Source organism: Vogesella fluminis (genome assembly GCF_014652335.1).
Taxonomy (GTDB): domain Bacteria; phylum Pseudomonadota; class Gammaproteobacteria; order Burkholderiales; family Chromobacteriaceae; genus Vogesella; species Vogesella fluminis.
Window position 1 is genome coordinate 55,774 of sequence record NZ_BMYP01000009.1, and the last position, 53,287, is coordinate 109,060.

Below are 53,287 nucleotides of genomic sequence, written 5' to 3' on the forward strand. Positions count from 1 at the left end.
GTTTTCCACCGCTTCCTCGGCGGTCCAGCCGTAGGCGTGGCTGCGCGAGGCCGGGTTGCCGAAGTTTTCGGTCAGGAACGGAATCATTACCTCCGCCACACGCGGGTCGACCGGCGTGGTCGCGGAGTAATCGAGGTAAATGGGGTGTTTCAGCTCGCTCATTACGGGTTCTCCACGAGGTCGACGGTCAGATGCTGCCGGCGAGCGGCTCGCTACAGGTGCCATTACGGCGTTGTGGGCGTTGATCTATTACTACGCAGGTTTCTTTGGCGCGCTGCGCATCGACCAGGCTGGCCAAGCTGACCTTCGACAGGTAGTCGAAGATGGTCAGGTTCAGGTTGGTCCACAGGTCGTGTGTCATGCAGCGGTGGTTGTCGTGACAGTTCTCGCGGCCGCCGCACTGGGTGGCATCCACCGATTCGTCGACCGCGACGATGATGTCGGCGACGGAGATTTCCTGCACGGTGCGTGCCAGCGTATAGCCGCCACCGGGGCCGCGCACGCTGTCCACCAGTTGCGAGCGGCGCAGCTTGCCGAACAGCTGTTCGAGATACGACAGGGAAATGCCCTGGCGCTCGCTGATGCCGGCCAGTGTCACCGGGCCGTTTGCTTCGCGCAGGGCAAGATCCAACATGGCTGTTACGGCGAAGCGGCCTTTGGTGGTCAAGCGCATTGGTGACAGGCTCCCTGAATAGTTGCGGTAATTATACCCTATATCCGAGTAATTTAGTCAACTATTGCAGGCCTTGGTTTTCATGGGGTCTTGGGTGCGGCAGGAGACAGCTGGCACAAGGTTGGCCGCAAGGGCATACCGGCAGGCGGGCGCGTGATTGTAACGCGTTTTACTGTCGGTGGCCGGGATTTTTCCACGCTGACTGGTGTATGATTCGCACAAACAATTGTTTGAATTCCAGCTGCCATAGCGCACTTGCCGAAGGATTATCCATGTATAAGGTTGTCATCAGCGGCACCGGCCTGTTTACCCCGCCCCATGCCGTCAGTAACGAAGCCCTGGTTGCGGCTTTCAACCAGTATGTAGCCGACTTCAACGCCGCCCACGCGGTACAGATTGCAGGCGGCGAGATCGCGGCACTGACCGAGTCCAGCGCCGGATTCATCGAAAAAGCCTCCGGCATCAAGCAGCGCTACCTGATGGATGCCGCTGGTGTGCTCGACAGTCGCTGCATGGCACCAAGACTACCGGAGCGCGACAACGACGTGCTGTCGGTGCAGGCGGAAATGGCAGTGGCGGCGGCGCGCGAGGCATTGCAGCGTGCCGGGCGCTCGGCGGCGGACATCGACATGGTAATCGTCGCCTGCTCCAACATGCCGCGGCCGTATCCGGCGTTGTCGATCGAGGTGCAGCAGGCGCTGGGCATCAGCGGCTACGCTTTCGACATGAACGTCGCCTGCTCCTCGGCCACCTTCGGCATCCAGACTGCGGTCGGTGCCATCGCCAGCGGCCAGGCGCGCGCGGTACTGATGGTGAACCCGGAGATCTGCTCGGCACACCTCAACTTCCGCGACCGCGACAGCCATTTCATCTTCGGCGATGCCTGCACCGCAGTGCTGCTGGAGCGTGCCGATCTGGCCACGGCGGCGCAGCGCTTCGAGGTGGTGGACTGCAAGCTGGCGACGCTGTTCTCCAATAATATCCGCAACAATTTCGGCTTCCTCAACCGTTGCGACGAGCGCGGCATCGGCGCACCGGACAAGCTGTTCATGCAGCAGGGGCGCAAGGTATTCAAGGAAGTATGTCCGATGGTGGGTGAGCACATCGTCGCGCACCTGGACAGCCAGGCCATCCAGCCTGGCGACGTGAAGCGCTTCTGGCTGCACCAGGCCAACCTGAGCATGAACCAGCTGATCGCGCGCCGTGTGCTGGGGCGCGACGCCGATACGACAGAGGCGCCGGTAATCCTGGACCGGTACGCCAATACCAGTTCCGCCGGTTCGGTGATCGCGCTACACCTGCATCATGAAGACATGACCGCCGGCGAGCTTGGTGTGCTGTCCTCGTTCGGAGCCGGCTACTCGGTGGGCAGCGTGATCCTGCGCAAATGCTGAGCGACAAAATTTAAGTGTCACTAAAATGCCACAGTTCCCTGTGGCATTTTTTGCGGCTTTTTTACTGGGTGGCGGCATGTTGCCACGGCACCAGCGCTGGATCCTGGATCACCTTCATGGTGGCGGCGCGGAAGTCGTGCACCAGTGTTGAGCGGCGGCCGGTGCTGGGGTAGGCCAGCACGTAATCGTGGGTGGCCTCGGTCTGGAAAGGCTTTACGACAACGCCATGTTTCTCCCAGACCTGGGCGCCAAACGGCTCGACGATGGAGACGCCAAGGCCGTGCGCGACCATCGCGTAACGGGTATGCGAGGTGTGGGTGCGGATGGGAAACTGAGGTTTTTCAATGCCTTGCGGAAAGTACTTGTCTTCCTGGCCCTGGCTCAGCGGGCGGTTGGGAATCCAGCCGATCACGTTTTCGCCGGCGAGGTCGGCAGGGGTGATCACCTCCCTGTCGCACAGCCGGTGTCCGGCCGGCAGCGCGCACAGCACCTCGGCCTGCAGGATAGGCTCCACCTCGATGCCGGCGATGGCGGGGAAGGCGAGGCTGAGCGCGACGTCCACCTTCAGGTCCTGCAGCCGCACCAGCACCTCGGCGTTGCCGACCGAGTCGATGTTGACCGGCACGTCCGGCTGCATCTTGAAAAACTCTTTTAGAATCAAAGGCAAAAGCGTGGTGGACAGCACCGGCATGCAGGCGACGCTCAGCGCCTGGGTCTCGTCCTTGCGGATGGTCTCGGCGGCCTTGCGCAGGCGTTCGAGACCGAGGAAATTCTCTTCCACCGCCAGCTGGAAGCGTACCGCCGCGGTGGTCGGCTCCATGCGGCCCTTGGTGCGGTTGAACAGGCGGAAGCCGAGGTCGGCCTCCAGGTCGGCGATCAGGCGGCTGACCGCCGGCTGGGTGATGTGCATGCGCCGCGCCGCACCCACCGTGGTGCCGGTGTCCATTAACGAGCGGAATGCCTCAATTTGGCGAAAACGGATCATGGTGCGGCCCTGGAAAAGTGAAAGCAAAAGCCTATAACAAAATCACATTGATGATGATAATAACTTAGTGGATGTGATAGGTTGGCTGTGAAATACTGCGCCGCAGCCGGCAGACTTTGCCCGGTTCGCAGTTTTTTGACTTGGGCTGAGGTGTGCTTTTTCTGATGCTCCGTTGCAGCGATCGGTATAAAGTCAACACGAACATGCTGCTGCCAGCCATCCACGTAGAACGTTATCGGCTTGTTAGTTGTATGTCGTAATCGGGAAGGGCTTTGCTGCGGTCGTCCCCTGGATGACTGCGGAAAATGAGCGGCCCGTCAGCCCGGAACTATGGAGGCGTAACAACGCCGTCATTAAAAACACAATAAGGAATAGAGAAACTATGCGAGTTGCTAAACACCTTTTGCTGGCTGCCGGTCTGACTGCCGCGGCATCCGCCGCCCAGGCTGCAGGGACCCTGATCTACTGCTCCGAGGCCAGCCCTGAAGGCTTTGATTCTGCACAATACACCGGCGGTTCCACCTTTGACGCCGCCGGTCACGCCATGTTCAACCGCCTGATCGAGTTCAAGGCCGGTTCCACCAATATCGAGCCGGGTCTGGCCGAGTCGTGGACCTCGTCGCCGGACGGCCTGACCTACACCTTCAAGCTGCGCAAGGGCGTCAAGTTCCACACGACCGAATACTTCACCCCGTCCCGCGATTTCAATGCCGATGACGTGGTGTTCAGTTTCATGCGGATGATCGACAAGAACCATCCGTTCCGCAAAGCGTACAACGTCGAATTCCCGTACGCGTCCGATACCGGCCTGGACAGCAACATCAGCGCCGTCGAGAAGACCGATCCGTACACCGTGGTGTTCAAGCTGAAGGCCCCGGATGCCGACCTGCTGGCCAAGATCGCGATGCCGTTCGCGTCCATCCTGTCCGCCGAGTTCGGCGACAAGCTGATGAAGGAAGGCAAGGCGTCGATGATCAACCAGCAGCCGGTCGGCACTGGTCCGTTCATCCTGAAGCGCTACCAGAAAGACGCGCAGATCCGTTACGCGGCCAACAAGCAATACTGGAAAAAAGGCGACGTCAAGGTCGACAACCTGATCTTCGCGATCACCACCGACCCATCGGTGCGTGCCCAGAAGATGAAGGCCGGCGAATGCCAGATCATGTCCTATCCGAAGCCGCAGGATCTGGCCGGCATGAAGGCCGATCCGGCGCTGAAGATGCTGTCCGCACCGGGTTTCAACATCGGCTACCTCGCCTACAACGTTGAAAAGCCGCAGCTGAAGAAGCTGGAAGTGCGCCAGGCTCTGGACATGGCGATCAACCGCAAGGCGATCATCGACGCCGTGTACCAAGGCCAGGGCCAGGAAGCGGCCAACCCGTTCCCTGCTTCGCTGTGGTCGTACAACAAGTCGCTGCGCAACCAGTCGACCGATATCGCCAAGGCCAAGGCCCTGCTGGCCAAGGCCGGCTACCCGAACGGCTTTGAAATCACGCTGTGGGCAATGCCGGTACAGCGTCCGTACAACCCGAACGCCAAGCTGATGGCGGAAATGATCCAGGCCGACTGGGCCAAGATCGGCGTCAAGGCCAAGATCACTTCCTACGAGTGGGGTGAATACCTCAAGCGCATGAAGAACGGCGAGCATGATGCCGGCCTGATCGGCTGGACCGGCGACTACGCCAGCCCGGACAACTTCCTCGGCGTGTTGCTGACCTGCGAAGCCATCGGCGGCTCCAACTACGCGCGCTACTGCAGCAAGGCCTTCGACAAGGAAGTGCTGGGCGCCCGCAAGAGCACCGACCTGAAGCAGCGCACCGCCATGTACATGAAGGCACAGGAAATCTTCAAGAAGGACATGCCTTGGTCGACCATCGCCCACTCGGTGGTGAACCAGCCGATGCGCAAGGAAGTGAACGGCTTCAAGATCAGCCCGTTCGGCGACTATTCCTTCAAGGGCGTTAGCGTCAAGTAAGTTCGCGGTATCGCCCGGCTGGTCCGGGTGAATGGCAAGGAGGGCGCCTTTGGCCCCTCCTTGTTCATTATCAGGCGGACGGTTTATGCAAAAGGAAAATCGGGGCGCGGCCGTGGCGGATGGGTGTCCGGCGGTTGACTTGCATCAAGGCAACCGCGGTGTGCGATCCGTAAAGTGCATCCTGCCGTGGCGGCGATGCATCTGGTGTAGGTGGGTGGTCAGATGCAGCTACGTCGCCCGGCACCTCATGTTTTCCTTCCTGCAGTCCCCGTTCCCTGTCTCTTGCAGCAATACGTCACGCCAGCCTTGTGCGTGGACGGGAGACCTTCACATGTTTTTCTTTATCCTGCGTCGTCTTGGCGTGCTGATTCCGACCTTTTTCGGCATCACGCTGATTACCTTCAGCCTGATCCGCATGATCCCCGGCGATCCCATCGAGGTGATGATGGGTGAGCGTTCGCTAGACCCGGTGCTGCACGCGGCGGCGATGAAGCGCCTGGGCCTGGATCAGCCGCTGTATATCCAGTACTTCGACTATATCGGCAACCTGTTCCAGGGCAATCTCGGCGCCTCGCTGAAAACCCAGCAGAGCGTGTGGAGCGAATTCACCACCCTGTTCCCGGCCACGCTGGAGCTGGCGCTGTGCGCGCTGGTGTTCGCCACCGTCTGTGGCCTGCTGGCCGGCGTGGTGGCGGCGATCAAGCGCGGCTCCATCTTCGACCACGGCGTGATGGGCATCTCGCTGACCGGTTTTTCTATGCCGATCTTCTGGTGGGGCCTGATCCTGATCATGCTGTTTTCGGTACAACTGGGCTGGACTCCGGTTTCCGGCCGTCTCGATCTCGCCTTTGACGTGCAGCCCGATACCGGCTTCATGCTGATCGACGCCTGGCGTGCCGAAATGGCCGATCCCGAATACAACGCCGGCGCCTTCAAGGACGCGGTGATGCACCTGATCCTGCCGGCCATCGTGCTGGGCACCATTCCGCTGGCGGTGATCGCGCGGATGACGCGCTCGTCGATGCTGGAAGTGCTGCGCGAAGACTACGTGCGTACCGCCCGCGCCAAGGGTCTGTCGCCGGCGCGCGTGATCTTCATCCACACCCTGCGCAACGCGCTGATCCCGGTGCTGACCGTGATCGGACTGCAGGTGGGCACGCTGATGGGTGGCGCGGTGCTGACCGAGACCATTTTCTCCTGGCCCGGCATCGGCAAGTGGCTGATCGACGCCATCGGTCGCCGCGACTACCCGGTGGTGCAGAACGGCATCCTGATCGTGGCCACGCTGGTGATCCTCACCAACTTCATCGTAGACATCCTGTACGGCATCGCGAACCCGCGCATCCGTCATGCCAAGTAAGGGGCGAGCAATGACATCCATTTCTACTGCGCCCACCGCGGCGCCGGTTGAAGATCTGGCCGGTGGCTATCCTTCGCCGCTCAAGGAGTTCTGGCAAGGCTTCTCCCACAACAAGGGTGCCGTCGCCGGGCTGGTGTTCATGACCATCGTCGCCGTCTGTGCGCTGTTTGCGCCGTGGATCGCGCCGTACGACCCGATCGAACAGTTCCGCGACTACTTTCTGACGCCGCCGGCCTGGGCCGATGGCGGCAGCAGCCGGTTCCTGCTCGGCACCGACGAGCTTGGCCGCGACATCCTGTCGCGCCTGATCCACGGCGCGCGCCTGTCGCTGCTGATCGGTCTGGTGTCGGTGGTGATGGCGCTGGTTCCCGGCGTGGTGATGGGCTTGCTGGCCGCCTTCTTCCCCAAGGCGCTGGGCACCCTGATCATGCGCCTGATGGACGTGATGATGGCCTTGCCGTCGCTGCTGCTGGCGGTGGCGATCATGGCCATCCTCGGGCCGGGCCTGGTCAACGCGATGATCGCCATCGCCGTGGTATCGCTGCCGGCCTACGTGCGGCTGACGCGCGCCTCGGCGATGACCGAACTGAACCGCGACTACGTGACCGCCTCGCGCGTCGCCGGCGCCGGCTTGCTGCGCCTGATGTTCGTCACCGTGCTGCCCAACTGCATGGCGCCGCTGATCGTGCACGCCACCATGAGCTTCTCCTCCGCCATCCTGGAAATCGCGGCGCTGGGCTTCCTCGGCCTCGGCGTACAGCCGCCGACACCGGAGTGGGGCACCATGCTGGCCTCGGCGCGTGACTACATGGACAGCGCCTGGTGGGTGGTGACCCTGCCGGGTCTGACCATCCTGGTGTCGGTGTTGTCGATCAACCTGATGGGCGACGGCCTGCGCGATGCGCTGGACCCGAAAATGAAGCGCGCGGCGTAAGGGAAAATCATGAGTCTGTTGCAAATCAAGAACCTCTCGGTCGAATTCGGCTCCGAGAAAAACCCGTTCCGCGCCGTGGAAGGGCTGGACCTGTCGGTCGACCAGGGCGAGATCGTCGGTATCGTCGGCGAATCTGGCTCCGGCAAGTCGGTGACCATGATGGCGATGATGGGCCTGCTGGAAGGGCAGGGCCGCATCGTCGCCGACGAGCTGAGCTTCGACGGCAAGAACCTGCTCACCATCAGCGCGCGGGAACGCCGCAAGATCGTCGGCAAGGACATCGCCATGATCTTCCAGGATCCGATGACCTCGCTGAACCCGAGCTACACCGTCGGCTACCAGATCATGGAAGTGCTCAAGGTGCACCAGGGCCTGCGCGGTGCGGCGCTGAAGGCGCGTGCGCTGGAACTGATGGAGCTGGTGGAGATTCCGGCGGCGAAGACCCGGCTGGAGGCCTATCCGCACCAGCTGTCCGGCGGCATGAGCCAGCGCGTGATGATCGCGGTGGCGCTGGCCTGTAACCCCAAGCTGCTGATCGCCGACGAGCCGACCACCGCGCTGGACGTCACCATCCAGGCGCAGATCATGGACCTGCTGGTCAACCTGCAAAAAGAACGCAATATGGCACTGCTGATGATCACCCACGATCTGGCGGTGATTGCCGAGGTGGCGCACCGCGTGGCGGTGATGTACGCCGGCCAGGTGGCCGAGGAAGGCACCGTGCCGCAGCTGTTCCGTCACCCGGTGCATCCGTATACCCAGGCGCTGCTGTCCTCCATTCCGGAGCACAGCAAGGGCGCACGCCGGCTGGTGACCCTGCCCGGCATCGTGCCCGGCCAGTACGACCGCCCGAGCGGCTGTCTGCTGTCGCCGCGCTGCCCGTACGTGCAGGAACGCTGCCGCAACGAGCGTCCCGGCATTACCGCGCACGAGCATGGTGCCGTGCGTTGCTTCTACCCGCTGTTCGAGAAGAAGGAGGCCCCATGAGCCAGACTGTATTGCAGGCTCGCGACCTGACCCGTCACTACGAGGTGTCGCAGGGCTTCATGAAACCGAAGGCCGTGGTCAAGGCGCTGAACGGCGTGTCGTTTGAACTCAAGGCCGGCAAGACGCTGGCGGTGGTCGGCGAATCCGGCTGCGGCAAGTCCACGCTGGCACGGCAGCTGACGCTGATCGAGGCACCGACCGCCGGTTCGCTGGTGCTGGACGGCGTCGACATCGCCCATGCCGGCAAGGCCGAACTCAAGGCGCTGCGCAGCAAGGTGCAGATGGTGTTCCAGAACCCGTACGCCTCGCTCAACCCGCGGCAGAAGGTCGGCGACCAGCTGGGCGAGCCGCTGCTGATCAACACCAAGCTGACGGCAAAGGAGCGCGAGGACAAGGTCAAGGCGATGATGAAGCGCGTCGGCCTGCGCCCCGAGCACTACTACCGCTACCCGCACATGTTCTCCGGCGGCCAGCGCCAGCGTATCGCCATCGCGCGCGCCATGATGCTGCAGCCGCAGATCGTGATCGCCGACGAGCCGACCTCGGCACTGGACGTGTCGATCCAGGCGCAGGTGCTGAACCTGTTCATGGACCTGCAGGAAGAGTTCAACACCGCCTACGTGTTCATCTCGCACAACCTGGCGGTGGTGGAGCACGTCGCCGACGACCTGATGGTGATGTACCTCGGCCGCGCGGTGGAGGTGGGCAGCAAGGAAACGATCTACGCCAGGCCACTGCACCCCTACACCCAGGCGCTGCTGTCGGCGACACCGTCGATCTATCCGGAAGACCGCAGCATCAAGATCAAGATCCACGGCGAGCTGCCCAGCCCGCTCAACCCGCCGAGCGGCTGCGCCTTCCACAAGCGCTGCCCCTACGCGACCGAGCTGTGCGGCAGGGAAGTGCCGCAATTGCGCACCCTCGAAGGCCGCGAAGTGGCGTGCCATCATGCGGAAACCATCAACGCCTGATATTCTGCAAGAGAGTGCCGCACCGGCGTGATGCGTTAGCGCACCGCGCCGGTGCTTTTATTTTTGCAATGCAGCAAAAATTCCTTGTCCACCATCCCCAGCCACGCTACATTCCGCCATGACAAACAGTCGCAAAGGAAAGCATCAATTGAAGCGCGCCGTCTATGCCGGTAGTTTTGACCCGGTGACCAACGGGCACTTGTGGATGATACGCGAGGCCGTGGAACTGTTTGACGAGGTGGTGGTGGCCATCGGCGTCAATCCGGAAAAACATTGCACCTTCAGTGTGGACGAGCGTCTGGACATGCTGCGTGCGGTGACGCGCGGCTTTTCCAAGCTGCGGGTCGAGGTGTTCGAGAACCAGTTCCTGGTCAACTACGCGCAGAGCATTGAAGCCAACTACATCATTCGCGGCATCCGCACCGCCAGCGACTACGAGTACGAGCGCACCATGCGCTACATCAATTCCGACCTGCACGCCGACATCACCACCATCTTCCTGCTGCCGCCGCGCGAATACGCCGAGGTATCCTCCACCATGGTCAAGGGCCTGATGGGGCCGCAGGGCTGGGAACAGATGATCCGCCAGTACGTGCCGGAACCGGTATACCGCCGCCTGGTGGCCTATCATGAACGGCAGCAGGCCGCGCTGAACAACGACTAGCCGTGCGGCCAACGTTGGCCGCAACGCACCGAATATTGGCGCCGGACATGTTCCGGCGTTTGGTTTTTATCGAAAAGGAAGTTGCATGGTTGACGTTTCCGCCTTTGCCAACCGGCTTGCCAAGAACTACAAGCACTACGCCAAATGGGCGCGCCGCAACGAGCTGGACGCCTGGCGCGTCTACGACCGCGACGTGCCGCAGTTTCCGCTGATCATCGACCTGTACGGCAAGCGTATCCACCTGCAGGAATACGACACCGGCTGGCAGATCGCCGACGATGAGTACGTGGCGTGGATCGCCGCGGTGCAGCAGGCGATCAGCGACATCACCGGCGTACCGCTGTGGAACATCGCGCTGAAGACGCGCCGCCGCCAGAAGGGCGAAAGCCAGTACGAGAAGACCGGCCGCGAGGGCGAGGACTTCGTGGTGGCGGAGCAGGGGCAGCGCTTCTGGGTGAATCTGGATGCCTACCTCGACACCGGCCTGTTCCTCGACCACCGCAACACCCGCAAGCGGGTGCGCGACGAGGCCGCCGGCAAGCGCTTCCTCAACCTGTTCGCCTACACCGGCAGCTTCACCGTGTACGCGGCCGCCGGCGGCGCGGTGTCCAGCGAGACGGTGGACCTGTCCAACACCTACCAGGCGTGGAGCCGGCGCAATTTCGAGCTGAACGGCCTGGACCTCGCCCGCCACCAGCTGATCCGCGACGACGTGTTCCAGTATCTGGAAGACGCCGCCTTTGCCGGCAAGCAGTTCGACCTGATCGTGATGGACCCGCCCAGCTTCTCCAACTCCAAGAAGATGATGGACGAGCTGGACGTGCAGCGCGACCAGGTCAAGCTGGTCGACGGCGCGATGCGGCTCTTGGCGCCGGACGGCGTGCTGTACTTTTCCAACAACCTGCGCAGTTTCACGCTGGACGACAGGTTGGTCGCCGACTACGCGGTGCAGGACATCAGCGCGCAGTCGGTGCCGGAGGACTTCCGCAACAAGAAGATCCACCAGTGCTGGCGCATCCGCCATCGTCACTGATAGCGGCCGCCAATAGGCGGTATCGCGAAATTTAATGGCGGCCATCCCTTGCCTGGTCGCCGCCCAGCGACCATCTTGAACAGCAGCAAGGTTGGCCGCAGCGGCCGCCGCAAACGAATCCAAGGAGCCGTCATGGCCTATGTAAATGTAACTGCCGATACCTTTAACGATACCGTCGAGGGTGACGGCATGGTGATTCTCGACTTCTGGGCGCCGTGGTGCGGCCCGTGCAAGTCGTTCGGCCCGATCTTCGAGGCGGCGGCGGAAAAACACCCCGACATCGTGTTCGCCAAGATCAACACCGAGGATGAGCAGGAGCTGGCCGCCCACTTCAAGATCCGTTCCATCCCGACGGTGATGGCGCTGAAGGACGGCATCGTGGTGTTCCACCAGGCCGGCGCGATGATGGCGCCGCAGTTCGAGCAACTGGTGCAGGCGGTACGCGATCTGGACATGGATCAGGTGCGCGCCGACATGGCCGCCCAGGACCAGGGCTGAGCGGCGACGTGCGCATGGCCGGCTGCTGCGGCAGGCCATGCACCGGCCGGTGTACGGACACGGCGGCTGTCGTATTCACGACAGCCGCATTGTTTTTCCGGCTGCCGTTCCAGTACCATCCGAACTTTCCGGTGCCGCGCCGCTCTAGCACCCGTGCCTGTTCCGGGTTTTCCGAGAGTCCTGTTTCCATGCTGAACCGTTTACTGCTGAGCGCCAGCCTGCTGTGGCTGGCCGCCTGTTCCACCGTTTCCACCCTGCCGCCGTCGTCGCCCGCCGATAGCATCCGCTACCAGCCGGCCGCGTTCAGCCAGCTGCCGCAGTGGGACAGCTCGCTGGCCAGCGAGAGCCTGCTGGCGCTGCGCGAAAGCTGCCGCCTGCTGGCCGGCCGTCCGCAGTGGCAGGCGGTCTGCAGCGAGGCCGCGACGCTGGATGCGGCCAACGTTGACGGCATCCGCCGCTTTTACGAGAGCCGCTTCGTGCCGTGGCAGGTCAGCGAGGCCGGCAAGGATAGCGGCCTGATCACCGGCTACTACGAGCCGCTGCTCAGCGGCAGCCGCCAGCGCAGCGCGCAGACGCCGTACCCGGTGTACGGCGTGCCGCAGGATCTGTTGCTGCTCGACATCAGCGCGGAACAGCGCGCGGCCACGCAACTGGTGGTGCGCCGCAGCGGCGGCAACCGGCTGCAGGTGGTGGCGGGCAAGAGCCAGCCCGGCGCCGACGAGTTGCTGGTGACGCCGGCCGATTTCGTCATCGACAGCCGCACCCGCACCCTGAAGGGCCGCCTCAACGGTAACCACCTGCTGCCGTACTACAGCCGCGCCGAGATCAACACCGGCAAGGGCGTAGGCAGCGCGCCGGTGCTGGCCTGGGTGGAGGACGAAACCGAGCTGTTCTTCCTGCAGGTGCAGGGCTCCGGCCGCATCCAGCTGGAAGACGGCAGCTTTTTGCGGGTGACCTACGCCGAGCAGAACGGCCACCCGTACAAGTCGATCGGCCGCTGGCTGATCGACCAGCAGCAGCTGACACTGGCCGAGGCCAGCATGCAGGGCATCAAGGGCTGGCTGGAAGCCAACCCGCAGCGTCGCCGCGAGCTGTTCGACGTCAACCCGAGCTACGTGTTCTTCCGCACCCTGCATAGCAGCGGCGGCGGCCCGATCGGCGCGCTGGGCGTGCCGCTGACCGACGGCCACAGCCTGGCGGTCGATCCGCGCTACATCCCGCTGGGGGCGCCGGTGTACCTGGCCACCACCTGGCCGCTGGATGGCAGCCCCAAGCCGCTGACCCGGCTGATGCACGCGCAGGACACCGGCGGTGCCATCCGCGGTGCGGTGCGTGGCGATTTCTTTTTCGGCTTCGGCACCGAAGCCGGCATGTACGCCGGCCGCATGAAGCAGCAGGGCAGGTTCTGGCTGCTGTTGCCGCGCGGCATGACCCCGGCGCCGCGTCCCTGAGCCGCCACCAGATTCGAGAAAGCCTGTAACCATGACCCGCCCGATCCTGTTCCGAAGCATCTGCCTTGCCGCCGGCGTGCTGCTTGCCGCTTGCGGCCAACCGGCCACCAGCGGCCATGATGCCAGTGCCGCCAGCGCCGCGGCCGCCGCCCCGCTGCGCCAGCTGGCGCGCGGCGACGTGCTGCAGGCGACGCAGGCGCCGGTGGCCGCCAGCCTGCCGTTTACCGCCACCCTCAACGCGCTGACCAGCATCGAGGTCGCCGCCGAGATCGACGCCAGCGTGCGCGAGGTGCTGGTGCGCGAGGGCGAAAGCGTGCGCCGCGGCCAACTGCTGGCGCGGCTGGACGGCGAGACACTGCAGCAGGCACTGCTGGAGCAGCAGGCACAGCTGGCCAACGACGAGGCGCGGCTGCATCTGGCGCGGCTGAAGCGCGACAAGCAGCGCGAGCTGTACCAGCAGGGCTTCATTTCCAAGCTGGCGTTCGACGAGGTGGACAGCGAGTACCGCATCCGCGAAGGCGACGTCAACGCCCGCCGCAGCCAGCTGGCGCGCGCGCGCAAGAGCCTGGCCGATACCGCGGTGCACTCGCCGATGGACGGCGTGGTCTACGCCCGCCGCATCCAGCCGGGCGAGCAGGTCAGCCGCAACCAGAAGCTGTTCGCCATCGCCGACCTCAGCCAGCTGGAGGCGACCGCCAGCATCCCGGCGCGGCAGGTGGCGCAGCTGCAGTCCGGCCAGCGCGCGCACTTCCGCGTCGAGGGCGCCAGCGAGCCGTTTGCCGCGCAGCTGCTGCGTATCAACCCGGTGGCCAATGCCGGCAGCCGCACCTTCAATGCCTATCTGCGCGTCGACAACCGTGCCGGCCGGCTGCAGGCCGGACAGTTCGTCAGCGGCGAGGTGATCCTGCGTGAAATCAGCGACGCGGTGCGCCTGCCGCAGGCGGCGGTGCGCGATGCCGACGGCAGCGCGCCGTGGGTGATGCTGCTGGATGGCGACATCCTGCGTCGCCAGCCGGTCAGCGTCGTGCTGCGCAACGACAACGAGCGGGTGCTGGCGGTGCGCGGCGTCGAGGTTGGCCGCACGCTGCTGGCGGCGCCGCTGCTGGGGCTGAAACCGGGCGACCGCGTGGCGCTGCCGCGCTAAGGAGAAGGTGACACCATGTGGTTAACCCGCGTCAGCGTGCAGAACCCCTATCTGGCCGCCGTGATGATGCTGCTGTTGACGGTGCTGGGCCTGTTTGCCTGGAAGCAGCTGCCGGTGGAGGAGTTTCCCGATATCCGCTTCCCGGTGGCGGTGGTGTCGGCGTCCTATCCCGGCGCCTCGCCGGAGGTGATCGAGAGCGAGGTCACCCGCCCGCTGGAAGAGGCGGTCAACACCATAGGCGGCATCAAGCACATCCGTTCCTATTCCTTCGAGGGCAATGCCACGCTGGTGGTGGAATTCGAGCTGTCCACCGATGCGGCCGCCGGCCTGCAGGAGGTGCGCGACAAGATCGGCGCCGTACAGGGCCGGCTGCGGCGCGAGGTGAGCACGCCGACCATCTCGCAGATGAATCCCAACGACGAGCCGCTGATGTCCTACACCTTCAGCCAGCAGGACGGCTCGCAGCGCGAGCTGAGCAACTGGCTGGACAATGTGCTGAAGAAGCGGCTGCAGACGGTGAGCGGCGTCGGCGAGGTGAAGCTGACCGGTGCCAGCAAGCGCGAGATCCGCATCGAGCTGCAGCCGTACCGGCTGGAGGCGCTGGGGCTGTCGGTCAGCGAGGTGGCCGATGCCATCGCCGCGGCCAACCGTGATTTCCCGGCCGGCCAGGTCAGCAGCCAGCGCGACGAGCTGTCGGTGCGCGTCGCCGGCAAGCTTGTCTCGGTGGACAGTTTCCGCGAGCTGGGCATCGCCACGCGCCAGGGCGCGACCATACGGCTGGCCGACGTGGCCGAGGTGCGCGACAGCGAGGAAGAAAAGAACAGCATCAGCCTGATCGACGGCAAGCCGGCGGTGGGGCTGGACGTGCGCGCCGCGCGCGGCGCCAACGTGGTAGAAGTGGCCGACGCGGTGAAGGCGGTGATCGCCGAACAGCGGGCGCAGCTGCCGGCCGGCAGCGAGGTCAAGCTCACCTACGACAAGTCGGACGAGGTGCGCAAGTCGCTGCGCGGGGTGCAGCAGACGCTGCTGGAGGGCGCGCTGCTGACGGTGCTGATCGTGTTCCTGTTCCTCGGCAGCTGGCGCAGCACGGTGATTACCGGCCTCACGCTGCCGATCGCGCTGCTGGGCACCCTGTTCGCGCTGCAGGCGCTGGGCTTCACCCTCAACGTGATGACGCTGATGGCGCTGTCGCTGTCCATCGGCCTGTTGATCGACGACGCCATCGTGGTGCGCGAGAACATCGTGCGCCACGCCACGCTGGGCAAGGGCCACTACCAGGCGGCGCTGGACGGTACCAACGAGATCGGCCTCGCGGTACTGGCCACCACGCTGACCATCGTCGCGGTGTTCCTGCCGGTCGGCTTCATGGGCGGCATCATCGGCAAGTTCTTCCACCAGTTCGGCCTCGCGGTGACGGTGGCGGTGCTGATCTCGATGTTCGTATCGTTCACGCTGGACCCGATGCTGTCCTCGGTGTGGCACGACCCGCACCGCCACGGCGACCACCACAAGGGCCCGGTCGGCCGCGCGCTGGACTGGTTCGAGGCCTCGCTCGATCGCCTCGCAGACGGCTACGTGCGGGTGATCCGCTGGGCGCTGGCTCATCGCAAGACGGTGCTGGCCACGGCGCTGGCGCTGACCGTCGGCAGCTTCATGCTGGTGCCGGTGATCGGCGGCGAATTCCTGCCGCGTGCCGACAACGGTGACTTCCGCCTGTCGTTCAAGACCGCGCCCGGCTCGACGCTGGAATACACCGCCGCCAAGGCGCGCGAGGTAGAGGCGCAGCTGCGCAGTATTCCGGAGGTGAACACCGTCGACAGCAAGATCGGCGGCGGCCGCTTCGGCGCCGGCCGCAACGAGGCGCAGCTGACCATCGACGTCGGCGACAAGCAGTCGCGCCAGCGCGACCTGTTCCAGCTGATGGCCGCGGCGCGCAGCAGCGCGCAGCGGGTGGCCGGCATCGAGCTGGATTCGGTGCAGGAGCTGGGCCAGCACGGCCCCGGCGGCAAGCCGGTCAATATCGGCATCCGCGGCAGCGACCTGCAGGCACTGCGCGAGGCTACCGGCGCGGTGACGGCGGCGATCGCGCGCGTCAACGGCGTGCGCGACGTGCAGAGCAGCTTTTCCGACGCTGACCCGGCGCTGGACGTGCGCCTGGACCGCGACGCCGCCGCCTCGCTGGGCGTGGATCTCACCCGCGTCGGCAACACGCTGTCGGTGCTGCTGGCCGGCAGCACGGTGACGACGTGGGAGGCGCCGGACGGCGAAAACTACGACGTGCGGCTGCAGTTGCCGCGCGAGGGGCGCGAGGCGGCGCTGCTGGAGGTGCTGATGGTGCCTGGCGCGCGGCGCGACAACGGCGAGGCCAATATGGTGCCGCTGGCGCAGCTGGCGCGCATTGAGCCGGGCAGCAGCCCGCGCCAGATCGAGCGCACCGACCTGATGCGCGAGATCAGCGTCACCGCCAACATCAGCGGCCGCAGCGCCGGCGAGGTGTTTGCCGGCGTCGATGCCGCGCTGAAGCCGCTGCGGCTGCCGGCCGGGGTGGTGCTGTCGCAGGAGGGCGAGCAGAAGGACATGCAGGAATCGCTGGACTACGCGGTGCAGGCGCTGGCGATGGGCGTGATCTTCATTTATCTCATTCTCGCCGCGCAGTTCCGCAGCTTCACGTTGCCGGTGACCATCATGATGGCGCTGCCGCTGGCCTTCGTCGGCGTGTTCGCCGCGCTGTGGCTGTTCGGCTCCACGCTGAACATGTTCTCGGTGATCGGCATCATCATGCTGATGGGGCTGGCGGCGAAGAACGGCATCCTGCTGGTCGACTTCATCAACCAGAGCCGCAAGGAAGGCATGGCGCGGCTGGACGCCATCGTCGAGGCCGGCCGCGTGCGGCTGCGCCCGATCATGATGACCAGCCTGGCGATGATCTTCGGCATGCTGCCGCTGGCGCTGGCCAGCGGCGCCGGCTCGGAGACGCAGCGGCCAATGGCGCACGCCATCATCGGCGGCCTGATCACCTCCACCGTGCTGACGCTGATCGTGCTGCCGGTGGTGTACACCTACCTCGACGGCCTGCGCACGCGCATCCGCCGCCTGCTGGCGTACCTGGGCGGGGTGTCGCAGCCATGACCCTGCATGACGGAATGATGCAAAAAACATCGGGCAATGCCGCAGTCAAGTCAAGGCAGCGCCGCCGGTGCGGGGTATAATGCGGCCAACCTTTTCTGCCCGTATAGCCAACATGACCCAGCTCAAGAACGATACCTTCCTGCGCGCGCTGCTGAAGCAGCCGGTTGAATACACCCCGATCTGGATGATGCGCCAGGCCGGCCGCTACCTGCCGGAATACCGCGCCACCCGCGCGCGCGCCGGCAGCTTCATGGGTCTGTGCACCAGCCCGGACTACGCCACCGAGGTGACGCTGCAGCCGCTGGAGCGCTTCCCGCTGGATGCGGCCATCCTGTTCTCCGACATCCTGACGGTGCCGGACGCGATGGGGCTGGGGCTGTCCTTCGCCGAGGGCGAGGGCCCGCGCTTTGCCCGTCCGCTGCGCGACGAGGCGGCAGTCAGGGCGCTGCAGGTGGCACCGCTGGACAAGCTGCAGTACGTGTTCGACGCGGTATCCAGCATCCGCCGCGCGCTGGATGGCCGCGTGCCGCTGATCGGCTTCTCCGGCAGCCCGTTCACGCTGGCCTGCTACATGATCGAGGGCGCCGGCTCCGCCGACTTCCGCCACGTCAAGGCGATGCTGTACGGCCGCCCGGAACTGCTGCATCACATCCTGCGCATCACCGCCGACTCGGTGACCGCCTACCTCAACGCGCAGATCGATGCCGGCGCGCAGGCGGTGCAGATCTTCGATACCTGGGGTGGCGCACTGAGCCACGCCGCGTACCGGGAATTCTCGCTGGCCTACATGCAGCAGATCATCGCCGGCCTCAAGCGCGAGGCCGACGGCCGCCGCGTGCCGGTGATCGTGTTTACCAAGGGTGGCGGCCAGTGGCTGGAGCAGATCGCCGCCATCGGTGCCGACTGCGTGGGCCTGGACTGGACCACCGACATCGGCCAGGCGCGCGCCCGCGTCGGCGACAAGGTGGCGCTGCAGGGCAACTTTGACCCGAACGCGCTGTTCGGCAGTCCTGCGGCGATCGAGGCTGAAGCCGGCCGCATCCTGGCGGCTTACGGCCACGGCTCCGGCCACGTGTTCAACCTCGGCCACGGCATCTCGCAGTTTGCCGACCCGGAACACGCCGCCGCGCTGGTCGCCGCCGTGCACCGCCTGTCGCGTCCGTACCACGCCTGAGACACCACGCCGCTCACAGCCACCGCCTGCCGGCGGTGGCTTTTTTTGATGCATGAACAAAGCCTGCCGGCAAGGCTTGACAGGTGTCGCTGCAGTTGTTCCATGACTTATGCACACCAAGACGGGGCATTTTCCCGGCCTGTCAAGATGTATTGTCGAGGAAATATGAAATTTTTATAACTATCTGATTTTATTGAATTTAATATTTCAGATTAAAATTTGTGCAATCTAATGGAATGCCCGATTGACGCGCTTTTTGCCAACCGGCTCACCAGTTGTTCACAAAGTTATCCACAGTATCTGTGCACAGCTGGCGCCAAGCCGCGCCAGTGCTGGATTAGCGGGGAGTCCATCCCATCATGACGGCAATGCAGTCCATCCGCGTCTGGCTCGATGTGCCCCTGCGCGGTGCATTCACCTACCTGCATCCGCAGCCGCTGCCCAGCGGCCAGCGCGTCCGCGTCGCCTTCGGCAATCGCGAAATGTGCGGCGTGGTCGACAACAGCGTGCCGCCGCAGGTGCTGGACGAGGCACGCTGCAAGCCGATCCTGGCGGTGCTGGACGAGCTGCCGCCACTGCCGGAGGCGCTGCTGCAGCAAGTGCGCTTCGCCGCGCGCTACTACCTGCATCCGCAGGGGCAGGCGCTGTTCACCGCCCTGCCCACCGCGCTGCGCGAGCCGCGCGCGGTGACGCTGGCCGACCGCCAGTCCTACCGCCTCAATGCCGCCGGTCTCGCCGCCGAACCGTCGGCGCGCAGCACGGTGCAGCGGCAGCTGTGGCAGGCGCTGCAGCAGGCGCAATCGCGCGCCGCGCTGCGCCGCGTGCATCCGCAGGCGACGGCTTTTCTCAGGCAAAGGTTGGCCGCAGGCCACCTCGACATCCTGCCGTGGCAGGCGCCGCCCTTGCAGGTGGCCGCGGCGCTGACGCTGAACGACGAGCAGCAGGCGGCGCTGGACGCGGTGGCGGCCAAGCTTGGCCGCTTCGGCGCCTTCCTGCTGCACGGCATCACCGGCAGCGGCAAGACCGAGGTCTACCTGCAGCTGATCGCCCGCGTGCTGGCCGCCGGGCAGCAGGCGCTGGTGATCATTCCCGAGATCAACCTCACGCCGCAGCTGATAGCCCGCTTCGCGCAGCGTTTTCCCGCCAGCCACATCGTCTGCCTGCACAGCGGCCTGTCCGACGGCGAGCGGCTGCAGGGCTGGGTCGATGCCTGGCAGGGCGTCGCCGACATCGTGATCGGCACCCGGCTGGCGGTATTCACGCCGCTGCCGCGCGCCGGGCTGGTGATCGTCGACGAGGAGCACGACGGCTCGTTCAAGCAGCAGGACGGCCTGCGCTACCACGCGCGCGATCTGGCGGTATGGCGCGCCAACCAGGCGCAGGTGCCGGTGCTGCTGGGCAGCGCCACCCCCAGCCTGGAGACGGTGGCCAACGTCGAGGCCGGCCGCTACCACAGGCTGCTGTTGTCGGCGCGGGCGCACGGCAGCGCGCGGCTGCCGCGCATCAGGCTGGTCGACACCCGCCGCCTGAAGCTGGTGGATGGCCTGTCCGAACCGGTGATCGCCGCGCTGCAGCAGCGCTTGGCGCGGCGCGAGATGAGCCTGCTGTTCATCAACCGCCGCGGCTACTCGCCGGTGCTGGCCTGTACCGCCTGCGGCTGGACCTCGGCCTGCAAGCACTGCAGCGCGCGCATGGTGCTGCACCTGTCGGCGCGCCAGTTGCGCTGCCACCATTGCGGTGCGCAGCAGCGGGTGCCGTTGCAGTGCCCGGCCTGCGGCAATCCCGACGTGCAGCCGCTGGGCGAGGGCACGCAGCGGCTGGAAGAGGCGTTGCGCCGGCTGCTGCCGGAGGCGCGCATCCTGCGCATCGACCGCGACAGCACCAGCCACAAGGCGGCGTGGGATGCGGTGTACCAGCGCGTGCATGCCGGCGAGGTGGACATCCTGCTCGGCACCCAGATGCTGGCCAAGGGCCACGACTTCGGCGCGCTGTCGCTGGTGGTGGTGCTCGGCAGCGACGGCGGCCTCTATTCCGCCGACTACCGCGCCAGCGAGCGCCTGTTCGCGCAGCTGCTGCAGGTGTCCGGCCGCGCCGGCCGCGCCGAGCTGGCCGGCGACGTCATCGTGCAGACCAACTGGCCGGAGCACCCGCTGTACCTGGCGCTGATGCAGCATGATTTTGACGGCTTTGCCGCCAGCCAGCTGCAGGAGCGGCGCGAGGCCGGCTTCCCGCCGGCGGCCAGCCAGGTGATCCTGCGCGCCGACGCGCCGCAGTACCACGAGGCCGAGGCCTTCCTGCAGCAGGTGCTGGCGCTGTGCGGCGAGCTGCCGCCGCCGCTGTCCGTGTTCGGCCCGGCGCCGGCGCTGATGGCGCGCCTTGCCGGCCGCGAGCGCGCGCAGCTGACCTTCGAGGCGCCGCAACGCCCGGCGCTGCACGCCTGGCTGCGCGCGCTGTTGCCGCAGCTGGATGCACTGGCGCGCAAGGCGCCGCGCCAATTACGCTGGTCGCTGGATGTCGACCCGCAGGAGATCTGAGTGAGCTTACGTTTGATGATGGCCCTGCTGGCCGTCGCGCCGCTGGCGTTTGCGGCCAACCTTGGCGTGCTGCGCGCCGACGAGGTGGCGCTGTGGGCGGCGCCGGTGGAAGGGCGCACGGTGTTCGACGAGCACCGCGCCGATGCCGCGATGAACCCGGCCTCGACCATGAAGCTGGTCACCAGCTGGGCGGCGCTGAACCGGCTGGGGCCGGGCTACCGCTGGCGCAGCGAGCTGAAAAGCAATGCCGTGCTGGAAAATGGCGTGCTGCGCGGCGACCTGTACTGGATCGGCCGCGGCGATCCGCGTTTCGATTCCGCGCGCCTGACCGAGCTGCTGCGCCAGCTGCGCCTGCGCGGCGTACAGCGTATCGACGGCCAGCTGCTGCTGGACAAGCGCGCCTTCAGCCGCATCAGCAGCGCCGACGGCTTCGACGGCGACGCCGAGCGCGTGTTCTCGGTGCCGCCGGACACCCACCTGTCCAACCTGAAGGTGGCGTGGCTGCGCTATTTCTACGAGCAGGGCCGGCCACAGGTGGTGCTGGATCCGCCGCTGCCGGGTTTCCGCCTCGACAACCGCTTGCAGCCCGGCGTCGCCGCCAGCTGCGGCGACGTGCGCGAGTACGCCGAGGTCAGCGTCAGCGGCAACGGCATCCGCGTCAGCGGCAAGCTGCCGCCGGCCTGCGACGGTGCAGCCAGCTACGTCAACGTGCTGGATAACGACGGCTACGCCGCGCAGAGCTTTGCCGCCATCTGGCAGATGCTGGGCGGCGAGGGGCCGCGCGGCATCGCGCAGGGCAGCACCCCGCCCGACGCGCGCCAGCTGGTGCGGCTGGATTCCGAGCCGCTGCCGCAGGCGCTGAACGACATCAACAAGTACAGCAACAACACCATGGCGCGCAGCGTGTGGCTGACGCTGGGCGCGGAAAACCCGCACAGCGGTGATACCGTGGCCGATGCGCAGCTGGCGGTGCGCTCGCTGCTGCTGGAGCGCGGCATCGCCGCCGAGCCGCTGCAGCTGGAAAACGGCGCCGGCCTGTCGCGGCGCGAGCGCATCAGCGCGCGCCAGCTGGGCGCGATCCTGCTCGATGCCGCGCGCGGGCCGTATGCAGCGGAATTCATCGCCAGCCTGCCGCTGGCCAGCGAGGACGGAACCCTGCGCCACCGCTTCGCCGGGCTGGGGCCGCGCTTGCGGCTGAAGACCGGCACCCTCGGCGATACCCGCGCGCTGGCCGGCTACTGGCAGGCGCCGTCCGGGCAGCGGCTGGCGATCGTGGCGCTGCTCAATTCCGCGCGCGCGGCGCAGCAGCAGGGCGCGCTGGACGCGCTGGTCGGCGACGTGGTCGAGCGTTACGCGGCGCAGTTGCAAGGCCAGCCCTGAGCCTTGCCTTGGGCGCGGTAACTGGCCTTATAATCACCGTTTGTTTCAGCTTGAGGCCGTCGCCATGCAACCCGTTACCATGTACACCTCGGCCCACTGCCCGTACTGCATCCGCGCCAAGCAGGTGTTGGCCCAGAACGGCGTGACCGACATTGAAGAAGTCCGCATCGACCTTGACCCGCAGGCGCGCGACACCATGATGTCGCTGACCGGGCGCCGCACCGTGCCGCAGATCTTTATCGGCGACGTGCACGTCGGCGGCTGTGACGACCTGGTGGCGCTGCATTCGGCCGGCAAGCTGGATGCGCTGCTGGCCGGTTGACGCGCGCAGCTGTCATCATTTTCGTGCGATGATTCGCACTTGATTCCAACCCCGCGCCCGACGGCGCTACCGAGATCCAACACCATGAGCGAACAACAAGAGCTGCAACCGGTATTCTCCATCGAAAAAATCTACGTCAAAGACCTGTCGCTGGAAATCCCGAACGCACCCGCCATCTTCCTGGAGCAGGAACAGCCGGAAATCGACATGCAGCTGGCTTCCGAAGGCCGCCAGCTGGAAGACGGCTTCTTCGAAGTGTCGCTGACCGTGACCGTCACCGCCAAGCTGCCGGAAAAAACCATGTTCCTGTGCGAAGTGGCCCAGGCCGGCATCTTCCAGATCCAGCACATCCCGGCAGAAGACATCGACCCGATCCTCGGCGTGGCCTGCCCGAACATCCTGTTCCCGTACGCCCGCGAAACCGTGTCCAGCCTGGTTGGCCGCGCCGGTTTCCCGCCGGTACTGCTGGCACCGATCAACTTCGAAGCCCTGTACATGCAGCAACGCGCCGCCCAGGCCGAAGCCGGTACAGCCTGATCGCGATGAAACCGACTCGCATTGTGTTTGCAGCCGTACTGGCCCTGCTGGCCAGTACGGTTTTTGCATTGGAATTCCGTTCGGTCAAGGAAACCGGCGTCGCGCTGTACGAGGCGCCCAACCTTGCCGCCAAGAAACTGTTCGTGGTCAGCCGCTACTACCCGGTGGAAGTGCTGGTGACGCAGAAGGACTGGGCGCGGGTGCGTGACGCCACCGGCGGCATCGCCTGGATCCCGGCGGCGGCGCTGTCGACGCGGCAGATGCTGCTGGTCACCGCCGAGCAGCTGCCGGTGCGTGCCGCGCCGTCGGAAAGTGCGGCCGTGCTGTACCAGGCCGGCAAGGATCTGGCGCTGGAGCTGCTGGAGCCGCCGCAAAGCGGCTGGGTCAAGGTACGTCATCGCGACAATACCGTGGGCTATGCCCGCATCGCCGGCCTGTGGGGGCTGTAATAACCTGTTCAAGGTTTTTTTGCAGCTGTGCTGGCCCGGCAAATGGCCAGATGCAAGCCGGCCAACGCCGCAGCGGGTCGTTTGCCGGGCCAGCCCTTCGGGGCCACGCGCTGCCGGCGCATTGCTGTGTCGCGCGCCCCTGACAGTGAATGCACTGCGGCGGGGCGCGCTCCTTGCACTGCATCCTGCAGCGCATGGCCGCAGCTGCAAAAAGACTTTGAACAGGTTCTAAGGAACACGATGAAAATAGCCGTACTTGGTGCCGGTGCCTGGGGCACGGCGCTGGCGTTCGCGTTTTGCCGCCAGCATCATGTCACGCTGTGGGGCCGCAACGCCGAGCAGATGATCGACATGCAGGCCACGCGCCTGAACCGGCGCTACCTGCCGGAGTGCCCGTTTCCGGCCGATCTGCACCTGTCGGCCGACCTGTCCGAGGCGGTGGTCGGTGTCGATCTGGTGCTGGTGGTGACGCCGATCGCCGGCTTGCGGCCAACCTTGCGCGAGCTGGCACGGCTGAAGGTGGATGCGCCGCTGCTGTGGGCGTGCAAGGGCTTCGAGGCCGGTTCCAGCCTGCTGCCGCACCAGGTGGTGGCCGAGGAATTCCCCCGTCTCAAGAGCGTCGGCGTGCTGTCCGGCCCCAGCTTTGCCCGCGAAGTGGCGCTGGGCCTGCCGGCAGCGGTGACGCTGGCATCGGAAAACTACGCCTTTGCCCGCGACTACGCGCGCGAGCTGCACAGCCCGCTGTTGCGCATCTACGCCAATGACGATCTGGTCGGGGTGGAGGTTGGCGGTGCGGTGAAAAACGTGATGGCGATCGCCACCGGTGTCGCCGACGGCCTCGGTTTCGGCATGAATGCGCGCGCGGCGCTGATCACCCGCGGCCTCGCCGAAATCACCCGCCTCGCGGTTGCGCTCGGCGGCAGTCAGCAGAGCATGATGGGCTTGTCCGGCATCGGCGACCTGCTGCTGACCTGCACCGGCACGCTGTCGCGTAACCGTCAGGTCGGTCTCAAACTGGCGGAGGGCAAGTCGCTGGATGTCGTTCTCGCCGAGCTGGGGCATGTTGCCGAAGGGGTGCCGACCGCGCGCGAGGTGCTGAAAATGGCGGAGCGGTTGCAGGTAGACATGCCGATCACCGCCGCAGTGTGCGAGCTGCTCTACCACCAGGCCACGCCGCAGCACGCGGCAGAGCGCCTGCTCGGGCGCTCTCCCAAGCCGGAGTTCCACGCACCCGGCGCCTGAGAACGTGTTCACGATCTCGCGCGCTCACGCGAGACAAGGCGAAAACGGCTGAGGAAGCGGAGTTTACAAGTAGTAAATGAGCATTCTGAAGCCGTTTTCAACGCAGTACGCCCGCGCGCAGCAGATCGTGAACAGGTTCTAACGCGGCAGGGTGGAGAAGCGTGCCGCCAGCTGCTGCCGCAGTCCGGCAAAATCGAATTCGTCGTCTTCGTGGCGTAGCCGCTGCGCATGGTAGATGCGGTCGTCGCCGTCGGCCAGCCATAGTGCCGGGCAGGTCATGCCCGATAGCGGTACATCCTGGATCAGTACGCCGAAGTGCTTGTGGAAATCGCGTCCGCGCAGGGTGGAGAGCAGGGTTGCATACGGCAGGCCGTGTTCCTTGCGCGCGCGGGCGAGGCTGAACGGCGAATCCACGGTGATCACGATCAGCTGCAGCTGTGGCCATGGCTCCAGCTGGCGGCGCAACTCCTGCAGCAGCGCCAGCCCGGCCATGGGCGCATCCAGCGACAGCAGGGTCACCACCAGCTTGTCGTGGCCCAGAAAATGCTCCAGCGATACGTCGCGCAGCTGTTCGTCGACCAGCATGAAGCTGGGCAGGGTATCGCCCGCCTGCGGAAAGTGGCCGTCTACTGCCAGCCATTCATCGGCAAATCGGAAATGGGAATGGGTCATGGTCTGCTCCTGGTTGTTTCTTCATGGTGGAACAGAATATGCAGAAAGCAAGCTACGCACGACAGACCGGGCCGGTGACCGGCAGCGTGACGGCTGCGGGCACCGGCTCTCGTGGCAGGCTATGTCAGGGGTAGTAGAAATGCAGGCTGTAGCCTAGTGCCTTGGCGTCACGGACTTCCATGCGGGTGACGATCTTCAGTTCGCTGCTGGCGTTGAAGCGGCCCAGCCTGAGGTCGTCGGCGGACAGGTATTGTTCCGGTTTCAGCGTCTTGCGGATCAGCACGCGATCCTCGCCGTCCTTCAGCGATACCTCCATCAGCGGGAAGGCCTGCGGGTAGGGGGCCAGGTTTTTCAGCGTGGCATCCAGCTGGATCAGGTGCTCTTGCTGCGGCACGAACGACAGCTCGGACCACTCGGTACGGATCAGCTGGCGCTGGGTCGGCAGCGGTACCTCGCAGCCTAGTGACTGGCACAGCGATTCGAAGGCCGGGCGCAGTTCCGGCAGTTCGGCGCTGACCGCGGTGCGGTTAATGAAGGCCAGCTGCAGCAGCAGCACCAGCACGCCGATGATGCCAAGCAGGCCTAAGGCGGTGGCGCGCAGCCAGTTGCCGTCGTCGCTGCTGGCGGTGTCGCTTTCCTCGGCATCACGGTCGCTGTCGGCCGGTGCGGGGGCGCCGTGCTCCAGGTCGGCGGCGGAAATCGGCGGCAGCGGGCGGTCCGCGCTGTCGGCTGCGTCGTAGTGTGCGGCCAACCTTTGCTGGCGATTGGATGCCGGTGCAGCGGCGGCCGGCGGTTCGTCGACCAGCGCCACCGGCTCGCTCACGCGGCTGGCTGGTGTCTGCAGCGCCTCGGCCAGTGCGCGCTGGAAGGCGGCGATGTCCTGCTGCGGCTCGGCGGCCGGGGTGGTGTCCGGCCGGGGCGGGGTATTCAGGCCCTGCCACGACAGCGGCTGCTCCGGTTCCGGCAGCAGGTCGAAGTCGGGCAGATCCAGAGCCGTCTCGGGCTCGGGGGGGGCGGTGATGCGCGGTTCCGCCGCGGGGGCAAGGTTGGCCGCATCCCGTTCCGGATGAAAATCCGGCAGTTCCAGCTCGAAGTCATCGTCGGGCACGGCTTCGGCGCCGGCGGTTGCCGTGCTGGCCGGAGTGCTGATGACCGGCGGCGCCTCGGCGATTACCGGTGCCTGATCGAAATGGCTGGGTGCGTGGAAGACATGGTTACAGCGCCCGCAGCGCACCATGCCGGCAGCCAGGGCGAGATGGGCATCGGAGACCTTGAAGCGGGTCTGGCAGGCGGGGCACTGTGTGGTATGGCTCATGGTTCAGCCACGTTTCACGCCGGAAAGGCGGGTCCAGCCGTCGTCAAACACCGGTGCGTCCATGTCGAACCATTGGCTGTAGATCGCCGCCAGCTCTGCTGCCTGTTCCTGCAGGATGCCGGACAGCACGATGCGGCCACCGGTGTGCACATGGCCGGCCAGCAGGCCGCCTAGCAGGCGCAGCGGATTGGCGAGGATGTTGGCGACCACGACATCGTACTCACCCGGCAGCAGGCTGTCGGGCAGGCCGAAGTCGGCATTGACGCCATTCTGTACGGCGTTGTCGATGCTGGCGCGTACCGCCTGGGCATCGATGTCGATGCCGCGGGTGGCGCCGGCGCCCAGCTTCTGTGCGGCAATGGCGAGGATGCCGGAGCCGCAGCCGTAGTCGAGCACCGTTTCACCGCCCTTGATCTCTTCGTCCAGCCATTGCAGGCACAGGCGGGTGGTCGGGTGGCTGCCGGTACCGAAGGCGAGGCCCGGGTCCAGCTGCAGGTTGATCGCCGCCGGGTCTGGCGACTGGTGCCAGGTCGGGGTGATCCACAGTCGCGACGAGATGCGGATCGGATCGAACTGGCTTTGCGTCAGGCGCACCCAGTCCTGCTCCTCGACGCGGCCAAGCTGGTACTGCGGCAGCGGCAGGCCGCACTTGAGCGCGGCCAGCGCGATCATGGCGGCGACGTCGGCGTCCTCGGCAAACAGGCAGTTGATCAGGCTGTGTTGCCACATCTGGTCAACCGGCTCGCCCGGTTCGCCGAAAATCGGCTGCTCTTCGGCGGTGCCGGCCAGCGCGTCCTCGATGGTGGCGGACAGGGCGCCGACGTCCATCAGCACGTCGGCGAAGCGCTCGGCCACCGCCGAGTCTGCTTGAATGGTGGCTTGCAGCCATGCCATAGGATTAACTACCTTTCTTCAACTGCGCCAGACGTTCTTCCAGATAGTGGATGCTGGTGCCGCCTTTCTGGAAGGTGGCATCAAGGAACAGCTCCTGGTGCAGCGGGATATTGGTCTTGATGCCGGTGATGGCCATTTCCGACAGCGCGACGCGCATGCGCGCCATCGCCTGGTCGCGGGTATCGCCGTAGGCAATCAGTTTACCCACCATCGAATCGTAATGCGACGGCACGGTATAGCCCTGGTAGATGTGCGAATCGATGCGGATGCCCGGGCCGCCGGCCGGATGGTAGCTCTCGATCTTGCCCGGCGACGGCACGAAGGTGAACGGGTCTTCGGCGTTGATGCGGCATTCCATCGCGTGGCCGCGGAAGTGGATGTCCTTCTGCTTGAAACGCAGCGGCAGGCCGGCGGCGATGCGGATCTGTTCCTGCACGATGTCGATGCCGGTGATCAGCTCCGATACCGGATGCTCCACCTGCACGCGGGTGTTCATCTCGATGAAGTAGAACTCGCCGTTTTCGTACAGGAATTCGAAGGTGCCGGCGCCGCGGTAACCGATGCGGCGGCAGGCGTCGGCGCAGGCTTCACCGATCTTCTTGCGCTGCGAGTCGGTAATGCCCGGTGCCGGTGCTTCTTCGATGATCTTCTGGTGACGGCGCTGCATCGAGCAGTCGCGCTCGCCCAGGTACACGGCATTGCCGTGCTGGTCGGACAGCACCTGGATCTCGATATGGCGCGGCTGCTCCAGGAATTTTTCCATGTACACGGTCGAGTTGCCGAAGGCGGCGCCGGCTTCGGTACGGGTCATGTTCACCGAGTTGACCAGTGCGGCTTCGGTATGCACCACGCGCATGCCGCGGCCGCCGCCGCCGCCGGCGGCCTTGATGATCACCGGGAAGCCGATCTTGCGGGCGATCTTGGTGATTTCGGCCGGATCATCCGGCAGCGCGCCGGCGACGCCAGGCACCGTCGGTACGCCGGCGTCGATCATTGCCTGTTTGGCGGACACCTTGTCGCCCATCAGGCGGATGGTTTCCGAGCGCGGGCCGATGAACACGAAGCCGGATTGTTCGACGCGTTCGGCGAAGTCGGCGTTTTCCGACAGGAAGCCGTAGCCGGGGTGGATGGCTTCGGCGTCGGTGACTTCGGCAGCGGCGATCAGTGCCGGTACGTTCAGGTAGCTGAGGGTGGAGGAGGCCGGGCCGATGCAGACCGATTCGTCGGCCAGCTTCACGTATTTGGCTTCGCGGTCGGCTTCGGAGTGGACCACCACGGTCTTGATGCCCATTTCGCGGCAGGCGCGCTGGATGCGCAGGGCGATTTCGCCGCGGTTTGCAATCAGGATCTTTTCAAACATGTATTTCTCCACTGCAGGGCGCGTGCCGGTATGCGATGCGGACCGGGCGCCGTGCGCAGGCTGGGGTTTGTCCCGTAAACGGTGCGTCAAACAACAAGGGCACTGACCAGACCGGCGTGCCCTGTGTTCAGCATGTCGTGCGGCAGGCTGTTTATTCGATGATGAACATCGGCTCGCCGAACTCGACCGGCTGGCCTTCTTCGATCAGGATGGCTTTCACCACGCCGGCGCGTTCGGCCTCGATCTCGTTCATCAGCTTCATCGCTTCGATGATGCACAGCGTGTCGCCGACATTGACCTGCTGGCCCACGTCCACGAACGGCTTGGCATCGGGGCTGGGGCGGCGGTAGAAGGTGCCGACCATCGGTGACTTGACGGTACCGGGATTGTTGGCGGCCGATACCGCAACCGGCGCTTCGGCGGCAGCTGGTGCGGCCGCTGCCGGTGCGGCGTGCTGTGGCACCTGCATGGTCATCGGCTGGGCGTAGTGTACGGTGCTGTTCGGGGAAACGCGGGTGATGCGGACTTTTTCTTCGCCTTCGGTCACTTCCAGCTCGGCAATGCCGGATTCTTCGACCAGATCAATCAGCTTTTTCAGTTTGCGCAGGTCCATGGTTTTCCTTCTTTAGGTATTCGGGTGTTTATGCCGGCTGTGCCAGACGCTTGATCGCGTGGGCCAGCGCCAGCTCGTAGCCGTGGGCGCCCAGACCGCAAATGACGCCGACTGCCAGATCCGAGAAATAGGAGTGGTGGCGGAAGGCTTCGCGGGCGTGGACGTTCGACAGGTGAACTTCGATGAACGGTACCTTGACTCCGGCCAGCGCATCGCGCAGGGCGACGCTGGTGTGGGTGAACGCGGCCGGATTGATGATGACCAGATCGGTGCCGTCACCGAGACAGGCATGGATGCGGTCGATCAGCACGGACTCGGCATTGCTTTGCAGTGCATCCAGTTCGATGCCGGCGGCCGCGGCCTGTTCCTGCAAGCGGCGATTGATGTCGTCCAGCGTGTCCCGGCCATAATGCTGTGGCTCGCGCAGTCCGAGTAGATTCAGATTGGGGCCGTGCAGCACAAGGATTTTTCGGGTCAAGGTAGCAGTCTCGGTTTCGATATGGGCGCGAGTTTGCCGCAATTGTCAGCACGATGTCCAGCATTTGCGGTATTTCAAACGCACGTTTACTTTTCGTGTTGGCGGGAAATTGCGGGGATTGGGATCAAAAAAACGGCGCCGGTTCCCGCGACGGGACAGCTTGCCGCCTTGGCGCCGGCGATGACTTGATCTGGAATAAGTGATGCCGGAGGCGGAACGCTGTGCGGCAAACACGCTCGAAAGGTATAATCCGCCGGTTTCCTTGAAGATGTCCGTCATGCTTGTTTCCGATTTCGATTACCACCTGCCCGAACACCTGATTGCCCAGTACCCGCCGGCCGAGCGCGGTGGCAGCCGCCTGCTGCGCGTCGACGGACGGGTGTTGCAGGATGATCACTTTGCCGCCATGGCCGACACGCTCGATGCCGGCGACGTGCTGGTGTTCAACGATACCCGCGTGATCAAGGCGCGGCTGTTTGGCGAGAAGGCCAGTGGCGGCAAGATCGAGGCACTGGTGGAGCGGGTGCTGAACGAGCACGAGGTGCTGGCGCACGTGCGTGCCAGCAAGTCGCCCAAGCCGGGCACGCGCTTGCTGTTTGCCGGCCGCTGGCAGGCGGAGATGGTCGAGCGCGCTGGCGAGCTGTTCCGCCTGCGCTTCCTGGATGCGGCCAATGTGTTCGACATCCTCGATGCCTCCGGCAAGCTGCCGCTGCCGCCTTATATCGAGCGCGATACCGACGGCGACGACGACGAGCGCTACCAGACGGTGTACGCGCGGGAGAAGGGCGCGGTGGCGGCGCCGACCGCCGGCCTGCACTTCACCGACGCGATGCTGCAAAGGTTGGCCGCAAAGGGCGTGATCCTGTGCCGCGTGACGCTGCACGTCGGCGCCGGCACCTTCCAGCCGGTGCGGGTGGACAACATCGCCGAGCACAAGATGCACAGCGAGATCTACGACATCCCGCAGGCGACGGTGGACGCCATCGACGCCGCGCACAAGGTTGGCCGCAAGGTGCTGGCGGTGGGCACCACCAGCATGCGCGCGCTGGAATCGGCGGCACGGCCGGACGGCGTGTTGCGCGCCGGTCGCGGCGAGACCGACATTTTCATCACCCCCGGCTACCGTTTCAACGTGGTGGACAGGCTGCTGACCAATTTCCACCTGCCCAAATCCACACTGCTGATGCTGGTGTCGGCGTTTGCCGGCTACGAGGAGATGCGTGCCGCCTATGCGCACGCGGTGGCGCAGGAATACCGTTTCTTCAGCTATGGCGATGCCATGCTGCTGACCCGCAAGGAGTAATGCCATGAGCGGACTGAGCCCGGACAGCGCACGGCCGGAAGACATCATCCTGCATGCCGTGTCGCGCCAGCTGGAAATCGGTTTTGACGATGGTGCCCGTTTCCTGCTGGATGCCGAATACCTGCGCGTCCATTCGCCGTCGGCGGAGGTGCGTGGCCACGGCGTCGGCAACGAAAAGCTGCAAACCGGCAAGAAAAACGTGGCCATCACCGCACTGGAGCCGGTGGGGCACTATGCGCTGAAGATCGTCTTCGACGACGGACACGACAGCGGCCTGTTCAGCTGGGCCTATCTATACGAGCTGGGCGTCAAGCACGACCAGTACTGGCAGGATTATCTCAATCGCCTCGCCGCCGCCGGCGCGAGCAGGGAGCAAACATGAACAACCAAACGCATTTTGGCTTTAAAACCGTCGACGAGAGCGAAAAGGCGGGCAAGGTAGCCGAGGTGTTCCACTCGGTAGCACAGAAATACGACGTGATGAACGACCTGATGTCCGGCGGCCTGCACCGGGTGTGGAAGCACTTCACGCTGACCACCTCCGGCGTGCGCGCCGGTGACAAGGTGCTGGACATCGCCGGCGGTACCGGCGACCTCGCACGCGGCTGGGCCAAGCGCGTCGGCAAGAGCGGCGAAGTGTGGCTCACCGACATCAACAGCTCGATGCTGACCGTCGGTCGCGACCGGCTGCTGGACGAAGGCCTGATCCTGCCGGTGTCGCTGGCCGATGCCGAAAAACTGCCGTTCCCGGACAACTACTTCAACGCGGTATCGGTGGCCTTCGGCCTGCGCAACATGACGCACAAGGACGTGGCGCTGAAAGAGATGTTCCGCGTGCTCAAGCCGGGCGGCAAGCTCTTGGTGCTGGAGTTTTCCAAGGTGTGGAAGCCGCTGGCGCCGTTCTACGATTTCTATTCCTTCAAGGCGCTGCCGGTGATGGGCAAGCTGGTGGCGAATGATGCCGACAGCTACCAGTACCTGGCCGAATCCATCCGCATGCACCCGGATCAGGAAACACTGAAGCAGATGATGCTGGATGCCGGCTTCGGCCGCGTCGACTACCACAACATGACCGGCGGCGTGGTTGCGCTGCACAAGGGCATCAAGTTCTGATGCCGCACGATCTGGCCGCGCTCAACGCCACGCTCGGCATCGACGTGCAAACGTTGGCCGCACGCGGCCTCACGCCGTTCGCCGAGGCGGACACGCTGGTGGTGGCGGAGCGCGATGCCAGCGGCCGCGAGTTCGAGCTGACGCCGGCCGCCGCCGGCGCGTGGCAGGCGATGCACGATGCCGCCGCCGCGGACGGGGTGACATTGCAGCTGGTGTCGGCCTTTCGCAGCATCGCGCGCCAGCGCGAGATCGTCGCCACCAAGCTGGCGCACGGCCAGAGCCTGGACGCGATCCTGCGGGTCAGCGCCGCGCCCGGTTTCAGCGAGCACCACACCGGCCGTGCCGTCGATATCGGCACCCCGGGTTCGCCGGTGCTGGAAGAAGTATTCGAGCAGACGCCGGCCTTCGCCTGGCTGCAGGCCAATGCCGCCCGTTTCGGCTTCATGCTGAGCTTCCCGCGCGACAATACCTGCGGCTATCTGTACGAACCGTGGCACTGGTGCTACCGGCAGGTGACGGCATGAATCCGTGGCTGATGCCGGCATTGGTCATCAGGACCGGCACCATCTTGTTGAGTTTGTCGGGCAAAGGACATTAATGATGCGTATCCGCGTGGCGGCTTTCAATCATCTGCTGAACCAGCATCCGGCGCAGCGTGCCGAGCTGGCGCAGTTTGCCGGGCGCCGCATCGGCATCGTGCTGCCGCCGCTGGACGTGCACGGCGTGGTCACCGAAGAGGGCTGGCTGGCGGTGTGCGAGGGCGAGGCCGAGGCCACCCTGCGCCTGAAGCACGGCGTGGCGCTGGCGCAGCTGTCCGGCCGCGCGCCGGACCTGGCCGACGTGCTGCTGGAAGGCGATACCGAACTGGCGGCCAACGTTGGCCGCATCGTGCGCCAGCTGAAGTGGGACGCCACCGAAGACCTGTCGCGCGTGGTCGGCGACATCGCTGCGCAGCGGCTGCAGGGTTTTGCCCGCGGCCTGTTCGGCATCAAGGGCGAGATTGGCGGCCGCCTGCTGGACAACTGGCTGGAACACCTGCGCGAGGAAAGCCCGCTGCTGGCGCGCAAGGATGGCGTCGAGCAGTTTGTGCGCGCGGTGGATACCCTGCGCGACGACGCCGAGCGCCTGGAAAAACGTCTCGCCCATCTCGAAGCCCTGGCGCAAGCCAGCAACCGGAACTGACCTCCCCCATCATGCGGATTGCCCGTTTTAGCAAAATCGTTGCCACGTTTTACCGTTTCGGTCTCGACGAATTCCTTGCCGGCCGCGCCCGCGTCGGCTTCATTCACCGCCTGTGCCAGCTGGCGCCGCTGCCGCGCGACCTGTCGGTGCCGTTGCCGCAGCGGGTGCGGCTGGCGCTGGAGGCGCTGGGGCCGATCTTCGTCAAGTTCGGTCAGGTGCTGTCCACCCGCCGTGACCTGCTGCCGGAGGCGTACGCCGACGCACTGGCCCACCTGCAGGACAATGTGCAGGCCTTCGACGGCGCCATCTCGCGCCAGGTGATAGCACGCAATCTGGGGCGGCCGGTGGCGGCGCTGTATGCCGAGTTCGACGACGTGCCGGTGGCCAGCGCCTCGGTGGCGCAGGTGCACCGTGCGCGGCTGCACGGTAGTGACGGCAAGCCAGGCCGCACGGTGGCGGTCAAGGTGCTGCGCCCGGGCATCCTGCCGGTAATCGAGCAGGACCTGGCGCTGATGCGGACGCTTGCGCGGCTGGTGGAGCGTTTTCTGCCGGACGGCAAGCGGCTGAAGCCGCTGGAAGTGGTGGCCGAATTCGACCGCCACCTGCACGACGAGCTGGACCTGATGCACGAGGCCGGCAATGCCAGCCAGCTGCACCGCAACTTCGTCAGCAGCGACATGCTGATCGTGCCGGAGGTGCTCTACGACTACTCGGCGCGCGAGGTGCTGACGCTGGAGTGGATGGACGGCATTCCGGTGGGGCAGATCGAGCGCCTGCGTGAGGCCGGTGTCGACCTGAAGAAGCTCAGCCGCTTCGGCGTCGAGATCTTCTTCACCCAGGTGTTCCGCCACGGCTTCTTCCACGCCGACATGCACCCCGGCAATATCTTCGTCGCCGCCGACGGCCGCTACATCGCGCTCGACTTCGGCATCGTCGGCAGCCTCACCGAGTCCGACAAGCACTACCTGGCGGTAAATTTCCTCGCCTTCTTCAACCGCGACTACCACCGCGTCGCCACCGCCCACATCGAATCCGGCTGGGTGCCGAAAGATACCCGCGCCGAGGAGCTGGAAGCGGCGGTGCGCACCGTGTGCGAGCCGATCTTCAACAAGCCGTTGTCGCAGATCTCCTTCGGCCTGGTGCTGCTGCGCCTGTTCGAGACCAGCCGCCGCTTCAACGTCGAGATCCAGCCGCAGCTGGTGCTGCTGCAGAAGACGCTGCTCAACATCGAGGGGCTGGGCCGCCAGCTCGACCCCGACCTCGACCTGTGGGACACCGCCAAGCCCTTCCTCACCAAGTGGATGAACGAGCAGATCGGCTGGCGCGGCCTGCTGCGCACCCTCAAGCACGAGGCACCGCAGTGGGCGACCACGCTGCCGGCGATCCCGCGCCGGCTTAACGAGGCGCTGTCCGGCAAGAGCACGGAGCTGGTGGTGCAGGGCTACATCCAGCTGATGCGCGAACAGAAAACGCAGAACTTCCTGCTCAAGCTGATCGCGCTGTTGCTGGTCGCACTGCTGCTGCGCGACCTGCTGTAACGCATACCTGTCCTGTTCCATGCAAAGCCGCCTGCGGGCGGCTTTGTTGCGGCCAACGTTGGCCGCAGGGTTGACTTTGCGATTTAAATATATAAAAATATATAACGTAAATTGTTTAACTCTGACCGCAAGGGAAAATCATGAGCCACAACTATCAGGAACTGACTGCTGCACTGTCGGCCAAACTGGCCGAATTCCGCAAGGAAATGCCGGACACCATGCGCGGCTTCGGCCAGATGAGCAAAAGCGCACACAGTGATGGCGCGCTGGACAACAAGACCAAGGAGCTGATCGCGCTGGCAATAGGCATTGCCAATCGCTGCCAGGGCTGCCTTGCCTTTCATGGCAAGGCGCTGGTGGAGCTGGGCTGCACGCGCGCGCAATTCATGGAGATGCTGCAGGTGGCGGTATACATGGGCGGCGGGCCGTCGCTGATGACGGCAGCGGAGGCGTTGCTGGCCTACGAGAGCTTCGGTGGCGAGCGCGCCGGCTAAGAGAGGTGGCGGTGGCTGGCGGGCAGGCTTGCGGCCAACCTTGCCAACCTTCAGCCCGTCAGCCGCGTCCAGCCCCACAGCAGCAGCGCGGTGCGGGTGCTGAGCCAGTACACCGCCAGCAGGTACAGCGCGTAGGGCAGCAACGACCACAGCCCGAACAGCGCGGTACGCTGCAAGGCCTGCGCGTCGCGCTCGCTGCCGACGATGTAGTGCGCGATCAGCGCGAAGGTGGGAAACAGCGGCACCAGCCCGGCAATGTAAAAGGCGCGCGACTGCGACAGCAGCGCGATCAGCAGTACCGCCAGTGCGCCGAGGCTGCACTTGGCGAACAGCGCCAGCATCAGTCCTGCAGCAGCGCGGCGACCACGCCGCGGCCTTCGGCCAGCAGGATGTTATAGGTGCGGCACAGCGCGGCGGTGTCCATCACCTCGACGCCGATGCCGGCATTGGTCAGCGCCGCGTACAGCTTGGGGTGCGGAAAGCGCAGCTTGCTGCCGGTGCCCAGCAGCACCAGTTCCGGCTGCTTGGCCAGCACCGCGGCAAAGTCGGCGTCGCTGAAATCCTCGAAGCGGGCCGGGCGCCACGGCGTGATGCTGTCGGCGGTGACGATCAGGCTACCCTCGTGGCGCACCTTGTTGATCTCGACATGACCGGCGCTGGAGGCGGTGAACAGGTTGGATCCGGCGGTGTCGGCTTCGTGAAGTTTCATGATGTCATCCTGGCGTGAGAAGCTGGTGCAGTGCACCACGTATTGGGATAGGATTATAGCTTGCCCGCAAGCGGTGCATGCCCTGCATTGCGCTTGCGACATATCGTGAACCGACACCTCCAGCCAGTGGTAACAGTGCCCATGCAGCCCATCCAGAAATCACAAAAACTCGCCAACGTCTGCTACGACATTCGTGGCCCGGTACTCGAACACGCCAAGCGCATGGAAGAGGAAGGTCACCGCATCATCAAGCTCAATATCGGCAATCCGGCGCCATTCGGCTTTTTTGCCCCGGACGAGATCATCGAAGACGTGATCGCCAATTTGCAGAATGCGTCCGGCTATTGTGATTCCAAGGGCCTGTTCGCCGCGCGCAAGGCGATCATGCACTACGCGCAGCAAAAGCATATTCCCAACGTCGGCATGGAAGACATCTACATCGGCAACGGTGTGTCCGAGCTGATCGTGATGGCGATGCAGGCGCTGCTGGACAACGGCGACGAGGTACTGGTACCGGCGCCGGATTATCCGCTGTGGACGGCGGCGGTAAGCCTGGCCGGCGGCCGCCCGGTGCACTACCTGTGCGACGAGGCCGAGGGCTGGATGCCGTCCATCGCCGACATCCGTGCCAAGATCACGCCGCGCACCAAGGCGCTGGTGGTGATCAACCCCAACAACCCGACCGGTGCGCTGTACCCGGACCACATCCTGCAGCAGCTGGTCGAGGTCGCCCGCGAGTTCGGCCTCATCCTTTACGCCGACGAAATTTACGACAAGGTGCTGTTCGACGGCGCCAAACACACCTCGATTGCCGCACTGGCGCCGGACCTGCTGGTGTGCACTTTCAACGGCCTGTCGAAAAACTACCGTGCCTGCGGCTACCGCGCCGGCTGGATGATCCTCGCCGGTGAAAAACGCCATGCCAAGGACTATATCGAAGGCCTCAACATGCTGGCTTCGATGCGGCTGTGTGCCAACGTACCGGCACAGTACGCGATCCAGACCGCGCTCGGCGGTTACCAGAGCATCGACGACCTGGTGGCGCCCGGCGGCCGTCTCGCGCGTCAGCGCGATCTGGCCTGGGAGCTGCTGACCGCCATTCCCGGTGTCACCTGTGTCAAGCCGCAGGGCGCGCTGTACCTGTTCCCGCGGCTGGATCCGGCCATCTATCCGATCGAGGACGACCAGCAGTTCATCCTGGAGTTGCTGCAGCAGGAGCGCGTGCTGCTGGTGCAGGGCAGCGGCTTCAACTGGGTTGCCCCCGATCACTTCCGCGTGGTATTCCTGCCTAACAGTGACGACCTGACCGAGGCCATTGGCCGCATCGCGCGTTTTCTGGAAAACTACCGCAAACAGCACGGTACCGCCTGATCGTGATGCAAAGGGGAGCCGCGGGCTCCCCTTTTTCGCGCACGGCAGGACGCCCAGTACGGCTAATCAAGGTTGGCCGCACTGGACGCCTTGCGCCAGGGACAAATCAATAACACTTTGGAGTTCAGCATGAAACCGATCAACATTGGTCTGATGGGAGTGGGAACAGTCGGTGGCGGTACCGCCACCGTATTGAAGCGCAACGCGGAAGAGATCAGCCGCCGGGCCGGACGCGAGATCCGCCTGTTCATGGCCGCCAACCGCGATCTGGCGCGCGCGCGCGAAGTCGTCGGCGACGGCGTGCCGCTGGTCGACGACGCCTTCCAGGTGGTCAACCATCCGGAAGTCGACATCGTGGTCGAGCTGATCGGCGGCGACACCATCGCCAAGGAGCTGGTGCTCAAGGCCATCGACAACGGCAAGCATGTGGTCACCGCCAACAAGAAGCTCTTGGCGATGCACGGCAACGAGATCTTCGCCCGCGCCCAGGAAAAGGGCGTGATGGTGGCGTTCGAGGCCGCGGTGGCCGGCGGCATCCCCATCATCAAGGCGCTGCGCGAAGGCCTGTCCGCCAACCGCATCGAGTGGCTGGCCGGCATCATCAACGGCACCTCCAATTTCATCCTGTCGGAAATGCGCGAAAAAGGCGCCGATTTCGCTGACGTGCTGAAAGAGGCGCAGCGTCTGGGCTACGCCGAAGCCGACCCGACCTTCGACGTGGAAGGCCACGACGCCGGCCACAAGCTGACCATCATGGCGGCGATCGCGTTCGGCATCCCGATGAACTTCGACAACTGCTACCTGGAAGGCATCAGCCAGCTGGAAGGCAAGGATATCCAGTACGCGGAAGAGCTGGGCTACCGCGTCAAGCTCTTGGGCCTGACCCGCCGCACCGACAAGGGCGTCGAGCTGCGCGTGCACCCGACGCTGATCCCGGAAGACCAGCTGATCGCCAACGTCAACGGCGTGATGAACGCGGTGCTGGTGCGTGGCGACGCCATCGGCCAGGCGCTGTTCAACGGTCCGGGCGCCGGTGCGCTGCCGACCGCGTCGGCGGTGGTGGCCGACATCGTCGATGTCGCGCGCCTGTTGACCTCCGATCCGGAACACCGCGTGCCACATCTGGCATTCCAGCCGGACCGGCTGCAGAACCTGCCCATCCTGCCGATGGGCGAGGTGGTCAGCAGCTACTACCTGCGCATCCAGGCCGCCGACCGCGCCGGGGTGATGGCCGACATCACCCGCCTGCTGGCGGAAAACAACATCTCGATCGAGGCGCTGATCCAGAAGGGCTCCGCCACCGACGGTTCCGCCGAGATCGTGATCCTGACCCACCGCGTGGTGGAAAAGTCCGCCAACAAGGCGATCGCCGCCATCGAGGCGCTGGACAGCGTCGCCGGCAAGGTGGTGCGCCTGCGCATGGAAGAGCTGAATGGCTAAGCGTGGCTGGCTGCTGTTGCTGCTGCCGGCGCTGGCTTGTGCCGGCAACGTCGCCAGTGACGGTGCTGGCGCGATCCCGCGCCAGCCGGTGATACAACTGCTGACCGCCGCCTGTCTGGCCAAGGCCGGGCAGGAACCGCTGCTGAAAAGCCTGCTCAGCAGCCCGGCGGCGGCCAGCGCCTACTGCGGCTGCGCCGGCGAGCGCATCGTCGGCGGCCTCAGCGACGGCGAATTGATGGATGCAGTCAGCAAGGGCAAGGGCGTGGCGCAGGATCCGGTATGGAAACGGCGCCTGCTCAATGTCGGACTGCAATGTCTGGATCAACTGGTTAAATGAACAACATGCGATACATCAGCACCCGTGGCGGCATGGCGCCGCTTGAATTCTCCGACACCATCCTGATGGGCCTGGCCCCGGACGGCGGCCTGGCGCTGCCGGAAAGCTATCCGCAGATCACGCGCGCGCAGCTGGACGCCTGGCGCGGCCTGTCCTACGCCGATCTCGCCTTCGAGATCGTCAGCCTGTTCGCCACCGACATCCCGGCGGCCGACCTCAAGGACATCCTCGACCGCACCTATACCGCCGAGGTGTACGGCAGCGCAGCCATCACCCCGGTGAAGCGCCTGCACGACGGCCTGGTGATCCTGGAACTGTCCAACGGCCCGACGCTGGCGTTCAAGGACATGGCGATGCAGTTCCTTGGCAACCTGTTCGAGTATGTGCTGGCCAAAAAGGGCGAGCAGCTCAACATTCTCGGCGCCACCTCCGGCGATACCGGCTCCGCCGCCGAGTACGCGATGCGCGGCAAGGCCGGCATCAACGTGTTCATGCTCAGCCCGGACGGCCTGATGAGTCCGTTCCAGCGCGCGCAGATGTACAGCCTGCAGGACGCCAACATCCACAACATCGCCATCAAGGGCATGTTCGACGACTGCCAGGATATCGTGAAGGCCGTGCAGAACGATCATGCCTTCAAGGCCAGGTACAAGGTCGGCACCGTCAACTCCATCAACTGGGCACGCATCGTGGCGCAGGTGGTGTACTACTTCAAGGGCTACTTCAACGCGACCGCCAGCAACGACGAACAGGTCAGCTTCTGCGTGCCGTCCGGCAACTTCGGCAATGTCTGCGCCGGCCACATCGCGCGCCAGATGGGGCTGCCGGTACAGCGCCTGATCGTGGCCACCAACGAGAACGACGTGCTGGACGAGTTCTTCAAGAGCGGCAAGTACGCGCCGCGCGGCACCGCCAACACCTGGGTCACCTCCAGCCCGTCGATGGACATCTCCAAGGCGTCCAACTTCGAGCGCTTCATCTTCGACCTGGTCGGCCGCGACGGCGACAAGGTCAAGGCGCTGTGGGCCGAGGTCGACAGCGGCAAGGGCTTCGATCTTGCGGCCAACCTTGGCGCTGTGCGTGAGCGCTTCGGCTTCGTGTCCGGCAAGAGCACGCACGCCGACCGTCTGGCCACCATCCGCGCGGTGGACGCCGAGGACGGTGTGGTGGTGGATACCCACACCGCCGACGGCATCAAGGTGGCGCGCGAAGTGCGCCTGCCGGGCGAAACCATCGTCTGCCTGGAAACGGCGCTGCCGGCCAAGTTCGCCGACACCATCCGCGAGGCGCTGAACCGCGACGCGCCGCGCCCGGCCGGCTTCGACGGCCTGGAAGACCTGCCGCAACGGGTGACGGTATTCGATGCCGATGCCGGCGCGGTGAAGGCCTATATCGAACGGGCGCTGAACTGAGCCAGTCCGCCCCTGCCACATCCCGGCCCCTGCCCAATGGCAGGGGCTTTTTGTTATCCGCTGTCCGGCGCCAGGCTGTGGTCGCGCAGGTCGGCAATCGTTTTTGCATGCTCGGGTGGCGCGGGTACAATGGGCGGATGATGCGAAACCCATTGTTGTACGGCCTGTTGCTGCTCAGCCAGTTCGCCAGCGCCGCCGGCGTGCAGGACCTGCGCCAGCTGGAGCAGGTGGCAAAGGCGTTTGCCGAGGCGGACGCCGGTAGCGACGGCTTCCGCTACCAGGCCGGTAAGGCCGATCCGCGCCTGCGCCTGCCGGCCTGTGCGCAGCCGCCTGTGGCCACCTGGCCGGCCGGGCAGAGGCCGCCGTTCACGGCGCTGGAACTGGCCTGTGCCGGACAGGGCTGGCGCATCCTGCTGCCGGTGACCGCCAGCCAGCTCAGCGTCGGCTACGTCACCACCCGGCAGTTGCGCGCCGGCGAGGTGCTGCGGGAGACGGACATCAGGCTGGCGCCGGTCAGCAACCGTGCGCTGGCGCTGCAGGCGGTGCGCGATCCGGCGCTGTTGGTGGGCAAGGCGCTGCGCAGCACCCTGCCGGCCGGCAGCCTGTTGCGCGAAAGCCAGCTGCGCCTGCCGCTGGTGATCAGGACCAACCAGCCGGTCCGGGTGCAGGTCTCCGGAGACGGTTTTGTCATCGGCAGCGATGCGGTGGCGCTGGGCAATGCCGCTGTCGGCGAACGGCTGAATGTGCGGGTGCCGTCCGGCAAGGTGATATCGGGCGTGGTGCAGGAAGACCTGAGCATCTTGATGGCGATGCCCTGAAAAAAAAGTCAAGTTTCTGGATTTTCGGGCGATAATGACTTCAGATTACAAAACTTTTTGCCGGGCAGGTGACATATGAAAATCGACAACTCGGGCAAGGTGGCGGCGGCCTACGGTGCACCGGTGCGTGCTGCCAAGAAGGAAGATGCGGCCACTACCGCATCGCAAACAGCATCGCGTAGCGAAAGCGTGGCCATCAGCTCGCAGGGCCTCGCCAAGGCGGCGCAGGCGGCCGAGGTTTTTGATGCGGACAAGGTTGCCGCCATCAAGGCTGCCATCGCCGCCGGTGAGTTCAAGATCAATCCGGAAGCCATTGCCGACAGCCTGATCGCCAGCACGCGCGAGTTGCTGGCCGGCTGATAGCGGAAACGCGCAATGCCAAGCGAACTGTTCTTGCAGCAGTGCCGGCAGGAGACTGCGGCGCTGCATGCGCTATTGTCGTTGCTGGAGGATGAGCAGCGCGCGATCGTGCGTTTTGATGCGCTGAAACTGGATGCCTGCGCTGTCAGCAAGCAGCAGCAACTGCAGCTGCTGCAGGACAGCAAGGCGCAGCGTCTGGCGCTGTTGGCCGCACACCGGCTGGACGGCAAGACCGCTTTCCTGCAATGGCTGTCCGCCGCCGGACCTGCGGTGCAACAAGCCTGGATGGCGCTGGAACACGAACTGGCCAAGGTGCAGGCACTGAATGACGGCAATGCCGCGATGGCGGCGGAGCGCATGGCTTTTGCCAACGAGGCGCTGGCTGTGCTGCGCGAGGAGGCCAAGGCCATCGACGGTTACGGCCGCGATGGCAACTTTGCCGCCACCCAGGCGGCATCGCGCCGTCTGGGTTCTGCCTGACAGCGACTGTTGTTTTTGTGTTATCTTTCCTCGCGAGTTCATCTCTTGCGTCTGCGTTAATTCATGACCCTGATCTCCCTTATCATTGCACTGGCACTGGAACAATTGCGTCCCTTGGGGAACCGCAACCGGGTGTGGCGCATATTTACCCGTTACGCCAATCATCTGGAACGCACGCTGAACGCCGGTTACAACCGGCATGGCGTACTGGCCTGGGTGGCGGCGGTACTGCCGGTGGTGGCGCTGGTGATGGCGGTGTACTACGCGCTGTACCAGGCCAGCCCGCTGTTTGCCCTGCTGTGGAACATCCTGGTGCTGTACCTGACCATGGGCTTCCGCCATTTCTCGGGTTCGTTCTCCGAGATCGCGCTGGCTCTGGGCGAGGGGCGGGATTTTGACGCGCGCAAGGAACTGGCGCGCTGGACCAACCAGCCGACCTCCGAGCTGTCGGTCGAGGAAGTCTCGCGGCTGGCGATCGAGCAGGGCGTGCTGGACAGCTACCGCCACGTATTCGGCACCATGTTCTGGTTCGTGCTGCTGCCCGGTCCGGCCGGTGCTGTGCTGTACCGGGCCACGCAGATGCTGGCGCACAAGTGGGGTGCCCGTGACGATGGCCTGTTCGGCCGGTTCTCGCGCCGTGCCGGCGAATGGCTGGACTGGATTCCGGTGCGCCTGACTGCGGCCAGCTTTGCGGTGATGGGTGATTTCGAGGACGCGGTGTACTGCTGGCGCTCGCAGGCCAGGACCTGGGGCAACTACGCGACCGGCATCCTGCTGGCCTCGGCAGCCGGCGCCCTGGGCGTCAAGCTCGGCGATCCGCTGCGGCAGGACTACACCGTGAAATACCGCCCGGAGCTGGGTGTCGGCGACGATGCCGATCCCAACTACCTGAAGAGTGCCGTCGGCCTGGTATGGCGTACCGTGCTGCTGTGGCTGTTCGTGGTATTGCTGATCAGCGTGATCTCATTCTTTGGCTGAACCCAGCCTGTTGCTGCGCCGCCAGTGTTGGCGGCGCTTCGCTTTTTAATTGATTATTGAATGGGGCCGGGGCGCAGTAGCGGCGCCAGCCCTGATGGAGTTCCCGACATGTCTTTTGCCGAACTGGGTCTATCGCCCGAAATCCTGCGGGCCGTAGATGAACTGGGGTACAGCGAAGCCACCCCGATCCAGGCCAAGGCGATTCCGCTGGTATTGTCCGGCCGTGACCTGTTGGCCGCGGCGCAGACGGGTACCGGCAAAACGGCGGCCTTCCTGCTGCCGATCCTGGAGCGTCTGAAAAAATTCGCCAATCCCAGCGTATCGCCGGCGATGCACCCGGTGCGCGCGCTGATCCTGTCGCCGACGCGCGAGCTGGCCGACCAGATCGGCGTCAACGCCAAGGCCTACACCAAGCACCTGCCGCTGCGCAGCACCACCATCTACGGCGGCGTGAACATGGATCCGCAGACGGCGGAACTGCGTCGCGGCATCGAGATCGTGATCGCCACGCCGGGCCGCCTGCTCGACCACATCCAGCAGAAGACCATCCAGCTGAACAAGGTCGACGTGCTGGTGCTGGACGAGGCCGACCGCATGCTGGACATGGGCTTCATCCAGGACATCCGCAAGATCATGTCCCTGCTGCCCAAGCAGCGCCAGACCCTGCTGTTCTCCGCCACCTTCGCACCGGAGATCAAAAGGTTGGCCGCAGACTTCATGCACGACCCGCAAACGGTGGAGGTGGCGCGCCAGAACTCCACCAATGCCCAGGTCGAGCAGCTGGTGTATGCCGTCGACAGCGGCCGCAAGCGCGCGCTGCTGTCGCACCTGATACGCGAACGCGAGATGAGCCAGGTGATCGTGTTCTGCAAGACCAAGATTTCCGCCGACCAGCTGTCGCGTGACCTGAAGCGCGACGGCCACGCCGCCGAGGCCATCCACGGCGACAAGGCGCAGAGCGCGCGCCTGGAAACGCTGAACAGCTTCAAGAGCGGCGAGGTGAAGGTGCTGGTGGCCACCGACGTGGCCGCGCGCGGGCTAGACATCTCCGAGCTGCCCTTCGTCGTCAACTACGAAATGCCGAATTCGCCGGAAGACTACGTGCACCGCATCGGCCGTACCGGTCGTGCCGGCGCCTCCGGGGTGGCGATCTCGCTGATGTCGCCGGACGAGGTCAAGCAGCACGAAGCCATCGAGAAGCTGACCCGGCAGACGCTGCCGCCGCAGACCGTCAGCGGTTTCGAGCGCCGCGAGTCGTCCGCCGCCGACAGCGGCTTCGGCAGCCGCAACGCCGGCCGCGAGCGCAGCGACGCGCGGCCCGCGCGCGAGCCGCGCGCCGAGCGCAGTGAGCGTCCCGAGCGCAGCGAACGCCCGGAACGCAGCGAGCGTCCCGAGCGCAGCGAACGTGCGCCGCGCGACAATCCGCACCGCGACAGCAGCCGCCAGCGCGAGCAGCGCGATCCGCAGGAAGGCCTGAAAGTGGCGCGCGCCGGCGTGATCGGCGGCCGCGTCCTGCCGCAGCGGCAGCGTGAGGTGCCGGCGCTGCTGCTGCCGCCGCGTTACAAGGTGAACCAGGAGCGCTAAGCCCCGCGGTTCCGCCCCCACCCGCGCAAGCCGTTTGCGCGGGTTTGTTTTTCCGGCGTGCCTAGTCGGCGAGGGCGATCACCACCCGCTTGTTGCGCGCGCCCTTGCTTTCGATCTTTTTCACCAGCACGCGGCCGATTTCGCCGGTGCGGGCCACGTGGGTGCCGCCACAGGGTTGCAGGTCGACGCCGTCGATCTCGATCAGGCGGATTTCCGGTAGGTGCAGCGGCGGCGTCACCGACATGGTCTTGATCAGCTCGGGCTGTGCCTGCAGCGCGGCGCCGCTGCTCATCTTTACGCTGACCGGCAGATCGCGCGCGATCAGCTCGTTGAGCGCCTGCTCGATGGCCTGCGGCTCCAGCTGCATGCCTTCCGGCAGGTCGAAGTCGAGGCGGCCACCGTCGGCGGAGAGGTTGCCGCCGGTGACACCGGCCTTGATCACCACCGACAGCAGGTGCAGGCAGGTGTGCACCCGCATGTGGCGATAACGGCGCGCCCAGTCCAGCGTCAGCGTCAGCGGCGTGCCGGGCGCCAGCAGCGGCGCATCGGCGTCGAGCTGGTGCACGATGCGGCGGCTTTCCTTGTCGCGGCGGGTGTCGTGGACGGCCAGCTGGCGGCCGTCGGCCAGCGTCAGCGTGGCGCGGTCGCCGGGCTGGCCGCCGCCCAGCGGGTAGCACAGGGTGTCGGCCAGCACCAGGCCGAGGGCGTCGTGCTGCTGCACCTGGGTGTCCAGCGTGCGCTGGTAGGCGTCGAGATTGAATTGTTCGGACATGGTTTCCCCCGGGTGTCGTGTCGCCGTTGCCGTGCACGAGCGGTATGGTTATAGGCAAAGGTTGGCCGCAAGCGGCCGGCGAATGGAATAGATGAAGACGTTGTCGCCACAATCAAGCATGCATACGCTGGATGATTACACGCCGCCGCAAGAGGCGGTCGCGGTGCTGCACGCCGACGCCCAGCTGCTGGTGGTGGCCAAGCCGGCAGGGCTGCTGGCGGTGCCGGGGCGGCTGCCCGAAATGCAGGACTGCCTGATCCACCGCGTGCAGCAGCAGTATCCGGACGCGCTGGTGGTGCATCGCCTGGACATGGCGACCTCCGGGCTGATGGTGCTGGCGCGCAGTCTGGCGGTGCAGCGCGCGCTGAGCGAGGCTTTTGCCCGCCGCGCGGTGAGCAAGGAGTACGTCGCGCTGCTGGACGGCCAGCTGCCGGACGCGGTCGGCAGCGTGGCGCTGCCGCTGATGAGCGACTGGCTGCGGCGGCCGCGACAGAAGGTGGACGCCGCCGGCAAGCCGGCGCTGACCGAATACCGGCTGTTGCAGCAGCAGGCCGACGGCAGCCGCGTGCTGCTGACGCCGGTCACCGGCCGTACCCACCAGCTGCGGGTGCACATGCTGGCGCTGGGTTGCCCTATCGTCGGCGACGCGCTGTACGGCGGCCGCGCCGCACCGCGGCTGATGCTGCACGCGCAGTCGCTGGCGCTGCGTCATCCACATAGCGATGAATGGCTGCAGTGGCAGCTGGCGGCACCGTTCTGAACGGCCGCCAAACCGAAACCCGAGGAAATGAGGCGCATGAGCCAGACCAGACAGTTGTCCCGAGACGAGATCAAGACCCTGCCGCTGTTCCCGGCGCTGGGACCGGCGCAGATCACCGTGGTCGATCGCGCCGCCTTGCCGGGGGCGCTCGCGGCGCTGCGTGCGGCGCGGGTGGCCGGCTTCGATACCGAGTCGCGGCCAACCTTTCGCAAGGGCGAAGAGGCCACCGGCCCGCACCTGATCCAGCTGGCCACCAGCGACCACGCCTATCTGTTCCCGGTGTCCGATGCCGAGGTGCTGGCGGCGCTGGGCGCGCTGCTGGCCAGCGGCGAGCTGCTGGTGGTCGGCTTCGACCTGCGCTCCGACAAGCGCCACCTGCGCGACCGCTTCGGCATCGAGTGCAAGGCGCTGCTGGATGTCGGCAGCCTGTTCCAGAGCGATTCGCCGACCATTACCGTCGGCGCGGTGCAGGCGGTGGCGCGGGTGTTCGGCCAGTACTTCCGCAAGTCGAAAAAACAGTCCACCTCCAACTGGGGCGCCAAAGTGCTGAGCGAAGCGCAGCAGGTGTACGCCGCCAACGACGCCTGGGTGGCGCTGCGCATCTACCAGGCGCTGCGCCCGGCGCCGTGATGCGGCCAACGTTGGCCGCATACTTCCACTACGCGGCAGCTGCCGTGACCGATCGATTGACTAGGGGTAAGCATGCTGTTTGAGCGGCCTTGTGCCATTGTCGACCTGGAGACCACCGGCGGCCACATCAGCCGCGACCGGGTGACCGAGGTCGGCGTCATCCTGATTGACGGCGAGCGCGTCGAGCGCTTCGACATGCTGGTCAATCCCGGGCAGCCGATCCCGCCCTTCATCGAGCAGATCACCGGCATCAGCGACGCGATGGTCGCCGACGCGCCGCCGTTCGCCGACATCGCCGCCCGGCTGCTGGACAAGCTGCGCGGCCGGCTGCTGATCGCGCACAACGTGCGCTTCGACTACGGCTTCCTGAAGAACGAATTCAAGCGCGTCAAGCTGCCATTCCGCAGCGAGGTGCTGTGTACCGTCAAGCTGTCGCGGCTGCTGTATCCGCAGCACTTCAAGCACAGCCTGGACAGCATCATCGCGCGCCACGGCATCGTGCAGGCCGAGCGCCACCGCGCGCTGGCCGACGCCGACGCGCTGTACCAGTTCCTGCAGCAGGCGATCGCCGAGCACGGTCAGCAGCAGGTCGAGGCGCAGGCGGCGCTGCTGATGGCGGCGCCGGCCGCGCCGCCGGGCATCGATCCGGAGGTGGTGGAGCAGCTGCCGGACGTGCCGGGGGTGTACTCCTTCTACGGCGACGACGGCCAGGCGCTGTATGTCGGCCGCAGCGACAACCTGCGCCGCCGTGTGCTGGCGCACTTCGGCGCCGAGCCGCGCCCGCACAAGGACGTGCGCATCGGTGAGCCGATCAAGCGCATCGAATGGCAGGAGACGGTCGGCGACTTCGGCGCGCAGCTGCAGGAGCTGCAGCTGATCCGCGCCTTGCAGCCGTTGCACAATCTGCGCGGCCGCCTGTCGCAGGAGCTGTGCTCGCTGCAGCTGACGCCGCTGGACAGCGGCTTCCTGACGCCGCGCATCGTGCTGGCCAGCGAGGTCGACTTCTCGCGACTGGATACGCTGTACGGCCTGTTCCGCAGCCAGAAAGAGGCGAAGAAGGCGCTGGCCGACCTGTGCGCCGGCAACGGCCTGTGCCAGACCTGCCTCGCGCTGGAAAAGCGCGGCGCGCGCAAGGGCGCCTGCTCCGCCTTCGCGCTGGGCCGTTGCAAGGGCGCCTGCATCGGGCGCGAGGACGCGGACAGCCACAATCAGCGTCTGCAGCAGGCGCTGTCACGGCTGAAGCTGCAAAGCTGGCCCTATCCCGGCGCGGTGGCGGTGCGCGAGACCGATCCGGTGTCCGGCCAGTGGCAGGAGCACCTGTTCGAGCGCTGGTGCTACCTCGGCTCGCGCCGCGAGGAGGCGGCCGCGCCGCAGGGCACGCCGACCTTCGATGCCGATACCTACAAGCTGCTGGCGGCCTTCCTGCGCAAGCCGCAGCCCGATGCCGAATTGCGCGTGCTGTGACGCGCGCGCCAGCCACGAGCAAAAGCCATGTTTGATCTGCTGCACACCGATCCGCGTTTTTACGTCATCGCCAAGCATCCCGGCGTCAGCTTCCACGCCGACGGCGGGGAGGCCGGGCTGATGAGCGCGCTGCGCGCCGGGCTGGGCGATGATGCGCTGTGGCCGGTGCACCGCCTCGACCGCGTCACCTCCGGCCTGCTGCTGATCGCGCGCAGCCAGCAGGTTGCGGCCAACCTTGGCGCCGCCTTTGCCGGGCGCGAGGTGGAGAAATACTACCTGGCGCTGTCCGACGCCAAACCGGCGAAGAAGCAGGGTCTGATCCGCGGCGACATGGAAAAGGGGCGCGGCGGCGCGTGGAAGCTGTGCCAGAGCCAGCTCAATCCGGCGGTGACGCAGTTCTTCAGCCACTCACTGGCGCCGGGGCGGCGCCTGTTCCTGCTGCGGCCGCGCACCGGCAAGACCCACCAGCTGCGGGTGGCGATGAAGTCGCTGGGCGCGCCCATCCTCGGCGATGCACTGTACGGCGGCAGCGCCGCCGACCGCACTTATCTGCACGCCTATGCGCTGGCACTGACGCTGGACGGCGAGGCGCTGCATTTCGTCTGCCCGCCGGCGCAGGGTAGCGAGTTCGCGCTGCCGGCGCTGGCCGACTACCTGCAGCAACAGCCGCCGTGGACGCTGCCCTGGCCACAGCGCTAGGCGTTGCTCCCGAGGGTCTGCGGGCGCATCACGTCCGCTTGCTCCGCCAACAAGCGATAGGCTGCAGAGCATGGCGGCGACAGCTATGCTTTTAGGGCAAGGCGCCTTTGAACAGGTTCTTACGCCCGTTTTCATTGCGATGTCATGGCTGGTGCGCGGCGATTTAATCGGCAAACGGCAGTGCGGTGCTGTTAAGCTGGCGGCACAGGGATGGCCCGTATTGCTCCCTGCCTGTACCGCGAGGGCAGCCGGGGCACGGCGCCATGCCCGCCGTGCTGGTGGTAGCCGTGTTGATTGAATAAGAACATTCCGGCCGAAATTCTCGCTGGAGAAGCAACGCCATGGATAATCCGGACATCAAACTCAAAAGGGGTAACGGCCGCGGCTGCCGTTATGCGCTGTGGTTCGTACTCATCCTGTTGCTGCTGCTGATCGGCGGCTTGGTGTATCTGCTGCTGGACGAGCTGCAGCACTCGCGGCAGCAGGCGCGTTTCTTCAGCGATGCGGCGCGCGAGGCCGGCTATCGGGTCAAGCCGGGGCCGAGCAAGGCGATCCGCTTTCCGACGAGTGGCGGCCCCTATGACCTGCGCCTGGGCTATAGCGCCATGCCCGCCTACCTGCAGCGGCTGCAGGCGCGCGGCTACGCCATTGCCAGCCAAGCCGAGCACTCTGACGGCATGGTCGCGCTGGCCGATCGCGGCGTGACGGCGCCGTATCTACCGCTGGGCCTGTTCCTGCCGTATCACGAGAAAGACCAGGCCGGCCTCAGCCTGTACGACGGCTACGGCCAGAGCCTCTACCAGTCGCGTGCGCCGCAGCGCGTGTACGCCGATTTCAACGCCTTGCCGGCCTTGCTGGTCAATGGCCTGCTGTACATCGAAAACCGTACCCTGCTCGACGCCGACACGCCCAAGCGCAATCCAGCGGTGGACTGGTCGCGTTTCAGCAAGGCGCTGTTTGACAAGGCGCTACACCTGTTCGATGCCGGCTACCGCGCCGCCGGCGCCAGCACGCTGGCCACCCAGATCGAGAAGTACCGCCACTCCCCGGAAGGGCGTACCAGCTCGGAGCAGGAAAAGCTGCGCCAGATGCTGTCGGCCTCGGTACGCGCCTATCTCGATGGCGAAGACACCATCGCCGCGCGCCGCCAGCTGGTGGTCAGATACCTGAACACGGTGCCGCTGGCGGCGCGTGCCGGTTTCGGCGAGGTGTCCGGCATCGGCGACGGCATGTGGGCGTGGTACGGGCGCGACTTTGCGCAGGTCAACCGGGCGCTGACCGATGCCAGCGTGCCGGTGGCGGAACGCGCGGTGGTGTTCAAGGAGGCGTTGAGCCTGATGATCTCGCAGCGCAGTCCGTCCGTGTTCCTGAATGGCGACATGAAGGTGCTGCAGTCGATGACCGACGCCTACCTGCGCATGATGGCCAGAGACCAGCTGATTAGCCCAGCGCTGCGCGACGCGGCGTTGCGGGTGTCATTGCGGCAGCAGCGCGAACGGGTGCGGCTGCCGGCGGTGGCGCCGGTCGCGCAGAAGGGGGCCAATGCGGTGCGCATCAAGCTGGCCGCCCTGCTGGGTGTGCCGCGCATGTACGATCTGGACCGGCTGGACCTGAGTGCCAGCAGCACGCTGGACCTGACGCTGCAGCAGCAGGTCACCGCCGAGCTGCTCCGGCTGCGCGACCCGGAGTACGCGCGTGCGGCCAACCTTGACAACGAATACCTGCTGCAGCAGGGCTCGCCGCAAGGGGTGACCTACAGCTTCACCCTGATGGAACGCACGCCGACCGGCAACAAGGTGCGGGTGCAGGCCGACAACTTCGACCAGCCGTTCGACATCAACGAGGGCGCCAAGCTGGATCTCGGCTCCACCGCCAAACTGCGCACACTGGTCAGCTACCTGATGGTGATCCACGAGCTGCACCAGCAGTACGCGCAGACGAGCCGCGAGCAGCTGGCCGCCATCCGGCCCGCCGCCGGCGAGTCCGCGCTGCGCCGCTGGGCGATCGACTATCTGCTGCAGACGGAAGACACCGATCTGACGACGATGCTGGAAGCGGCGCTGGAGCGGACCTATTCCGCCAGCCCCGGCGAGAGCTTCTTCACCGCCGGCGGGCTGCATACCTTCAACAACTTCGACGAGAACGACGACGGTAAAATCCTCACCGTGCGCGAGGCCACCCGTCGCTCCGTCAACCTGGTCTACATCCGGCTGATGCGCGATATCGCCCGTTACTACATGCAGCCGGCGACCACGGCCAGCGGCGAGACATCCGACGAGGATGAAGAGGCGATGCGCCGCGAATACCTGCAGCGCTTTGCAGATCGCGAAGGGCGCACCTTCCTGGCCGGCTTCTACAACAAGTACCGCCACAAGAGCGCGACCGAAATCGATGCCCTGCTGGTGGCGCGGGCACGGCAGAGCCCGAAAAGACTGGCGGTCATTTTCCGCAGCATCCGGCCCACGGCCGGGCTGGATGCGTTCGCCGCCTTCCTGCAGCTGCATCTCGACCCGAAGCTGCTGCCCGACGCCAAAGTGCAGGCCAGGCTGTACGACGAGTTCGGCCCGGAGCGCTTCAACCTGAACGACCGCGGCTATCTGGCCGGCGTGCACCCGCTCGAAATGTGGCTGGTCGCCTACCTGCACGAGCATCCGCAGGCCAGCTGGTCGGAGCTGGTCAATGCCAGCACGCAGCAGCGGCAGGAGGTCTACCAGTGGCTGCTCAACAGCAAGAACCAGGCAGGGCAGGCGTCGCGCATCCGCGAAATCAAGGAGATCGACGCCTTCAAGAAGATCCACCAGGGCTGGAAGCGGCTGGGCTATCCGTTTGATGTGCTGGTGCCGTCCTACGCCACCGCGCTGGGCGCCTCCGCCGACCGCCCGGCGTCACTGGCGGAGCTGATGGGCATCCTGTCCAGTGACGGCCTGCGCCGGCCGACGGTCTACCTCGACAGGCTGCACTTTGCCGCCGGCACCCCGTACGAGACCAGCCTCACCCGGCTGCCCACCAACGGCGAGCGCGTGTTGCCGGCCGAGGTCGCACAGGTGGTGCGCAGGGCGCTGGCCGAGGTGGTGGAACTGGGCACCGCGCGCCGCATCGCCGGCGCCTTCGATCTGGCGGACGGTACCCGCATCCCGGTGGGCGGCAAGACCGGCACCGGCGACAACCGCTTCAAGGTGTTTGCCAGAGGCGGGGCGCTGCTCTCCGAGCGGGTGGTCAGCCGCTCCGGTGCCTTTGCGTTCTATATCGGTGACCGCTACTTCGGCACGCTGATCGCCTATGTGGCCGGGCCGCAGGCGGGGGATTACCGCTTCACCAGCGCCCTGCCGGTACAGGTGCTGAAGATACTGGCGCCGACCCTGCGCCAGCGTCTGGAACTGAGAACGGTGCCGGTGATGGCCGGTACACGCGCACTGGCAAGTGGTGGGGTCGCGGAGGCAGGCTGGGCCGGAAGGTGACAGGAATCAGGACGGCGCGCCCGGCAGGCTCCGGCCTGCTGTGCTACCTGTTTCTGGCACGGTATTGCACGACCACGGTCCACGCACGTCGACACCACGCGGCCGAGCATCTGCCGAGCCACCTTTCAGTTTAGGAAAATTTTCCTAGAAAGCTAAGGCGAATTCAGGGAGTAAGTGCAACGGCGGGCAGGTCTGGAGGATGGGGGTGAGATGAGGT

General features: G+C 65.6%; 53 protein-coding genes (1 of these 53 cut by a window edge). 40 read left to right on the forward strand and 13 right to left on the reverse strand.

From position 1 onward, the window contains the following. Window positions 1-162: the start of an IscS subfamily cysteine desulfurase gene (locus tag IE083_RS04990; protein WP_229799607.1), read on the reverse strand. The gene continues 1,056 nt to the left of window position 1, outside the view; 162 of the gene's 1,218 nt are visible here — the first part of the coding sequence; its start codon is at window positions 160-162; the stop codon falls past the left edge of the window. A gap of 25 nt (window positions 163-187) precedes the next feature. After that, a complete protein-coding gene (gene iscR / locus IE083_RS04995) occupies window positions 188-673 on the reverse strand; it encodes a Fe-S cluster assembly transcriptional regulator IscR (protein ID WP_189352528.1) in 486 nt (161 codons plus the stop codon). Window positions 674-945: 272 nt separating this feature from the next. Here iscR and IE083_RS05000 point away from each other — a divergent pair, with 272 nt between their 5' ends. Next, window positions 946-2,067, forward strand: coding sequence for a beta-ketoacyl-ACP synthase III (locus IE083_RS05000; RefSeq protein ID WP_189352529.1), 1,122 nt, complete (start codon window positions 946-948; stop codon window positions 2,065-2,067). A 61-nt stretch (window positions 2,068-2,128) separates the two neighbouring features. Here IE083_RS05000 and IE083_RS05005 read toward each other — a convergent pair whose 3' ends face one another. Continuing rightward, entirely contained in the window at window positions 2,129-3,052 is a 924-nt protein-coding gene (locus tag IE083_RS05005) for a LysR substrate-binding domain-containing protein (RefSeq protein ID WP_189352530.1), read from the reverse strand. A 382-nt stretch (window positions 3,053-3,434) separates the two neighbouring features. Here IE083_RS05005 and IE083_RS05010 point away from each other — a divergent pair, with 382 nt between their 5' ends. From IE083_RS05010 to IE083_RS05095, 18 genes are all read left to right on the forward strand, one after another. Then, a complete protein-coding gene (locus IE083_RS05010) occupies window positions 3,435-5,027 on the forward strand; it encodes an ABC transporter substrate-binding protein (RefSeq protein ID WP_189352531.1) in 1,593 nt (530 codons plus the stop codon). Window positions 5,028-5,358: 331 nt separating this feature from the next. After that, window positions 5,359-6,387: an ABC transporter permease subunit gene (locus IE083_RS05015; RefSeq protein WP_189352532.1), complete on the forward strand. Its 1,029-nt coding sequence runs from the start codon at window positions 5,359-5,361 to the stop codon at window positions 6,385-6,387. A 10-nt stretch (window positions 6,388-6,397) separates the two neighbouring features. Continuing rightward, entirely contained in the window at window positions 6,398-7,321 is a 924-nt protein-coding gene (locus IE083_RS05020) for an ABC transporter permease subunit (protein WP_189352533.1), read from the forward strand. A 9-nt stretch (window positions 7,322-7,330) separates the two neighbouring features. Next, window positions 7,331-8,308, forward strand: a complete 978-nt coding sequence (locus IE083_RS05025; protein ID WP_189352534.1) for an ABC transporter ATP-binding protein — start codon at window positions 7,331-7,333, stop codon at window positions 8,306-8,308. Continuing rightward, window positions 8,305-9,279, forward strand: coding sequence for a peptide ABC transporter ATP-binding protein (locus tag IE083_RS05030; protein ID WP_189352535.1), 975 nt, complete (start codon window positions 8,305-8,307; stop codon window positions 9,277-9,279). The genes IE083_RS05025 and IE083_RS05030 overlap by 4 nt, the downstream gene beginning before the upstream one ends. A gap of 118 nt (window positions 9,280-9,397) precedes the next feature. Next, window positions 9,398-9,943 carry a pantetheine-phosphate adenylyltransferase gene (coaD, locus tag IE083_RS05035; RefSeq protein WP_047966854.1) on the forward strand — a complete coding sequence of 182 codons (546 nt, stop codon included), beginning with the start codon at window positions 9,398-9,400 and terminating at the stop codon, window positions 9,941-9,943. Window positions 9,944-10,028: 85 nt separating this feature from the next. Next, a complete protein-coding gene (locus IE083_RS05040) occupies window positions 10,029-10,976 on the forward strand; it encodes a class I SAM-dependent methyltransferase (protein ID WP_189352536.1) in 948 nt (315 codons plus the stop codon). Window positions 10,977-11,108: 132 nt separating this feature from the next. Continuing rightward, window positions 11,109-11,474: a thioredoxin gene (gene trxA / locus IE083_RS05045; protein ID WP_189352537.1), complete on the forward strand. Its 366-nt coding sequence runs from the start codon at window positions 11,109-11,111 to the stop codon at window positions 11,472-11,474. A gap of 188 nt (window positions 11,475-11,662) precedes the next feature. Beyond that, on the forward strand, window positions 11,663-12,925 hold the full coding sequence (gene mltA, locus IE083_RS05050; protein WP_189352538.1) for a murein transglycosylase A: 1,263 nt from the start codon (window positions 11,663-11,665) through the stop codon (window positions 12,923-12,925). A gap of 31 nt (window positions 12,926-12,956) precedes the next feature. Further along, window positions 12,957-14,069, forward strand: coding sequence for an efflux RND transporter periplasmic adaptor subunit (locus IE083_RS05055; RefSeq protein ID WP_189352539.1), 1,113 nt, complete (start codon window positions 12,957-12,959; stop codon window positions 14,067-14,069). Between the two features lie 15 nt (window positions 14,070-14,084). Further along, window positions 14,085-17,198: an efflux RND transporter permease subunit gene (locus IE083_RS05060; protein WP_189352540.1), complete on the forward strand. Its 3,114-nt coding sequence runs from the start codon at window positions 14,085-14,087 to the stop codon at window positions 17,196-17,198. A 112-nt stretch (window positions 17,199-17,310) separates the two neighbouring features. Next, the gene (hemE, locus tag IE083_RS05065) at window positions 17,311-18,372 is read left to right on the forward strand and encodes a uroporphyrinogen decarboxylase (protein WP_189352541.1); all 1,062 of its coding nucleotides are present in this window, start codon (window positions 17,311-17,313) and stop codon (window positions 18,370-18,372) included. 359 nt (window positions 18,373-18,731) lie between these two features. Continuing rightward, entirely contained in the window at window positions 18,732-20,906 is a 2,175-nt protein-coding gene (locus IE083_RS05070; protein WP_229799608.1) for a primosomal protein N', read from the forward strand. Next, window positions 20,907-22,286: a D-alanyl-D-alanine carboxypeptidase/D-alanyl-D-alanine endopeptidase gene (gene dacB / locus IE083_RS05075; RefSeq protein ID WP_229799609.1), complete on the forward strand. Its 1,380-nt coding sequence runs from the start codon at window positions 20,907-20,909 to the stop codon at window positions 22,284-22,286. A 64-nt stretch (window positions 22,287-22,350) separates the two neighbouring features. Then, the gene (grxC, locus tag IE083_RS05080; protein WP_189352542.1) at window positions 22,351-22,608 is read left to right on the forward strand and encodes a glutaredoxin 3; all 258 of its coding nucleotides are present in this window, start codon (window positions 22,351-22,353) and stop codon (window positions 22,606-22,608) included. An 84-nt stretch (window positions 22,609-22,692) separates the two neighbouring features. Continuing rightward, on the forward strand, window positions 22,693-23,145 hold the full coding sequence (secB, locus tag IE083_RS05085; RefSeq protein ID WP_189352543.1) for a protein-export chaperone SecB: 453 nt from the start codon (window positions 22,693-22,695) through the stop codon (window positions 23,143-23,145). A 5-nt stretch (window positions 23,146-23,150) separates the two neighbouring features. Then, the gene (locus tag IE083_RS05090) at window positions 23,151-23,594 is read left to right on the forward strand and encodes an SH3 domain-containing protein (protein ID WP_189352544.1); all 444 of its coding nucleotides are present in this window, start codon (window positions 23,151-23,153) and stop codon (window positions 23,592-23,594) included. A 240-nt stretch (window positions 23,595-23,834) separates the two neighbouring features. After that, window positions 23,835-24,836: an NAD(P)H-dependent glycerol-3-phosphate dehydrogenase gene (locus IE083_RS05095; RefSeq protein WP_189352545.1), complete on the forward strand. Its 1,002-nt coding sequence runs from the start codon at window positions 23,835-23,837 to the stop codon at window positions 24,834-24,836. Between the two features lie 138 nt (window positions 24,837-24,974). Here the strand turns inward: IE083_RS05095 and IE083_RS05100 are convergent, their stop codons facing one another. The 7 genes from IE083_RS05100 to IE083_RS05130 form a co-directional block, all read right to left on the reverse strand. After that, the gene (locus IE083_RS05100) at window positions 24,975-25,508 is read right to left on the reverse strand and encodes a redoxin family protein (protein ID WP_189352546.1); all 534 of its coding nucleotides are present in this window, start codon (window positions 25,506-25,508) and stop codon (window positions 24,975-24,977) included. A 124-nt stretch (window positions 25,509-25,632) separates the two neighbouring features. Further along, the gene (locus tag IE083_RS05105) at window positions 25,633-26,823 is read right to left on the reverse strand and encodes a DUF3426 domain-containing protein (protein WP_189352547.1); all 1,191 of its coding nucleotides are present in this window, start codon (window positions 26,821-26,823) and stop codon (window positions 25,633-25,635) included. 3 nt (window positions 26,824-26,826) lie between these two features. Beyond that, entirely contained in the window at window positions 26,827-27,717 is an 891-nt protein-coding gene (gene prmA / locus IE083_RS05110) for a 50S ribosomal protein L11 methyltransferase (protein WP_189352548.1), read from the reverse strand. A 4-nt stretch (window positions 27,718-27,721) separates the two neighbouring features. After that, window positions 27,722-29,077 (reverse strand): acetyl-CoA carboxylase biotin carboxylase subunit, encoded by a 1,356-nt coding sequence (accC, locus tag IE083_RS05115; protein ID WP_189352549.1) that lies wholly within the window; start codon window positions 29,075-29,077, stop codon window positions 27,722-27,724. 151 nt (window positions 29,078-29,228) lie between these two features. After that, entirely contained in the window at window positions 29,229-29,690 is a 462-nt protein-coding gene (gene accB, locus IE083_RS05120; protein WP_189352550.1) for an acetyl-CoA carboxylase biotin carboxyl carrier protein, read from the reverse strand. A 28-nt stretch (window positions 29,691-29,718) separates the two neighbouring features. Continuing rightward, entirely contained in the window at window positions 29,719-30,168 is a 450-nt protein-coding gene (gene aroQ / locus IE083_RS05125; protein ID WP_189352551.1) for a type II 3-dehydroquinate dehydratase, read from the reverse strand. Window positions 30,169-30,213: 45 nt separating this feature from the next. Beyond that, window positions 30,214-30,447: a hypothetical protein gene (locus IE083_RS05130; protein ID WP_189352552.1), complete on the reverse strand. Its 234-nt coding sequence runs from the start codon at window positions 30,445-30,447 to the stop codon at window positions 30,214-30,216. On the opposite strand from IE083_RS05130, the gene queA reads away from it, so the two are divergent. The 7 genes from queA to IE083_RS05165 all read left to right on the forward strand — a co-directional run bounded on the left by queA (window position 30,446) and on the right by IE083_RS05165 (window position 35,798). Then, on the forward strand, window positions 30,446-31,471 hold the full coding sequence (gene queA / locus IE083_RS05135) for a tRNA preQ1(34) S-adenosylmethionine ribosyltransferase-isomerase QueA (RefSeq protein ID WP_189352553.1): 1,026 nt from the start codon (window positions 30,446-30,448) through the stop codon (window positions 31,469-31,471). The two genes, IE083_RS05130 and queA, sit on opposite strands and share 2 nt — an antisense overlap. A 4-nt stretch (window positions 31,472-31,475) precedes the next feature. Continuing rightward, window positions 31,476-31,853 (forward strand): gamma-butyrobetaine hydroxylase family protein, encoded by a 378-nt coding sequence (locus IE083_RS05140; RefSeq protein ID WP_189352554.1) that lies wholly within the window; start codon window positions 31,476-31,478, stop codon window positions 31,851-31,853. Beyond that, a complete protein-coding gene (gene ubiE / locus IE083_RS05145; RefSeq protein WP_189352555.1) occupies window positions 31,850-32,584 on the forward strand; it encodes a bifunctional demethylmenaquinone methyltransferase/2-methoxy-6-polyprenyl-1,4-benzoquinol methylase UbiE in 735 nt (244 codons plus the stop codon). Before IE083_RS05140 ends, ubiE begins: the two co-directional genes overlap by 4 nt. Beyond that, window positions 32,584-33,108 (forward strand): M15 family metallopeptidase, encoded by a 525-nt coding sequence (locus IE083_RS05150; protein WP_189352556.1) that lies wholly within the window; start codon window positions 32,584-32,586, stop codon window positions 33,106-33,108. Before ubiE ends, IE083_RS05150 begins: the two co-directional genes overlap by 1 nt. A 73-nt stretch (window positions 33,109-33,181) precedes the next feature. Further along, window positions 33,182-33,766 carry a ubiquinone biosynthesis accessory factor UbiJ gene (locus IE083_RS05155; RefSeq protein WP_229799610.1) on the forward strand — a complete coding sequence of 195 codons (585 nt, stop codon included), beginning with the start codon at window positions 33,182-33,184 and terminating at the stop codon, window positions 33,764-33,766. An 11-nt stretch (window positions 33,767-33,777) separates the two neighbouring features. Beyond that, a complete protein-coding gene (ubiB, locus tag IE083_RS05160; RefSeq protein WP_189352557.1) occupies window positions 33,778-35,304 on the forward strand; it encodes a ubiquinone biosynthesis regulatory protein kinase UbiB in 1,527 nt (508 codons plus the stop codon). Window positions 35,305-35,444: 140 nt separating this feature from the next. Further along, window positions 35,445-35,798, forward strand: coding sequence for a carboxymuconolactone decarboxylase family protein (locus IE083_RS05165; RefSeq protein WP_189352558.1), 354 nt, complete (start codon window positions 35,445-35,447; stop codon window positions 35,796-35,798). A gap of 50 nt (window positions 35,799-35,848) precedes the next feature. Here the strand turns inward: IE083_RS05165 and IE083_RS05170 are convergent, their stop codons facing one another. Together IE083_RS05170 and IE083_RS05175 are read right to left on the reverse strand one after the other, a co-directional pair. Beyond that, the gene (locus IE083_RS05170; protein ID WP_189352559.1) at window positions 35,849-36,139 is read right to left on the reverse strand and encodes a GlpM family protein; all 291 of its coding nucleotides are present in this window, start codon (window positions 36,137-36,139) and stop codon (window positions 35,849-35,851) included. Beyond that, window positions 36,139-36,507 (reverse strand): Mth938-like domain-containing protein, encoded by a 369-nt coding sequence (locus IE083_RS05175; protein ID WP_189352560.1) that lies wholly within the window; start codon window positions 36,505-36,507, stop codon window positions 36,139-36,141. Before IE083_RS05175 ends, IE083_RS05170 begins: the two co-directional genes overlap by 1 nt. 141 nt (window positions 36,508-36,648) lie before the next feature. On the opposite strand from IE083_RS05175, the gene IE083_RS05180 reads away from it, so the two are divergent. The 9 genes from IE083_RS05180 to IE083_RS05220 all read left to right on the forward strand — a co-directional run bounded on the left by IE083_RS05180 (window position 36,649) and on the right by IE083_RS05220 (window position 45,287). Next, entirely contained in the window at window positions 36,649-37,878 is a 1,230-nt protein-coding gene (locus IE083_RS05180) for a pyridoxal phosphate-dependent aminotransferase (protein ID WP_189352561.1), read from the forward strand. 129 nt (window positions 37,879-38,007) lie between these two features. Then, on the forward strand, window positions 38,008-39,318 hold the full coding sequence (locus tag IE083_RS05185) for a homoserine dehydrogenase (RefSeq protein ID WP_189352562.1): 1,311 nt from the start codon (window positions 38,008-38,010) through the stop codon (window positions 39,316-39,318). Then, window positions 39,311-39,655: a hypothetical protein gene (locus tag IE083_RS05190; RefSeq protein ID WP_189352563.1), complete on the forward strand. Its 345-nt coding sequence runs from the start codon at window positions 39,311-39,313 to the stop codon at window positions 39,653-39,655. Before IE083_RS05185 ends, IE083_RS05190 begins: the two co-directional genes overlap by 8 nt. A 5-nt stretch (window positions 39,656-39,660) precedes the next feature. Then, on the forward strand, window positions 39,661-41,067 hold the full coding sequence (thrC, locus tag IE083_RS05195) for a threonine synthase (RefSeq protein WP_189352583.1): 1,407 nt from the start codon (window positions 39,661-39,663) through the stop codon (window positions 41,065-41,067). Window positions 41,068-41,204: 137 nt separating this feature from the next. Continuing rightward, entirely contained in the window at window positions 41,205-41,885 is a 681-nt protein-coding gene (gene flgA, locus IE083_RS05200; RefSeq protein WP_189352564.1) for a flagellar basal body P-ring formation chaperone FlgA, read from the forward strand. Window positions 41,886-41,960: 75 nt separating this feature from the next. Further along, window positions 41,961-42,245 carry a flagellar biosynthesis anti-sigma factor FlgM gene (gene flgM / locus IE083_RS05205; protein ID WP_189352565.1) on the forward strand — a complete coding sequence of 95 codons (285 nt, stop codon included), beginning with the start codon at window positions 41,961-41,963 and terminating at the stop codon, window positions 42,243-42,245. A 15-nt stretch (window positions 42,246-42,260) separates the two neighbouring features. Continuing rightward, entirely contained in the window at window positions 42,261-42,725 is a 465-nt protein-coding gene (gene flgN / locus IE083_RS05210; RefSeq protein WP_189352566.1) for a flagellar export chaperone FlgN, read from the forward strand. A 63-nt stretch (window positions 42,726-42,788) separates the two neighbouring features. Next, a complete protein-coding gene (locus IE083_RS05215) occupies window positions 42,789-43,703 on the forward strand; it encodes a CobD/CbiB family protein (protein ID WP_189352567.1) in 915 nt (304 codons plus the stop codon). A 108-nt stretch (window positions 43,704-43,811) separates the two neighbouring features. Beyond that, a complete protein-coding gene (locus IE083_RS05220) occupies window positions 43,812-45,287 on the forward strand; it encodes a DEAD/DEAH box helicase (protein WP_189352568.1) in 1,476 nt (491 codons plus the stop codon). A 61-nt stretch (window positions 45,288-45,348) separates the two neighbouring features. Here IE083_RS05220 and IE083_RS05225 read toward each other — a convergent pair whose 3' ends face one another. Beyond that, a complete protein-coding gene (locus tag IE083_RS05225; protein WP_189352569.1) occupies window positions 45,349-46,059 on the reverse strand; it encodes an alanyl-tRNA editing protein in 711 nt (236 codons plus the stop codon). Window positions 46,060-46,177: 118 nt separating this feature from the next. Between IE083_RS05225 and IE083_RS05230 the strand changes: the two genes are divergently transcribed. The 5 genes from IE083_RS05230 to IE083_RS05250 all read left to right on the forward strand — a co-directional run bounded on the left by IE083_RS05230 (window position 46,178) and on the right by IE083_RS05250 (window position 53,070). After that, on the forward strand, window positions 46,178-46,819 hold the full coding sequence (locus IE083_RS05230; RefSeq protein ID WP_189352570.1) for an RluA family pseudouridine synthase: 642 nt from the start codon (window positions 46,178-46,180) through the stop codon (window positions 46,817-46,819). Window positions 46,820-46,855: 36 nt separating this feature from the next. Further along, window positions 46,856-47,449, forward strand: coding sequence for a 3'-5' exonuclease (locus IE083_RS05235; RefSeq protein ID WP_189352571.1), 594 nt, complete (start codon window positions 46,856-46,858; stop codon window positions 47,447-47,449). Between the two features lie 72 nt (window positions 47,450-47,521). Then, entirely contained in the window at window positions 47,522-48,913 is a 1,392-nt protein-coding gene (locus IE083_RS05240) for an exonuclease domain-containing protein (RefSeq protein WP_189352572.1), read from the forward strand. A gap of 27 nt (window positions 48,914-48,940) precedes the next feature. After that, on the forward strand, window positions 48,941-49,612 hold the full coding sequence (locus IE083_RS05245; RefSeq protein WP_189352573.1) for a TIGR01621 family pseudouridine synthase: 672 nt from the start codon (window positions 48,941-48,943) through the stop codon (window positions 49,610-49,612). Between the two features lie 341 nt (window positions 49,613-49,953). Continuing rightward, complete coding sequence (locus tag IE083_RS05250; protein ID WP_189352574.1) at window positions 49,954-53,070, forward strand: transglycosylase domain-containing protein; 3,117 nt, start codon at window positions 49,954-49,956, stop codon at window positions 53,068-53,070. Window positions 53,071-53,287 lie beyond the last annotated feature (217 nt).

What these genes read in the sequence shown, in the direction of transcription:
- IE083_RS05070 (WP_229799608.1), top strand. Translation starts at nt 18,732, where the DNA reads ATGACGGCAATGCAGTCCATCCGCGTCTGGCTCGATGTGCCCCTGCGC.
- accC (WP_189352549.1), bottom strand. Translation starts at nt 29,077, where the DNA reads ATGTTTGAAAAGATCCTGATTGCAAACCGCGGCGAAATCGCCCTGCGC.
- IE083_RS05010 (WP_189352531.1), top strand. Translation starts at nt 3,435, where the DNA reads ATGCGAGTTGCTAAACACCTTTTGCTGGCTGCCGGTCTGACTGCCGCG.
- IE083_RS05090 (WP_189352544.1), top strand. Translation starts at nt 23,151, where the DNA reads ATGAAACCGACTCGCATTGTGTTTGCAGCCGTACTGGCCCTGCTGGCC.
- IE083_RS05100 (WP_189352546.1), bottom strand. Translation starts at nt 25,508, where the DNA reads ATGACCCATTCCCATTTCCGATTTGCCGATGAATGGCTGGCAGTAGAC.
- IE083_RS05245 (WP_189352573.1), top strand. Translation starts at nt 48,941, where the DNA reads ATGTTTGATCTGCTGCACACCGATCCGCGTTTTTACGTCATCGCCAAG.
- flgN (WP_189352566.1), top strand. Translation starts at nt 42,261, where the DNA reads ATGCCAAGCGAACTGTTCTTGCAGCAGTGCCGGCAGGAGACTGCGGCG.
- flgA (WP_189352564.1), top strand. Translation starts at nt 41,205, where the DNA reads ATGATGCGAAACCCATTGTTGTACGGCCTGTTGCTGCTCAGCCAGTTC.
- IE083_RS05020 (WP_189352533.1), top strand. Translation starts at nt 6,398, where the DNA reads ATGACATCCATTTCTACTGCGCCCACCGCGGCGCCGGTTGAAGATCTG.
- iscR (WP_189352528.1), bottom strand. Translation starts at nt 673, where the DNA reads ATGCGCTTGACCACCAAAGGCCGCTTCGCCGTAACAGCCATGTTGGAT.
- ubiB (WP_189352557.1), top strand. Translation starts at nt 33,778, where the DNA reads ATGCGGATTGCCCGTTTTAGCAAAATCGTTGCCACGTTTTACCGTTTC.
- IE083_RS05235 (WP_189352571.1), top strand. Translation starts at nt 46,856, where the DNA reads ATGAGCCAGACCAGACAGTTGTCCCGAGACGAGATCAAGACCCTGCCG.
- IE083_RS05230 (WP_189352570.1), top strand. Translation starts at nt 46,178, where the DNA reads ATGCATACGCTGGATGATTACACGCCGCCGCAAGAGGCGGTCGCGGTG.
- mltA (WP_189352538.1), top strand. Translation starts at nt 11,663, where the DNA reads ATGCTGAACCGTTTACTGCTGAGCGCCAGCCTGCTGTGGCTGGCCGCC.
- coaD (WP_047966854.1), top strand. Translation starts at nt 9,398, where the DNA reads ATGACAAACAGTCGCAAAGGAAAGCATCAATTGAAGCGCGCCGTCTAT.
- IE083_RS05030 (WP_189352535.1), top strand. Translation starts at nt 8,305, where the DNA reads ATGAGCCAGACTGTATTGCAGGCTCGCGACCTGACCCGTCACTACGAG.
- hemE (WP_189352541.1), top strand. Translation starts at nt 17,311, where the DNA reads ATGACCCAGCTCAAGAACGATACCTTCCTGCGCGCGCTGCTGAAGCAG.
- IE083_RS05165 (WP_189352558.1), top strand. Translation starts at nt 35,445, where the DNA reads ATGAGCCACAACTATCAGGAACTGACTGCTGCACTGTCGGCCAAACTG.
- IE083_RS05130 (WP_189352552.1), bottom strand. Translation starts at nt 30,447, where the DNA reads ATGACGGACATCTTCAAGGAAACCGGCGGATTATACCTTTCGAGCGTG.
- IE083_RS05005 (WP_189352530.1), bottom strand. Translation starts at nt 3,052, where the DNA reads ATGATCCGTTTTCGCCAAATTGAGGCATTCCGCTCGTTAATGGACACC.
- IE083_RS05095 (WP_189352545.1), top strand. Translation starts at nt 23,835, where the DNA reads ATGAAAATAGCCGTACTTGGTGCCGGTGCCTGGGGCACGGCGCTGGCG.
- IE083_RS05250 (WP_189352574.1), top strand. Translation starts at nt 49,954, where the DNA reads ATGGATAATCCGGACATCAAACTCAAAAGGGGTAACGGCCGCGGCTGC.
- IE083_RS05060 (WP_189352540.1), top strand. Translation starts at nt 14,085, where the DNA reads ATGTGGTTAACCCGCGTCAGCGTGCAGAACCCCTATCTGGCCGCCGTG.
- accB (WP_189352550.1), bottom strand. Translation starts at nt 29,690, where the DNA reads ATGGACCTGCGCAAACTGAAAAAGCTGATTGATCTGGTCGAAGAATCC.
- IE083_RS05025 (WP_189352534.1), top strand. Translation starts at nt 7,331, where the DNA reads ATGAGTCTGTTGCAAATCAAGAACCTCTCGGTCGAATTCGGCTCCGAG.
- IE083_RS05175 (WP_189352560.1), bottom strand. Translation starts at nt 36,507, where the DNA reads ATGAAACTTCACGAAGCCGACACCGCCGGATCCAACCTGTTCACCGCC.
- IE083_RS05055 (WP_189352539.1), top strand. Translation starts at nt 12,957, where the DNA reads ATGACCCGCCCGATCCTGTTCCGAAGCATCTGCCTTGCCGCCGGCGTG.
- IE083_RS05185 (WP_189352562.1), top strand. Translation starts at nt 38,008, where the DNA reads ATGAAACCGATCAACATTGGTCTGATGGGAGTGGGAACAGTCGGTGGC.
- trxA (WP_189352537.1), top strand. Translation starts at nt 11,109, where the DNA reads ATGGCCTATGTAAATGTAACTGCCGATACCTTTAACGATACCGTCGAG.
- IE083_RS05225 (WP_189352569.1), bottom strand. Translation starts at nt 46,059, where the DNA reads ATGTCCGAACAATTCAATCTCGACGCCTACCAGCGCACGCTGGACACC.
- IE083_RS05240 (WP_189352572.1), top strand. Translation starts at nt 47,522, where the DNA reads ATGCTGTTTGAGCGGCCTTGTGCCATTGTCGACCTGGAGACCACCGGC.
- grxC (WP_189352542.1), top strand. Translation starts at nt 22,351, where the DNA reads ATGCAACCCGTTACCATGTACACCTCGGCCCACTGCCCGTACTGCATC.
- IE083_RS05140 (WP_189352554.1), top strand. Translation starts at nt 31,476, where the DNA reads ATGAGCGGACTGAGCCCGGACAGCGCACGGCCGGAAGACATCATCCTG.
- IE083_RS05105 (WP_189352547.1), bottom strand. Translation starts at nt 26,823, where the DNA reads ATGAGCCATACCACACAGTGCCCCGCCTGCCAGACCCGCTTCAAGGTC.
- IE083_RS05150 (WP_189352556.1), top strand. Translation starts at nt 32,584, where the DNA reads ATGCCGCACGATCTGGCCGCGCTCAACGCCACGCTCGGCATCGACGTG.
- IE083_RS05190 (WP_189352563.1), top strand. Translation starts at nt 39,311, where the DNA reads ATGGCTAAGCGTGGCTGGCTGCTGTTGCTGCTGCCGGCGCTGGCTTGT.
- IE083_RS05220 (WP_189352568.1), top strand. Translation starts at nt 43,812, where the DNA reads ATGTCTTTTGCCGAACTGGGTCTATCGCCCGAAATCCTGCGGGCCGTA.
- thrC (WP_189352583.1), top strand. Translation starts at nt 39,661, where the DNA reads ATGCGATACATCAGCACCCGTGGCGGCATGGCGCCGCTTGAATTCTCC.
- IE083_RS05015 (WP_189352532.1), top strand. Translation starts at nt 5,359, where the DNA reads ATGTTTTTCTTTATCCTGCGTCGTCTTGGCGTGCTGATTCCGACCTTT.
- IE083_RS05215 (WP_189352567.1), top strand. Translation starts at nt 42,789, where the DNA reads ATGACCCTGATCTCCCTTATCATTGCACTGGCACTGGAACAATTGCGT.
- IE083_RS05155 (WP_229799610.1), top strand. Translation starts at nt 33,182, where the DNA reads ATGATGCGTATCCGCGTGGCGGCTTTCAATCATCTGCTGAACCAGCAT.
- queA (WP_189352553.1), top strand. Translation starts at nt 30,446, where the DNA reads ATGCTTGTTTCCGATTTCGATTACCACCTGCCCGAACACCTGATTGCC.
- ubiE (WP_189352555.1), top strand. Translation starts at nt 31,850, where the DNA reads ATGAACAACCAAACGCATTTTGGCTTTAAAACCGTCGACGAGAGCGAA.
- IE083_RS05000 (WP_189352529.1), top strand. Translation starts at nt 946, where the DNA reads ATGTATAAGGTTGTCATCAGCGGCACCGGCCTGTTTACCCCGCCCCAT.
- IE083_RS05170 (WP_189352559.1), bottom strand. Translation starts at nt 36,139, where the DNA reads ATGCTGGCGCTGTTCGCCAAGTGCAGCCTCGGCGCACTGGCGGTACTG.
- secB (WP_189352543.1), top strand. Translation starts at nt 22,693, where the DNA reads ATGAGCGAACAACAAGAGCTGCAACCGGTATTCTCCATCGAAAAAATC.
- IE083_RS05040 (WP_189352536.1), top strand. Translation starts at nt 10,029, where the DNA reads ATGGTTGACGTTTCCGCCTTTGCCAACCGGCTTGCCAAGAACTACAAG.
- flgM (WP_189352565.1), top strand. Translation starts at nt 41,961, where the DNA reads ATGAAAATCGACAACTCGGGCAAGGTGGCGGCGGCCTACGGTGCACCG.
- IE083_RS05180 (WP_189352561.1), top strand. Translation starts at nt 36,649, where the DNA reads ATGCAGCCCATCCAGAAATCACAAAAACTCGCCAACGTCTGCTACGAC.
- prmA (WP_189352548.1), bottom strand. Translation starts at nt 27,717, where the DNA reads ATGGCATGGCTGCAAGCCACCATTCAAGCAGACTCGGCGGTGGCCGAG.